This is a genomic window from Lentzea kristufekii (assembly GCF_033949925.1).
In the GTDB taxonomy this organism is placed as follows: Bacteria; Actinomycetota; Actinomycetes; order Mycobacteriales; family Pseudonocardiaceae; genus Lentzea; species Lentzea kristufekii.
Genome location: NZ_JAXAVV010000032.1, coordinates 1 through 53321, shown reverse-complemented (window position 1 = coordinate 53321; position 53321 = coordinate 1). Strand labels below are relative to the sequence as shown.

Genomic DNA, 53321 nt, shown 5'->3' with positions numbered 1-53321 from the left:
GGATTCACGTGTCGCACTGACGGGCTCTGCGGCCGCGCGCGCGTACTTGCCCCAAGACCTGACGTCGGTGTCGCCGTTGGTCTCGCTCAGTTTGTACGCCGAAGATCCGATCGGGCTCATGGATCTTCTTGGCTTGAGGTCGGTCGAACGAGGAATGAACGTGCTCGTGATGCGACCGTACGACGACGTCGTCTACGCGAGGTCCCGACGCGTTGAAGGGCTCGATTACGCAGCCCCTGCACAGGTCGTGGCGGACCTGCTGACAGGGCCGGGCCGTTCGACAGAGGAAGCCGAGCAGTTGATGGCAGTACTCGAAACCAGTGAAACAGGTTGGAAAGAATGATCTCGCCTGAGTACGTCCAGGCACGGGCTGTGTTGCTGGAAGCCCTCGAAGGGTTGGGGGCGCACCGAGACGCGGTCGTCCTCGTTGGTGCACAAGCGGTCTACCTGCACGCGGGATCCGCCGACTTCGCGACCGCGCCGACGACGACAGACGCGGACCTCGCGCTCATCCCGGAGAAGCTGGCGGATGAACCTGCCGTTGTGGACGCGATGCGCGCGTCCGGTTTCGTACCGGGCGATCAGCCCGGCAGGTGGCTGGGACATGGTGGGATCGCTGTCGATCTCATGACGCCCGAGGCGTTGTGCGGCGGTAGCTCAAGTCATCGATCCGCGCGTCTCCAACCGCCGCACAATGACAAGATGACTGCTCGCAGGACAGTTGGGTTGGAAGCGGCTGTGCTGGACAACGACGTCCGGGCGATCCTTGCGCTGGACGCTGACGACTCGAGATCGTTCAAGATCAAGGTCGCCGGTCCTGCGGCGCTCATCGTCTCGAAGGTCATCAAGATCGCGGAGAGGCGAGAGCAACCGCGTCACCGGCTGAAGCCGAAGGACGGGCTGGACGTGCTCCGCCTGCTCCGAGCTGAGAAGGACTTTCCGGGATTGGCGCGGAGGCTGCAGGGCTTGGTTTCGAACGAGCTGTCGAGCAGTGTCGCGAACCAGGCTGTCGGTGAGCTTCGCGTGCTGGCGGCTGAGCCCGATGACCTGCTTCCGACGCTTGCCGCCGAGGCCGAGGCGGGTTTCAGCGATCCTGATGAGATCAAGATGTCGATGGTCGCGCTGGTCGACGAGCTGCTGCGGGAGTTCGATCGCGTGAGCTGACAGTGGGACCACGTCCGCGAGTTGGCCGAAGGATCATCCGAACTCCGCTGACGCGTGCAAGGCTGACCGCCATGAAGTGGTGGCGTGCAGGGGTGGCGGTGGCGGCGTTGCTGATCGTCGTCGTCGCGGCCAGTGGCACGTCGCCGGTCACGTTCGTCAACCGCCTGGACGACCGCCCACCGCCTCAGGACAACGCGCCGCGGGTGGACGTTCCACTGCCGACCGAGCTGCCGGACGTGTTCGCGATACCGCTCACCGCGTACCTGGTGGTGCTCGCCGGACTCGTCCTGTTCGGACTGATCGGGATCATCTTGGCGTTCGAGCTGCCCCGCTGGCGCCGTCGTGGAGGTGTGCGCGGCGTGGAGGTCGAGGGCGCCGAGGTCGGGGAGTCCGCGGTGGTGAAGCGCGTCGAGAAGGCGTTGCAGGAGTTCACCGAGCATCCGAACCGCCCGCCGCGCGACGCCGTGATCGCCGCCTGGCTCGCGCTCGAAGCCGCCGAGGAACGCCTGCCGCACCAGACGCCCACCGAGTTCACCGAGAAGCTCGGTGTGGACGCCGTGGTGCTCAAGGACCTCTACCAACGCGCGCGGTTCGGGCACGAGGACGTGACGGCCGCGCAAGCCGAGCAGGCACAGCAGGAGCTGAGCCGCATCGTCCGGGAGCTCGCATGAGGACCGTGCTGGCACTGGTGGTCGGGGTGATCATCGGCGTCGTGATCTGGTGGCTCGGCGCCTCGCCGGCGTGGGCCGCGGCGCTGGCCGTGCCGCCCACCGCGTTCGGCGTGCTGGTCACGAGGCTGCCGCGGGCCACCGACATCGTCTGGAGCTCGGCGCCGCCGCCGCCCGGTTCGATCAGCACCGCGGTCGCCAGCACGCTCGCGAACAGGCTCACCGAGGCGGCGGAGGACCCGAGGCGCTACCAGGAACGGTTCCGCGCCCGGTTCGCACGACTGGGGATCGAGGCGTCCGAGATGCCGGATCCGAAGCAGCTCGCGGAAAGGCTCAGGAGGGTCGAGTGACCATTTCGCTTGAGGCCAAGGCCGTCCTCGACGAGATCGGGCAGGTCGTCGTCGGGCGCACCCGCACGCTGCGGCTCGCGCTCGCGGCCGTGCTGGCGGGCGGGCACGTGCTGCTGGAGGACGTGCCGGGCCTGGGCAAGACGCTGATCGCGCGGTCGCTCGCGCAGGCCCTCAGCCTCGACTTCCGCCGCCTGCAGTGCACACCGGACCTGCTGCCCGCGGACGTCACCGGGTCGTTCCTCTACGACCCCGGCAGCCGTGAGTTCGAGTTCCACCAGGGGCCGGTGTTCGCCGGGCTGCTGCTCGCCGACGAGATCAACCGCACGCCGCCGAAGACCCAGTCCGCGTTGCTGGAGGCCATGCAGGAGCGGCAGGTGACGGTCGAGGGGCGCACGTTCCCGTTGCCGAGGCCGTTCCACGTGCTCGCTACCTCGAACCCCGTCGAGTACGAGGGCACCTACCCGTTGCCGGAGGCGCAGCTCGACCGGTTCCTGGTGCGGCTCGACATCGGGTACCCGCCGCCGGAGGAGGAGGTCGAGGTCCTGCGCCGCCGGCTCGCGCGGCAGCGGGAGGAGGCCGAGGTCGCGCCGGTGCTCGCCCCTGGCAGGCTCGCCGAGCTGCAGGCCGAGCTCGAACAGACCACAGTGGACGACGATCTCCTGCGGTACTGCGTCGATCTGGCGGTGGCCACGCGCAACCACTCCTCGGTCGAGGTGGGCGCGTCACCCCGTGGCGCCCAGGGACTCGTGCTCGTCGCCCGCGCACTCGCCACTTTGGAGGATCGCGCGTACGTGACGCCCGAGGACGTCAAGGAGTGCGCTGTCGCCGTGCTGGCGCACCGGCTCGTGATGAAGCCCGAGACGTGGACGTCCGGCGTGAACGGGGTGCAGGTCGTCACCGAACTGCTCGGCAAGGTTCCGGGCCCGCCCAGCTCATGAGCAGAGCGGACAAGATCAGGGAGGCGTTCGCCCAGTCGCACGGCGCGCACTGGCACCCGACGGACGCGTACTCGCGCGCCGTCTGGCTGGGCGTCGGGCTCGTCGTGGGCGGGATGTTCCTGCACCAGGTCGAACTGGTGCTGTTCGGCGTGCCGCTGGTCCTGTCCGTGCTGCTCACCCGCAAACCTCGTGGCACACCGACGGTCGACGTCCGTCCCGTGCCGCGCGGGGCGGGCCTGGGCGTCGTGCACACCGTCGCGCACCTCGACGGCGCGGACGCGGAGATCGCGGTGGTCAAGCTGCCGGGCGGCGCTCGCGCGGTGCCGGCGCACTCGCCCGACCTGCCGGTCGAGATCAGGCGCGACGCGTGGGGTCCCGGCGTCGACCTGCGGCTGGACCACCTCTTCGCCGGGCCGGACGGCACGCACGTCTACGGGCCGATCGTCGGTGTCGAGCACGTCCGCACGATCCTGCCGCCGGTCGAGCACCACCCGTCCGGCCCGCTCCCGCCCCGGCCGGCCGGGCTGGTGGGCATCCACCGCTCGCCCCGCGCCGGTGACTCGACCGAACTGCGCGACATCAGGGCGTTCCAGCCGGGGGACAGGCTCAAACGCATCGACTGGCGCGTCACGACCCGCACCGGCACCGTGCACGTCCGCGAGCGGCACGCCGAGGCCGACGCGGAGATCGTGCTGGCCCTGGACACGCGCGCGGACGTCGGCGTGGACGTGGCGGACTGGGCCTCTCCCCACTACGGGGCGACGACGCGGCCCGGCGGCAGCCTGGACCGGGCGGTGCGGCAGGCGGCGTCGATGGCCGCGGGCTACCTTCGTCAGGGCGACCGGGTGGCGCTGATGGACCTGTCACGGCCGCAGCTCAACGTGCGTTCCGGTGTCGGGCGGCGGCACCTGATGCGCATCCGCACGCAGCTCGTCGTGTGCGTGCAGGCCGCCGGGTGGTCGTCGCGGGTGGCGTTGCGCAAGCTGCCGCACGGGAGCGTGGTCGTGCTGCTGTCGCCGTTCCTCGACGACGACGTCGCGGAGCTGGCCGTGCAGACGCGCAAGCACGGGCACGTGGTGCTGGCGATCAACACGCTGCAGTTGCCGTTGGTGCCCGACGCGGAGACGCCGTGGGGCGAGGTCGCGGCAGAGATGATCGCCGCGGAACACCGGCTGCGGCTGCGGCGCATGGCCGAGCACGGGGTGGCGGTGACGCGCGAATGCTGATGCGTCTGGCGATCCTGCTCGCGGCGTTGCCCGTGGCACTGGTCCTGCACCTGGAGTCCACGTCGATCGCGCCGCTGCTGATCGTCACCGTGCTGACGGCGCTCACCGCGCTGATGCCGGGAAGCGCGGGGCCTGCGTTGCTGATCGGCTACGCGGCGCTGGCGACGGCGTTCGCCGACGGGCACCCGTTGCGGCTCGGAGTGTTGATCATGATTCCGGCGCTGCACCTCATTCACGTGACGTCCGCGCTCGCGGCGGTCGTTCCGGTGAAAACGAAAATCGAGCCCGCTGCGCTGAAAGCACCAGCACGCCGGTTCGCCATTGTCCAAGCGATCACATTTGTCGTCACGGCCTTCGCCGCGTTCGTCCCGTCGGGTGCCGGCGTCGGGCTCGTGGAGGTGCTCGGACTGGGCGCTCTTACGGTCGTGATCGGGGTCGTCGCGCTGAGGATCTGAATCGACTCTCTCAGGCAGAACGCCTCGACTTCCGGTGGAGGCGCAGGTCAGCCGCGATCGTGTCCCGCATCACCCGGCGACGGTAGTCACAACGGCCCCTCCGGACGCGCGAAAAAGGGGGTTCTGGTGCGACCATGTGTGTATGGCTGCTGTGAAGTCGCACCCCACTCGGATTGTCATTGTCGGCGGTGGGTACGTCGGGATGTACACGGCTCTCGGACTGCAGAAGAAACTGCGCTCCGGTGAGGCGTCCGTGACGGTAATCGACCCGCAGCCGCACATGACCTACCAGCCCTTCCTGCCTGAGGCGGCGGCCGGCTCGATCGAGCCGCGCCACGTCGTCGCTCCACTGCGCAAGGTGCTCAAGCGCTGCCACGTCGTCACCGGCCGCGTCACCAAGATCGAGCACGCGCGCAAGATCGTGACCGCCGAGCTGTCGGACGGCCACGTCGAGGAGATCGAGTACGACGTGCTCGTCTCCGCGCTGGGTGCGATCTCACGCACGCTTCCGATCCCCGGCCTGGCCGAGGTCGGCATCGGCATGAAGACGATCGGCGAGGCGATCTACGTCCGCAACCACGTGCTGTCGCGCCTGGACCAGGCAGCGAGCACGAACAACGCGGACCTGCGCAAGAAGCTTCTCAGCTTCGTCGTCATCGGTGGTGGCTTCGCGGGCATCGAGACGCTCGCCGAGCTCGAGGACATGACGCGGTATGCGCTTCGGTACTACGAGGGCATCAAGCCCGAGGAGATGAACTGGGTCCTGGTCGAGGCCGCCGGGCGGATCATGCCCGAGGTGTCCGCCAAGCTCGGCGCGTGGACCGTCGAGGCGCTGGAGAAGCGCGGCATGAAGATCTACCTCGACACTCGCGTGAAGTCCCTCGAGGGCGGCCACGTCATCCTCGACGACGGCACCGAGTTCGACTCGGACACGATCATCTGGACCGCCGGCATGAAGGCGAACCCGGTGCTGCGCAACACGGACCTCCCGCTCGACGAGCGCGGCCGCGTCCGGTGCACCGCCGCCATGCAGGTCCAGGGCCTCGAAGGCGTGTGGGCCGCCGGTGACTGCTCCGCGGTGCCGGACCTCTCGCGCACCGACGAGGACCCGACGGCGACGTGCGTGCCGAACGCGCAGCACGCCATCCGTCAGTCGAAGCTGCTGTCGAAGAACATCGTCGCGTCGCTGCGCGGCCAGCAGCCGAAGGACTACTTCCACAAGTACCTCGGCTCGGTCGCGGGCCTCGGCCTCTACAAGGGCGTCGCCGACGTGTTCGGCCTGCGTTTCAAGGGCCTGCCCGCGTGGTTCATGCACCGCAGCTACCACGTGGCGTTCATGCCCACCGTGAACCGCAAGCTCCGCGTGCTGATGGACTGGACTCAGGCGCTGTTCTACGGCCGCGAGATCGTGGCGCTGGGCCAGATCAACGACCCGAAGTCAGACTTCGATCGCGCAGTGCAAAGCTGACTTTTACTCTCTGTAAGTGACGTCGTGCCCCGGACGATCTCCTCGTTCGGGGCACTCGTCTGACTTCAGGGCGGAACTTGAGCGCCCAATCGGAGTAAGCTCCGAGGGTCGTCTTGACATTGCGTTACGTGTTTCGGAGACTACGGCTGGTGCATCACCTGAATGCGTGATTCGCCGTGTGGGAAAGAGGTGATCCCGATGTCTCTCGAGGAGCTGGCCGCACAGCTTCGTCGCGGCGAGATCGAGGACCCCGCTTTGGCGCAGTACGCCGCAGAGTACGCGCAGGCGGGGCAAGTTTTCCGCAGCAAGAAGGACGATTGAGCAGGTCGGCTGACGGGCGGGTGCCAGGTGCCCCGTCCGAGGCTGCCAGACCCCTTCTGCTTCAGGGTCAGGAATACCTCTTCCGCTCACCGCCCAAGTGCCTGGACTTCCAGGAACAGGTCCACCGCCTCGGCATGGTCGACGAGGGCGACGGCAACCCGGAACCCTGCGTGCTCGTGCTGGCCCGCGCCGCCGACATGGAGATGAACGAACTCTCCATCGCCCTGGCCGAGCGCGGCATCCGAATGGCGAGGATCGACGCCGACCGCTGCGTGGACCTGCCGCTCTCGGTCTACACCGACCAGCCCCTGGTCGAACTGGACCGCTGGCTCCTGCGCCCCCTGCTGGTCTGGCGCCGCCACTTCGAACTCTCCGCGGTCCCGGTGGAGCCGGGAACCCTGGCCGGCGCCTACGCCGTCGACCAATGGGCCTCAGTGGCCAACTGGCTGTCCTCACGCTCCGACTGGGCTCACGTGAACCCGTCACGCTTCTCGACGCACCTGGACCGTCTGACGCAGCTTTCCGACGCGTCCGCCTTCGGCTTGCGTGTGCCGCGCACGGCCGTGACGACCCGCCCAGGCCGCACGCGCCCAGGCGGCGGCGCCTGCATCGTCAAAACGGCGGGCAGGCACCTCCTGGAACCACGCCCAGGTGTGCAGCACGGCCTGTTCCCGCGCCCGCTGGAAACCTCCCGAGCCTCCGACGCCCCCGAGCCGGCACCCGTGATCGTCCAGGAGTACGTGCCGTCCGAGACCGAGCTCCGCGTGTTCGTCGTGGGCGAGCAGTGCCTGGCCTACCAGGTCGACAAGCTCGACCCGGCCCAGCTCTGGGTGGATCCCGACGCGGTCCGCGTCACGCCCACCACGGTCCCCGCGTCCCTCTCGGACAAACTCCTGGCGCTGGCCCGGCACTGGCGCATCCAGGTGGCGGCGTTCGACCTGCTCGTGACCGGCGGTGACCACGTGTTCCTGGAGATCAACGTCAACTGCGACTGGCGCTGGTTCGAGCACAGGGCAGGCGACAACAACGTCTCCACGGCCGTGCACGACTGGGTGGCGCTGCGCTTCAAGGAACTGCTCGGTGCAGGAAGGGCACGCTGATGTTCGGGTCCGATCGACGCTTACCCGGATGCTCGCTCTAGTCCAATTCGCTGGGCCGCTCGGGCGAGAAACGACCATCCGCTCACACAAGCCGACGATCAACGCCTAGGCTCACCGCGCCCCCGTAGCCCAATCGGTAGAGGCAGGTCCCTTAAAAGGATCACAGTACGGGTTCGAATCCCGTCGGGGGCACTCCGTTACACCTCGATAGATCACCCCCTGACCAGGCATGACCCGGTCAGGGGGTGATCTTGTGACAGCCGGTGATGTCCCGGTTGTACCCGGATGGGCACGACCCTCTACGGCTCTCAGTGGTGAAGTGGCGGCGAAGTTCCGAGCTTCTGAGGGCCGCGCTGCTGCTGGTCAGAGCGGCGTTGTGGCAAACCTCACCGAAGATCGGAACCGCTCAGAACCGTGCTGATCCGCCGGTGGTACGTGCTCTCTCGACCGGAGAGCACCTTGGCGTAGACGCGGAAGAGCACCTCAATACTCTGGCCCGCCCACTTGGCGACCTGAACGGGCGGCACGCCCGCCTCTAGCCACGTGGACACGCAGGCATGCCGCAGGTCGTACGGGCGACCAGCAAGCACTGAGTCGCATTCCTCTGGACTGAGAGCTTCCACACGAGCCTGACGCCACGCCCGTGCGTACGTTCCCTCAGGAACGTCGTCAGCTGTCTCGACACCACGAAACAGGCGGCCATCGGGCAGCACGCCGTGCTGCTGAATGTGGCACCAGAGGAACCACGCCAGTTCGGGTGCGACCGGAGGGTTTCGTTCCTCGCCGATTCGGCGACCTTTAAGTTGCCTCTTCTCTCTGCGTGCGCCTCCATCGGTCCACTGTTTACCGACAGCGGGATTGGACTCCTGAAACCTGAGTGAACCCCACTCGCCGATCTGCGGCTCGTTTTGATTGGTCAGCAAGTTGAAAACAAGTCGCGGAAACTTGATGTTCGCTTCCCTGAGGTCGATCACTTCCGCCGTCCGCAGTGCAGCGTAGTACTGGCAGGCGTAGGCGGCTTGAAGCATCGCGCCGCTTTTTCCCTGCCTTCCAGCCGCGCTAAGTAGACGATGTGCTTGCTGGGGGTTGGCGACGATGGCTGTATCGAGTTCCTTGACGGATCGGCCGGTCTTAATTTTCAGATCCTTTACGGGATTGACAGCAAGTGGAGTCTTCTCGATCGCGTATTCGATCAGGTTGACGAACGGGCCTCGTCGCCTCTGGACAGTGGAATCTGCCGCCTTCTTGCCCTCCTGTGTGACGCCGAACCTCCGCAGAACGTTGCGGGTCAGATCCTTGTCGGCCAGTTCCGTCACGAGGTAGGTGTTCATGCCCAGCCACTTGACAGTGGTGATCACCTGGGCATCCGGCTGCTCGCTCTCGCGACGCAGCATGTTGAACGCCCAGGCGCATGCCATGCGAATGTCCTCATCGGATGGTCGGCCGCGTTTTGTCTTGACGAGTTCGATCGTCGCATCGGTGAGGCTGCGGGCGGTGCTCCGTCGTGAATTACCGGCAAGATCGGGCCACTTCATCTTCATGTAGGAGCAAGCGAAATCGAAGAAGGAGACTTGGCTTTCGTCGCGGTCCATGGAGACGGGGCGTCCGTTGTCAACGTAGAACGCCTCACCTTTGTTGGCGGATGTCTCAAGGGAGTTGCGGAAACTCTTCGCGAGGCCAGCTCGTTTGAACGGTTCCTGGAACTCTTGTCCCTCGACCTCCCAGCGCACCCACCAGGTAGTGGTGCGCTTGCCCTCGTACTTCCTGGTGGCCCACAACTTCACGGAGTACGTTGTCTTCCTCATGCTGCGGCCTCCAGAGAGTTGATCCACTGTTCAAAGGACGAACGGCGGCATCGAAGCGAGCCATTCGGGAGCGGCCACCATTTAGGCCCCTTTCCCTTTGCACGCCAGTCATCAAAGGTCGATCGCGCGATTCCCATCACCTGCATGAACTCGGCGACGGTCATGAACGGACCATTGGGTGCGGTCTTACCGGGCATGGTTGATCCGATCTGTGAGGTGGTGCCGTCCGGGCGGTGCGTGGTTGGCGGTTCGAGCCGTCCGGACGGGGTGGTGTGCGAACGCGGGTGTGTGCGGGGATCGGCGTTGGAAACCCGGAAACCCGGTTCTGGGGTGTGGCAGGGCTGTGACCTGCGGTGATGTGGGCCGGGTTTGGGTGAGGGCTAAACCCGGTGCAAACCCGGCGGAAACCCGGCGGGCGGGGTGGCCCTGCTAACCGCGGCTAGATCAGGGCGGTCTGGTCGGCGGCGGCCGGTGTCTGGTCGTGGTCGGCCTGGTCCGACTCGGGGTTGATCTCGACCCAAAACACGTTCATGTTGGCGCTCTTGTCGAACTCGCTGCGTAGGACGTAGTGGCCGTGCCAACGGCCGATGTGGCCGGTGAGCAGTTTGCCCAGGCTTTTGGAGTTGGGGATGCGGTCGCGTTCGTCGGTGAGGAACGTGCCGTCCCAGCGGTCCACGAGCTTGCCACTGGTCTCGGTGGGTTCGGCGCTGTGACACAGAACCTTGGCCCTCAGTGGGGTATCGCCGTGCAGTTCGTGCCAGCGGGCGAGGAACGCGGTCCAGGTGGTGTTGCCATCGTCGGCTTCGCGCATCTCCGCGACGTTGTCGAGGAAGCCGTCGATGCCGTGGTGGGCGAGGAACCCGCCGGCCGCACCGGCCCAGGTGGTGAACTGGCGCATGGTGTGGCCGGAGCGGGGTGCTCCGGCGTTGATCCAGTCCATGACCAGGATGAGCAGGTGCCGCAGCACGGTGACGCGGTTGGCGGGCTTTTTGAGCCACTGGTCCAGGTGCGGGATGCCGAACCCGGTTTGGTCGCGCTGGTCGGGGTGCGGGTCGTTGGGGTCCAGGCGCACCAGGGCGGTACGGGTGGCCATGTCCCCGCCCAGGCGGATGTTGTTGCCCGTGGCCAGCCAGAGCCGGTCGTTGGTGGTCTCGAACCCGGCGCTGTTGGAGCCGAGGTTGCGGTCGTCCCACTTGGGGCCGGTGATCAGTTTCGCGAGCAGTGCGGAGGAGACTTCGGTTCCTTCGGCGATGTTGTCCCACAGCATCACGGCGGCGGTGCTGTGCAGTGCGCTGGTGATGGACTTCTGTAGCTCGTTCTCGTCGCTGGTGCGCCAGACGAGGTGCTTGAGTCCGTAGATGTGGCCGGGGATCTCGGCCAGCAGCGTCTTGCCGGAGCTTTGCGTGGTGGCGGAGATGAGTCCGAACGGGGTCAGGCACCCGTTAAGAAACGGGCGCAGGATCGGCGCGATCATCAGGCCGATGTGGTTGGCCTTGTCCGCGTCGGCTACGAACGGGAAGTCCCGCAGTAGCTTGCTGGTGATGAACTCCAGCGCCTCGCTGACCTCCTGTGTGGACGGTTGGGCGGGAATGGTGGGCATGGTGACGGTGGGCGCGTAGTACAGGCCGGTGGTGGTGTCGTATCCGGCGGTCTGCAACAGGGTGCCGTCCGGGCGCAGCACGGGTGAGGTGACGACACCGACCAGCGGGCGCACGTCGGGCCAGTAGCGCGACGACAGCACCGCGGACAGGGCGGCTTTGGTGGGGCTGGCCTCCACGTCCTCCCACTGCTCGGTGGCCTTGTTGAACTTGTTGCGGTAGACGAACGCGTGGTGGGCGAGCAGCCATGCCAGCGACGGTGAGGTGATCGGGTCTGCCTGTACGGGCAGTGCTCCGGCGTCGACCTGGTGGGCGTGCTCGGCGGCGCTGGCGGCTTTGCCCGACACCCGCGACAGGTGCACGAGTTGCCCGCCGGAGACGTAGACGTCGGGCAGTGCGCCGTGGCCCAGTGCGGTGGTCAACGCCCGGATGGTCTCGGCCTCTCCGCCGATCTGAATGGCCGGCTTCTCGTCGGGCTCTCCCGCCGACACGTCGGCGGTGCTGGGCGTGGCGGTGCCGGTCATGAGGGCGGTTATCTCGTCCGGGTCGGTGAGGTTCTGGGTGGTCATCGGCGGGTCCTCCTTCCACGCTGGCGTTGGGCTGGTGGTGCTCATGCGGCGGTTCCCTTGGTGCGTGAGCGGTAGGCGGCCTGGCGGCAGGCCTGAGAGCAGTGCCGGGGCCACCGGCCGGTGGCCGGCCGACGCAGCGCGGCTCCGCAGTGGCAGGTGCGGGCGGTGACGCAAGAGGTGAGCTCAGGGCCGTCGAGCTCACCGGTTGCGTCACCGGGTGACGTTTGCGGCTCGAGTGCGTGTGACGTTTCCGTCCTGGACGCTTGCGTCACACGCGGTTGAGCCGCTTGCGTCACCAGGGCTCGAGCCGCTTGCGTCACGTGCATGCGTGCGTGGCCGATGAGCTGAACGCCGATCCATGCGGTGTAGGCGGGCGGGATGGCTTGGGTGAGGTCGGTCCACGGCATCCAGTCGATGCCCATCGCTTCCCGCGCCACATCGGAGGGCACAGGCGAGTCCTGCCACCGTGGCCTGCCATACACGGGGACGGCGGGCGTGCTGCGGTCGTGGTGGCAGGGCGTGCCGTGAAGCGGCAGGTTCGACTCGAACAGCCGATGCCGACGCACGCCCAGCCGCAGCGTCTCGCCGCAGATCGTGATGGGGTCTCGCATGGGTGCGCCGGGCACGTTCTCGATGACGTAGCCCCAGATTTCGCCGCGTGCGAGGGCCTCACACAGCCGCTGGCGGATCGGGTCGAGCAGGTCCGGGTGGTTGTCCCGGCGGGCGTGCGGGGTGGCGCGGGAGAACTTCTGACACGGCGGGGAGCCGGTGACGACGTCGTAGCCGGACAGGTCGACGGTGAGGGCGTCGGCCTGGATGAACGGGAACGGGTAGTGCGGCTGCGGGTTGATGTCGACGCCGGTCACGTCGAACCCGGCTGCGTGGTAACCAGCGGACGCACCGCCCGCACGGCAGAACAGATCCAGCAAGCGTGGACGGCTCATGCGGCGCTCCGGATGTCGGGGACAGGAAGCGGGCGGCCGAACCCGGACGTCAAGACGTAGCGGATCTCTGCGGCTGGGAGTCCGGCGTGACGAGCGGCGTCGGTGAGAGCGGCTTCGACCACCGTGCGATCGATCCATCCGGCCTGGGCCATACCTGCCAGGCGGGTTGTCGAGCGGAACAGCTTGCGGTTGCGGCCGGTGTCGGGCTCCATCGCCGCCAGCTCCGCACACGCGGACCGCAGCGCGCCGACGGCGTAGCGGGCCGGGCCGGTCTGGGCGTCGATCGTGGGCACGGCGGCGGCGGGCCTGGTCGCGGCCGGGGCTGTGGTGGTGCGGTCGTGGCCGGTGCGGGTCAGAGCGTCGGCAAGCCAGCCGTCGAGCGGCCGGGGTGTGGTGGTGGCCGAGCTGCGCCGGTACAGACCGGCTTTGCTGGTGGAGCCGGGCAGCACCACGTAGCCGCCGTAGCACTTGATGTCGATCTGCCAGCCCAGGCCGGTGCGCACGGTGTCGTCGCCGTCGCGGACCTTGCCCTGACTGCCTTTCCACTGCCCGGTGGTGCTGTAGAGCAGGTGCAGCCCACCAGACGGGGTGTCGGTGGTGAACGTGTCCGTTCCCACCGCGCCGCCGGACAGCGCGGCCAGCGTGGCGTAGGTGTCGAGCCCATCGGCCGGCGGCGGTTCCTCGTGCGGCCAGGGCAGGCCGTTGAGCGGCTGGCGTGGCGGAGGTCCGGGGCGGGTGTCGAGGTCTACGGCCAGCAGCCCGGACGTCCACAGGTGCACTGCCCAGACGCTGGTGTGCCAGCGCTGTGCCCAGCGGGCGATCACGCCGGGGTCGGTGGTGGCGGCCCACACGCCGTGGCACAGCGCCCCGTCGGCGCGTGCCAGGCACGAGCAGGTCTGCGGGGTGTGGTCGCAGTGTTCGGCGCGGCAGTCGACGCAGCCGCGCAGTGGGGTTTTGGTGCCGTAGTTGAGCGGCAGGACGTGAAAGCCGCGGTGCACCGCCAGCCACAGCGCGGCGTCGGCGGCGTTCTGCACGGTTCGGTTCGTGGTCATGGTCGCGTGTCCTTCCCGGGGGCTGTGGTGGTTGGGGTGCAACGGGAAGCGGGGCACGGCCTGGTGTGGTCGTGCCCCGCTTCGGGTGGGGGTGGGTCAGCTCGTCAGCTGCGGTGGCGGGTCGCTGTCGAGGCGTGGCGCGCTGGTGTCCATGCGCGTGGACCGGGCGCGGAGGAGGTGGGCGGGCAGCACCGTGGCGGTGACGTAGACACGGCCCAGCACCGATGCGCCCCGGTTCGGGTAGAAGCCGCTGACTTCCAGCACCTCGAAGCCCAGTGCGAGTGCCTGCGCCGCGTTCTCGACTTCGTCGCGGGTGCCTTCCAGTCGAATCCTCATCGCGGTCTGTTGCCTCCTGATCGTGGTTTGGTGGGTGGTGCTCTCGCGTGCCGCAGGGCGCATCAGGCAGGCCCCACTAACCCCGCGCGGGGTAGTAGGGGCCTGTCGGTGAGCTGGGCGGGCTGGAGGGTGCCGAGATGGCTTGCGGGTGTGGCCGGGTTTCCGGGTTTGGCGTTCCCGGACCGGGTTTGGTGTTGCCGTAAACCCGGTCCGTGTTTCCGCAGCTCAGAACCTCTTCGGTGGCGCGGTTCCGGGTTTACGGGTTTGTTTTCGACTCTGAGGAAGGGTTGTTGTAGTTAGGCGTGCGCCGCTTTCGACAGCGCGCACGCGGTGCACATGACCTGGTCCGGGTTGATCCGGCCGTGGCAGGTCGGGCAGGTCGCGACGAACCGCAGCTCGCCGGAGAAAGGCCAGCTGTTGGCGGCGAGCACGGCCAGGGCGGTCGGCCTGATCCTCATCACGGCGTCACCGCGCCTTGTGCGCGGCCATGCAGGCCGGGCACTTGATGTTGCCCGACAGGCTCGGGAACCAGACGCTGTTGGTTTCCGAGCTGTCGACCTTGAGCCCGCACGCCGTGGTGATGGTGCCGCTCCACCACGACTTGGACGCCACGACGTGCATGACGTCGCGTGCCATCACCGGCCGCCCTTCTCGATCGCTTTGCACGTCGGGCAGGTGACGGAGGTGCCGGTCCACCAGTAGCCCGATGCGGTGACCTTGGTGATGGTCAGCCCGCACAGGGTGGTTGAGGTGCCGTTCCACCACGAGCGCGACGCTTCGACGTGCATGGTCGGGCGGGCCATCAGTCGGCCAGCTGGGCGCGGCTGGGGAGCTTGACTCCGAAGTTGCCGACGCTGGTGTACACCGTTGCCCAGGCACCGCCGAAGTCCACTTCGGTTGAGGCCGTGACGGTCCCGACGACACCGGGGCGGACGAGGATCTGTTGCCCACGCTTGAGGTCGCGGACGTCGATCATGTTGCTCATGACATTCCCTCTCGGTAACTTTGAGTGACTAGCTGTGGGCATCGCGAACCGGCGCGGGGAGGCTGTGCCAGCCCGCACGGGACCGCGTTTTCTGGGGTTTTCGCTGGTCGGAGGCGTGCGCCTCCCTGACTCCCTGGCGGAGTGTCGGTGCTGCTCAGGCTGGGGAGGCGTGGCAGGGAGGCACGTGGGGAGTCCTCCCCGTGTTGCGCGGGCCTCCCTGCCGTTCGCCCCGGCGGGTCCCTGCCCTACTCACCATCGTTTTCGTCACGCTCCGCGATCGCCTGGTGGACGGTGGCGGTGCGGACGTGCATGACTCCGCTGGTCTTGTAGGGCTCGATCCCGGCGGCGGTGAGCTTGGCGGTGAGGTCGCCCGCGGTCATGCCCTCGTAGGTGCCGGGGTGCAGTTCGCGCAGCCGCTGACGGATGACCTCTGTGCGGACGCGCACCTCACCGCCCATGATCTGAGCAAGGTCGGCGAGGAAGTCCCGCGCCGGTGCGGTGTCGCCGGTGCTGCTGGTGACCGGGGCGCGCATGGCCTTGGCCCGCTCCGCGATGACGGTCGCCTGCTCACCGTCGATGAAGTTGGTGCGGATGGTCAGCGAGGATTGGCCGGCCGCGAGTGGCACGCCGTCCCCGGCGACCACGAGCGTGCCCTTGTCCATGCCCTGGCGCAGCTTGTGCGGTGCCGCTCCGGCGTTGACTGCCTTGTCTCCCAACGCCATGCGGGATTCGGCTTCGGTACCGAGCACGAGCGAACCGCGGATGTGCGCGCCTTCCCGCACGAGCTTGGGAAGGTTCTGGTCGGTGGGGTTCTGCGTGCCCTGCCAGAGGATCACGTTCACCGCGCGGCCCTGGTTGTGCAGCTTGCGGGCAGCCATGAAGTACCGCGACGTGCTCTTAGCACCACCGTAGGGGCGCTTGTCGTCGCCGACCGCGGGGCACATGAACGCCTGCTGTGCCTCATCCACCAGCAAGAACAGCGGGTGAAAGCCCTCGCCGGAGCGCGCGAGGTCGCGGGTGACACCGTTCTTGTGCACCTCGGGATCGACCGCCGCGAGACGGCGTTCCATCTCCTCCACTCCGGCTTCGAGCATGAGCGTGGCGGCGATGACGTGCTCGTCAGTCGGCCCGGCGATCATCGTGGTGGCCAGGTCGGTGAACATGTGCCAGTCACCGATGCCCTTCAGGTCGGCGATGCGCAGCTCAACCGTGGGGTCCAGTGCCAGCCACAGTGCCAGTGCTCGCAGCGCGGCGGTCTTGCCCTGGTTGGACAGACCGGTGATGAGCAAGTGCCGCTGTAGCAACGCGATCGCGACCAGGTCACCGCGCAGGTCCTGACCCCACGGTGCGCGGCCGGTGTAGAGATCCGCGGTGATGGTGTCGTCCAGCACGAGCGGAGACGGGCCGATCGGCTCGTCCAGGGCGCCGGGGTCGGCGATCCACAGCCGCACGGTACGGGCGGCGACCGGGATGGTGATGAACACCTCGTGCTCGTGCCGGTTGAGGTTCTCCGCCAGGCGGCGATGCCGGTCGGTGATGTCCTTCGTGGACACACCCGAAGGCAGCGACACCTCCAGCTCGACACCGCAACCGGCCAGCACGATCGGCGAGAGCATCCCCGCGCCCGCGTCGCCCATGTCGTCAATGGCCTTGCGCAGCTCCCGCACCCCGAGGTCACGCAGGGCCTTGACCACGATGGACGGCGTGATCGGCGGGGCGTTGTCGCGCACCTGGCGGGCCGGGGCGAGCCAGGTCGGAACGTCGGCCTTACGGCCGATGTTCCACAGCACGCCCAAACCCACCGCAGGCACGGCCACGGCCAGCGGCAGGACCAGCACCGATGCCAGCCACATCAGCCAGGCAATCGCGTCGATCACGGCCCGGATAGGCCCGATGACCTGCGCGAACTCTCCGGTGGACACAGCCAGGATGATTCCGAGGATCAGCAGCAGCACCGTGACGGTGACGAGGCTGACGGCCGTGGCGCGCGCGATTGCGACGGGTGCGTGCATCAGGTCTTGGCGGCGGCGGTGCCGGCGGTCGCGCTCGGCCTCGCGCCGGGCCTCCCAGTCGGCGACGGCCGCGAGGTCACCGGCCAGCTCGGCCTGGCGCATCATCCGTTCGTAGCGCGAGGACGTCCGCGACTCCCACACCCGCCGTGTCACCTTCGCCGCGCCCGCAGGGACGTAGACGAACACGTTGCGGCCCACTGCCTTGGCGACGCTGCGGGTCCGCTCATCGCGCGCCACGCGCACCGTGTGCACGGCCACGCTGCGGCCCCGGCGGACCACCGCCACGGCGGCACGGCGGGCCTGCTGAGCGGCCAGCCGCCGATCGACCTCGGCCGACTGCTCGGGAGTGAGGACCTCTCCCTCGATCGCGTCGCTCGGCTCGATCACGCTGCCCGGACCGGGCGGCAGTGCGGGCGCGGCGCGGTGCGCGGACAGGTCGTACACCGTCGCGTCCTGCTCGTCGTCGCGGTCGGGGTGTGTGTTGTCGAGAGTGGTCATGACTTCACCTCCTGGCGGCCGTCGTCGTCGGGGCCGTTGTCGCGGTCACTGGTCGTGGCGGCCTGCCAAACGGCCGCCGCGTAGATGGCGCGGATCTTGAGGAACTTGCGCACCGCGTCCTTGCTCGGAGAGGCCGGAAGCCGCCCGCTGTCGATCGCCGCGCGGACCCGCGCGACGTAGCCGCCGAACTTGTCCGCGATCTCCACCGGGACGTCCACGGCGGGCATGGTGTCGGGCGTTTGCCCTCTTCCCAGACCCTGCGCGCCCTTCCCGGACGGAGTGACGTCCGAGGCGGGCAGGGCGGCGAGGTAGGCGGTGATCTCGTCGGCCAGGCCCTCGCTCAGCTCGGCTCCCAGCCCGTCGACGGGAAGACCGGGAACGGTCGCGGAGACCAGGCGGGCGCGGCCGAACCCGCCGCGCAGGGTGAACGTGCCGGGCCGGTAGACCAGGGTGGCCGTGCCATCAGCGGCGACGTTCGCGACGGCCTGGCGGACGGCGGCGCGGCGCACGCGGTGCAGCCGCTTGTGGGCGTCGCGCTCGACCTTGCGGGCGGCACGCTCGGTGGCGGTGCGGCGGGCGCGCATCGGCGCGGCGTGCACCAGCTGGTGCACCACGACACCGCCGATGGACACCAGCGCCATCACCACGCCGTGCCCGATGCCGCCGGGCTGCTCGGCGCCGTGCACGAAGTTGAGCACCGCGGCGATCGCGGCGAACACCCACGTGCCGGTGTGCAGCCACGCCGTAGCCCGCCCGGCGCGGGCGGCCATCGGCACGGCGAACGCGAACACCCACATCGCGCCCTCAGAGAACAGCGGCAGCAGCACACCGGCCGGGCCGAAAATCTTCACGCCGTACACGGCCATGGCCGTCCAGGCGAGCACGGCCGGAACGACGATGACCGGGATGAACATCAGGTCCAGCACGTGCGCACGTACCCAGCCGGTGAGCTTGGCCCGCGCGGCGGCGCGGCGGTCGCGGGCGGCCTGGTCGGCCTCCGCCTGCAGGCGGGCGGTGTGGTCGCGGTCGGTGCGGCGCTGCTCCAGCAGCATCCGGCGGTCTTCGCGTGCCTGCTCGGCGGCGGCCACGCGGTCGGCGCGGCGGTTCTCGGCCCAGCTGCTCATGCCATTGCCTCCCAACGGATGCGGCCCGCACGACGGCGCGGGTTGAACGAGGTGTGCGAACGAGGGAACGGGCCGCGCGTGAAGCCGCCGGCCTTTCGCGGCAGGTACAGCAGCGTGCACGCGGCCAGCAGCGCGGGCAGCGCGTAGGCGGCGGCCTGCACGGCGGGCTGGTCGGCGAAACCGGTGACGATCGCCCACTGCGCCGCGGCGATGCCGCCGGTGAGCACCAGCAGCTTCCACAGCAGCACCGCGAACACGAACGCGAGGCTGGAACCCAGCAGTAGCAGCAACAGGGTCGGTTCGTCGGTCATCGCGTCGCCCCGTTCGTGCGGGCAGCGCGGGCGTCGGCGGAGTACTTCGCGGCCAGCACGCACGCGTCGTCGTGCTCGGGGTGGGTGCGGTCGCAGGTGATCGGGCGCAGCAGCGCGACACCGTCCGCGAACCAGGCGGCGACCTCATCGGGCCTGGCGCTCATGGACGGGCAACGGGCTGACATCGCGGTGACGACATCGCGCAGCGACAACCGGGTAGCAGCAACGGGATTCGTGGTGGACGGCATGACACATGGGGTCCTGTCTGTGAGGTGGGTGGCGAGAACCCCAGGCGGGCGGTGCGGTGTTGGCGGTTCGAGCCGCCCAGCCTGGGGTGGGATGTGCCGGTGGGAGTGACGGAAGCGTCCAGGACGGAAACGTCACTAGGGCTTCGAGCCACAAACGTCACTCGGGTCAGGGCAGGTATCCGCGGCTTTCGGCCTCGTCCCACGCTGCCCGCACTTCGGCTTTGGTGCAGTTGCTCTCGATCGTGCGGCGCTTGCGGGTGGTCGCCTCGGCGGCCTCCATGTGCCGCTGGTGCCCCGACGTGCTGAGGAAGTCCGCGTGTGACTCCTCCCTGATCGCCGTGATCAGTGTGTTGACCTTGTCCGTGCGGATCTGCTCCGACTTCATGGCAGCTGGCCCTTTCCTCTGCTGTGGCTGGGTTTCATGGCGTGCTCAGCGACGCTGCTGGTGTGACCGGGCGACGGTGTCGCGCTCGATGTCGGCGATGCGCTGGCGGATCACGTTCGCGGCCTCAGGGCTTGCGGTGTCGGCGATCTCGCCCAGCAGGCGCCGTAGCTCCTCAACGGTGCTCATGGCGGTGTCCTCCCCGGACTGTCTGATGTGGAGGGCTACCGGCACGCGGCGTAGAGCTGGCAGTTGTAGTTGCTGCACACCGCGCCGTCGCTCTGGCGCAGGCGCTTGCCGCAGTGCTTGCCGTTGCGGCCGGTCGGCGCGGTGCAGTGGGTGGCGCTGGACTTGGTTCCGACCTTGCTGATGCTGAACATGGCGTGCCTTTCTCGGTGTGGTGATCGGGTGAGGTGGTGGAACCCGGTCCGGCGGTGCGTGTTTGGCGGTTCGAGCCGCCGGACCAGGGCGGGTGAGAAGTGGCGTCAGCCGGAGTGCGCCCTGACAGGGGATTTGACGCCGCAGTGACAGGTCACGGAGTCGGTCACCGTGCCGATCCATCCCATCGGGGCGTCGAAGCTGTGGGGCACCTTCAGCAACCTGCGGCACGACGAGTTGCGGCACGTGCCGGTCATCACGACGGAGTGCCGGAAGTGACCGAGCTTGCTGGATTTACTGAGATCCATGGTTGGCTCCTTTGACGAGTCAGGCCTGGTCGAAGTGGTGCAGAGCCGCGGTGAGTAGCGGCAGGTGCGCGCCGTAGAGACGCCCGCCGGCCTTGTCCAGGCCGTCGGCGAGTGCGCCCAGGTCGGTGAACGGGAACCAGGCGGCGGCCAGGGCGTCATCGGCGCCGGTCGCGAGCACGATGTGCTCCAGCTCGTAGAGCGCGGCCGTGGTGCAGATCCAGGCGTGGTCGGAGTTGCGCGGGTCATCGACGTAGCCGGTGAACAGGATCGTCGGAGTGTGGCCGGCCAGGTCCACGCCGGTCTCCTCGCGCAGTTCCCGCACCAGCGCGGCCGGGGCCGTCTCGCCGGGGTCGACCATGCCGCCGGGGATGGCCCACTGGCCGGTGTCGCTGCGCTGGATCAGCAGCACCCACCGTTCCCTGTCGCGGTCGAGGTCTCCGGCGACGACGATCGGGTCGGCGGCGCAGTTCTCGCCCCACTTGCCGAGGTTGCGGCCGGTCTTGCCGGTGCGGCCGGTCGGGTTGAGCGGCCACCGGTAGGCGTCGAACGTGAACGGCACCAGCGCCATGGCCGCGCGGGCGGGCCAGTCCCGCACGTCCTCGGGCGTCACAGCGGGCTCGGCCCAGCCTTCGGCGACGCTGGCGGGCAGGCCCTTGCGGGTCAGCTCGGGCGGGGTGATGTCCACAGGCGTGTAGGAGGGCCACGACGTCGACCACGGCCGCAGGTCCTCGGGGACCGGGATACCGGCGGGCGTGAGCTTGTTCTTGGGCATGGCAAACAGGCCCTTTCGGGTCGAGGTGGATTCGAAGGGGAGTTCGCGCTTTGCCAGCGCGCACGTGTGTGCGGAACACTGTGCGGGCCTGCGCTCGGTCCTAGCTGACCGTGTGAGGTGGTGAACCTGGTCCGGCGGTGCGTGCTTGGCGGTTCGAGCCGCCGGACCAGGGCGACGTCACTTCTTCTGCCGCTTTTCCCATCCGGCTTTCGCGTTCGCGGGACCGCACTTGCAGCTCGGGCAGATGCACTTGAGGTCAGCCTTTGCTTTGAGCTGGTGGCCGCATCGCGTGCACCAGGTGACGTTCACGGGCTCAGGCATGGCGGGACCTTTCGTTCTGGGACGTGCGGGGGCATCGGTACTCGTAGGTGCCGGCGTGGACCCAGACCGGATCACCGAACCCGGGATCGACCTGCACCGTCGGCAGGTCGCAGCCGTCCGGGCAGTCCCGCACGGTGTGCGGCAGCGCTTTCACGAACGACACGCTCATGACGTCACCGGCCTGTCTGGCGTGTGCTGCCCGGTCCAGGGCAGCGTCAGCCCGTCGTTCTCGCGCCGGGGCACGAAGTGGATGTGCAGGTGGAACATCGTCTGCGTGGCGGCGGAACCGCGGCTGGTGATGAGGTTGAAGTCCCCGCCGCAGCGCACCGCGTACACAGCCGCGAGCCTCATCGCCGCCGCGGTGATGTCCGGGTCGTCGGCAGCGTCGGTGACGTGCAGGCGGGGCACGATCAGCCGGTGCCCCGGCGTGACCGGATGGTGCGGCGCGAAGATCACCGCGTCCCGGTCGCCCTCGTCGTACTCTCCGGCCACCACCCGCTGGCAGAACACACAGCCGGGCTCGAACAGCAGCTTCGCTGTCACTGTTCACCGCCCCGGCCGGGCTGGTTCTCCAGCAGCTCCAACCGCAGGTGCCGCTGCACGACCGGGTAGTTGTAGGTGTTGAGAACAGTGGCGATCCGTTCGATCAGCGCGACCGACCGGTGACGGCCGTGGCTGCACCCGATCGCGACCGTGCACGACTGGTCCTGAAACGACATCGTGTCCACGTACCGGACCACCATGTCTGCCACCACTTCCGCAGTGGGATGGCTCATGACGATCTCTTGGATTCGGGGGTCGCGGCCGTCGAGTCCGGCCAGTTCGGCGTTGAGTGCGGACGGGTCGTGCAGGGTCTTGCGCACGTTGATGATCAGGTCCGCGTCGGGCACCTGGTTGTGCAGGTAACTGAACGACAGCAGTTGGTACGACACGGTGTTCTTCACGCGGCCTCCGTCAGGTCGTCGGTGTCGTGAGTCAGCTCGAAACAGGGCCAGCACTGCCGGGTGCTACGGGGCAGCACGTACAGCGGGTCCCGTCCGCAGGTGCGGCAGATGCGCCGCGCGAGGTTGGCTTTGGCCAGCGCGGTGTGCTTGGCCGGCGTCATCGGCCGGACCGGCACCGCGCGGGCGATGAGGTAGAGGCTGGCGAACCAGCGGGCCTTGGAACGGTTGTGGCGGCCGTAGAGCACCGCGACCGGGTCAGCCCCGCCAGGACGCAGGCCCAGCGCCCGCAGCTGGCGGCGAGTGGCCAGCACATCGCGGGGTGCGCAACCGTGCGAGAGCAGCGGCAACCCGTCGAGGGTGCCGCGCGTGTACTGCTGGGCGTCCGACCACGCCACCGTGGCGAGCACCCACGGGTACTGGCGGCGGCCCACGGCTACAACACCGCCGTCACTGCCATCGCCACGCCGAACAGCAGCACCCCGACCATCAACAGATCGATCGCCCTGCGCACATCGGCGTACTTGGCCCGCACGATCACCGACAACCGGCACACATCGACCGCCTGCGCCGTTGCCGACTCCTCCGCCTCGAACTGCTCGAGTAGCTCGGACGGACGTTCCACCAGACCCGCGAAGCGAGCGAACCCGAACCGCGCACCCTCGACGCTGCGCGGACGCACTGCTGACAACAGCAGCAGCACACTGACCATCATCGGTATCGCGGCCAGCCACAGAAGCGCCTGCGCCACAGGCGGAAGACCACCGCGCGCCAACGCCACCACACCAGCGAGGAACCCGCCGAACAGCGGCAACATCGACGCTGCCTTGGTGTCCGCGCGGCGCAGCTGGTCGGCGACGTCTGTGTGGGCTTGCTCGACCCGAGCCACGACCTTGTCACTGTGCTCGCTCATCAGGCAGCCACCAGCACCGGCGAACCGGCCTTGTTCGTGGCGGCCCAGAACGCGTCAGCGCGGACCTGCGCCCGCTGCCATCGCTGGTAGGCCAGGCGGGTGCGCTGCTCGGCGTCGAGCTGCCTGCCCACCAACTGCCCCAGCACGGTGCGGTAGTCGGCGCGGCTCGGGTGCTCCCTGACCAGCTGAGCGATCGAGGCGACCTGCGCCGCGAGACGGACCATCGCCTTACGGGCCTTGAGGTAGCCGCCGCAGGCCTGCTCTTCGGCCAGGCGGAACGCGGCGAGCGGGGACATGGTGCTCTTGACTTCAGACATGGAGAATCCTTTGCTTTTGCAAATAACAGAGGGAAGCGCCTACCTGCGGAAACAGGCGTCTCCGCAGGGGTTGAAGACCGCTGGGTCCCGGAGCCTCATCGGCCGGACAAGTCGCGAACGATGAGGAACCGGCACTCGAAACGGGCTTGAGTGCTCTCTCAAGGGGTCAGCCTCGGCCGTGGATCTCCTGGCATTGGCGTCCAATGCCTCACGTCGCTCACCGCGCAGAAACTGCGCGGGTCATTGCGGGCTTGCGCCAGGCCGTGAAGCCCGACGTGCTGCCAGGGGTGCGGGTTTTGCTGACCCTGTTGAGTTGTCAAAGAACAAGACCTGCGGCGGCGGTGTCCGACATGAAGTCCGGTCCTGCGCATCGGGCCTGTAAGTTTTGAGCTGCGATGTCTTAAGACATCTCGTACGTCGCAGACGCTAGCGCACGGATGTCTCAAACGTCAACAGGTGTCGTAAGACATCGAGGTAAGATCTGGCGTTATGGCTGATCAGAGTGCGGAAGTAGACGACAAGCGACCCGCGAGCCGCCGGGTGGCCGACTCCGTTCGCGAGGGCATCGCGCGGGGTCAGTACGAGGTTGGCAAGCCACTTCCGCCCTACAGGCAGCTAGCGACGGAGCACGGCGTAGCGGTCAACACGGCAATGGCCGGCATCCGTCTGCTGCGTGAAGAGGGATGGGTTGAGATCAAGACGAACGCTGGGGCGTTCGTCCGCGACCGCAGCGGTGACGTTGGCACGGAACAGGAGCTGCGCGAACTCCGTGCGAAGGTCGAGGAGTTGCGTGCGAGGCTTCGGCAGGTCGGTGACGTGGTTATCGGTGTTGATGGCGAACTGGCCGACGTACTTGACCGACTCGGTGCGGTTGCGGCTCATCGTCATCTCCCTTGACCTGCGGGTTTGTGATGCCGCTAAGTCAAACGCTGAACTCGAAGATGCGGTATGAACGGGACAGGAACTGGACAAGCACCGAACTAGAACCTGATCGCCCAGGATCAGATATCGGCCGGCGGGCCTCGGGGGAGGAGGTGACGTGTGGACGTCGTAGGTGAGTGGACCGGTGGGCTCGTTCGCGCGCTACGCATGGCGCTTCGCATGACGATGGACGAGCTGGCAGACAAGCTCGACATGTCCACACGCGTCGTGGGGAAGTGGGAGGCGAATCCTGGGCTCGTTCCCGCGCTCGCAACTCAACAGCTTCTGGATGTCGTGCTTGAGCGCGCAACTGAGGGGCAACGGGCACGGTTCGCGCTGCTCGCAACGCAAGCTGGTTCGGGGGTGTCGGCCGTTGCTGCTGACGGCGTGTCTGGCGAAGATGCTCAATCCGTCCTCGTGGTGCCAACCACGAGCGCTCCGCTACCGCGTCACGAGATTGGATTGCCGACCAGTGACACGATCGCGTATTTGCGTTCGAATCTTCATAACCAGTATTTGGCTGACAATCTGATCGGTCCCCGCGCTCTGCTGCCGGTGATTACCGCACACGTCAGTACTGTTAACTCGCTACGGCGACAAGTTACCGGCAAGGCAATGGATGAGCTACTTGCGATTGAGGCGGGTTACGCTGAATTTGCGGGATGGCTTAGTCATGACAGTGGCGACCTTTACAGCGCGACGCGCTGGTATAACCATGCGTATGAAATGGCTGATGCGGCGGGGGATGAGCGGATGTGCGCGTTCGTCCTGACGCGGCGCGCAGTCCAGTCGATCGGAGAAGGCGACGCGCACTACGGGGCAAAGTTGGCAAGAATGGCGCAGCGGGACAAATCTGTGAGGACTGCTCGCGTGCGTGCGCTTGCTGCTCAAACCGAGGCAATAGGTCACGCCATCTCAGGAAATCACGGCGAGACTGATCGCGCTTTGGACTCCGCGGTGCTCCTGACTGACTTGGGGAACAGTATTCTTCCTGACGGTGATCCGTCTGTCGGTCGCTACTGCGAGCCTGGCCTCTATCTGAAGATAACCAATGCTAAGTGTCAGCTTGAGCTTGGAAGAGCAGAGAGCGCGGTCAGCGCGTTCAGGGACGTCCTCAGGTCTTTGCCGAGCAACTATCACCGGGACCGCGGCAACTACCTTGCGCGGCTGGCACAGGCGTGCGCCCTAGCGGGAGAGCCTGTTGACGCCTGCATCGCGATCGAAGAATCGCTAGGTATAGCATTGGCTACTGGCTCAACTAGAACCTTCGCTGACCTGGAGAAGATAATTCCTGTCCAGTTGGCACCTTGGGCCAAAGAGCCTGAAGTTGTACGGGTTCGTGAGATGCTTCTAGATGCACAGAAGAGCGACGGAAGGTAGTGCAACGGTGATCGCTATCGCAACGGACTCCGCGCCCGGTCGGCCGAACCAAGACTTTGTAATCGTGACCGATTCGATTGCCGTCGTCATCGACGGCGCTGGTATTCCGTTCGGCGGCTGCACTCACGGTGTCACGTGGTACGCGCAGCAGCTCGGAGCGCGCACCATGGCCGCGCTGGTCGGATCACCTGAGAAGTCGCTCCAGCTTGGACTCGAAGAAGGCATTGCTGCCGTCGTGGCACAGCACGCCGACACCTGTGACCTCAGCGATCCAGGAACTCCGTGCGCGGCTGTGGGAATCCTGCGTATCGGTGAAGAGACCGTTGACACCCTCGCGCTGTCCGATGTGTCTGTCGCCATTGACACCACTGATGGCCCTCAGATCACGTGCGACCTCGGAATTGAGGATCTGTCCGGAACCGAGCCTGAGGCGGTTGCGGGAATGAAGTTCAACACGCCTGAACATGACGCCGCGCTGGCAGCATTGGTGGCCAACCAGACGGCTACTCGAAACCGCGAGGGGGGATGGTGGGTAGCCGCGGCTCTTCCGGAAGCTGCTCGGCATGCCGTGGTGAAGTCGTACCCCCGTAAGGACGTCAGTCGGGCTGCGGTCATGTCGGACGGCGTCACGCGTCCTGTGGACCAGATGAAGATCTACGCGTGGGCGGAGTACCTGGACCTCTTGGACAAGCTCGGTCCGGCCGGCCTTATCGGGCACGTGCGGTCGATCGAGGTCGACGATCCGTACGGGGAGCGGTACCCACGGACGAAGCGCCACGACGACGCGGCTCTTGCCACCGTGGTCGGCGGACTCAGCGGTGAAGTGGCGGCGAAGTAGTTCGCCAAGGGGTGCCTGACGGCAAGAAACGGCAGGTCAACAGCCTGCCGTGCGTCCTTTGGCAAGCCTCTTAAAAGGATCACAGTACGGGTTCGAATCCCGTCGGGGGCACCACCTGAAATCACCTCAGCTCGTGGTGCCTGAGCAGGTGTTTCGCCGCTCCTCCGGTCTGTCCGGCCGACCCGTTCGGCCGAGGTCGCCACCTCCGAACGATGTGCGGAGAGCAGCCGGAGAGTAACCACATGTGGATCATGCTCATCAGGCCTGGCGACGCCGATCAGAGTGATCTTGAACAACCGTCGTAGCGGCAGGTCAAGTGCATCGTCGGGGTGCGCGACCCACGCACGAGAGCGCGACGTCTCCGGCTGTCGGCCTGGTCGGCGCTGGTGTACCAATCGGTGTGGTCTTCGTCACGAGCGTCATCCGCTGTCGTGTGCCGGGAGGGATCCGTGAAAAGTCAGCCACGCTGGAACTCTCCCGGGTGGCGCCGGACATCTCCTGGTGTGAGCAACGACGTGCACGCCGGGCTCGACTCGGACGCGGAGCTGTGGACGCGGGTTCGCGCGGGCGACATGGCCGCCTTCCGGGCGGTTCACGACCGTCACGCGCCGCGCGTCTACCGGCACTGCTATGCGCGCATCGGAGATCACGCCGAGGCCGCGGAAGCGGTCAACCAGGTGTTCCTCACGGCCTGGCTGCGCAGGAACAAGATCACCGCCGGTCCCGACGGGTTGTTGCCGTGGCTGATCGTCACGGCAAGTAACACCGCGCGCAACCACCTGCGGTCGCTGCGTCGTCGTGACGCACTCATCGACCGGGCGGCCGCGGCGGCGGACCGGGATGGTTGGGCGACTTACAACGCGGCGGTGCGAGATGCGTTGGACAGGCTGAATGCCGCAGGACGCGCGGTGGTCGCACTCTGCCTCATCGAGGGTTACACCTACGAGGAGGCGGCGCGGGAGTTGGGAGTTCCGGTGGGCACGGTCCGGTCGCGGTTGAGCCGGGCCAAAGAACGGCTCCGTGGTGAATTGGAGAAAAAGGGTCTCGACTGCCGGGAAGGAGATGTCTGATGCAGTCGCTGTTCGACGGGATGCAGGAATTCGACACCGCGAATTCGTGGCGTGAAACGCAGAGTGTGATCACCAGCCGCGCGCGGCGGCGGAAAAGGATCATGGTCACGGTGGCGGCGACACTCGTGGTGGTCGGCAGTGGTGCGGCCGCGGTGGTGGCCGCGCTTCCGGTGACCGATTCGTCAGGCGTGGAATGCCGCGCCGTCGCTGACAACGGACGATCTCTTCCGGGCACTTTCGCGGCTCACGCGTCGCCGGAGGGCCGGCTCCCCGAGCCTGCGGTCGCGATGGACCTCTGCACCACGTTGTGGCGGACAGGGCTGCTGCAACGTGGCGTCGAGGGAGTGGTGAGCCCACCCGCCGGCATTGACCCCAACGAGGCCGGCCCCCACCCGGTGCCGCCGCTGGTGGCCTGTGTCGACCAGAGCGGCGGCCACGCGGTCGTGGTGGTGGGCACCGGCACGCAGGCCTGCTCGGCGGCAGGCTTCGCACCACTGGCGGGGTGAGGGTGTCGGAGCCGTGCGCCGGACCCGACACCCTCACCCCGAAGCGCTGCCAGTAGAGCGTCGCAGCCATCTTTTGGATGGTGACGGGTGGGAGTGATGCCGACAGTGGCCGCGCTTCGATCGTGAAAATCGCGCTCTCGTGGCTGCCACCTGCAGAGTTGGCGGTAGTTGGAGTGATCGGCAAACGCTTGCGCCAGTACTTTTCTACCGCCAACTCAGCGGCGACCTAACGTGAGAGCGCGGCCAGACCGCCTCGTACCCTGCCCGCCCGACTCAGCGGAGCACAACTGAGCCGCGACGCTCTACTAGTTGGCGAAGGACAGCGAGGTGATTTCCTCGTCCAGGACTCCGTAGCTCTCGGAAGTGATTCGAGGGCCGTAGCTCGCGCCGTACTGGAACGCGTGCTCCCATACCGTGTGACTGCAGAGGGAGTAGCTCTTCCCGGAGGCGATGTCGTCATTGACGGCGTCGCCGACGTTGTTCACGACCCAGCTCTGCCCGCCAGAGCAGTCTCCTGCGGCGGTGACGGTGTAGATGGCACCGCCGCCGAAGTTGTTCGAGTCGTAGAAGATGCCGATGACGACGCTGTCGGCGGCCTTGCCTCCGGTCGAGTCGATCAGTGCGGCGAGTTCGTCAGGCGAGTCGACGCCTGCGGCCGCCTTCGCGCTGACCGCGCCACCGGTCGCGTGGGCGACTCCCGCGCCGATGCTGTCGAAGCACACCGGGGTGTTGGTGACCTGCGGCGCGGCCTTGTCGGCGGTGGCCGGGGTGGCCTCCACGACGCAGTGCCGAACCTGATCTTTTCCGGTGTCGGCGACGGCGTTCGTCGCGAAGAAAACGGTGCTCAAGGAAAGCAGTGCGACAGCCGCGGCCGCTCCGTGATGCTTCTTCATTTGTTTCCCCCAGAGTGTCCGCCTCCGTATGGGCGGGCAGCTCCGAATCTAGCCAAGATTTCATCGGTGGCGCAGTCCGGCAATCGGGCTAAATCGCTGCGAATGTCGAATCTACGTGCTGTGCAACTGTTCCCCGCGCAGTTATCCCATTTGCGGGGGAGAGGATTCGGCGGTGTCTACCAGGTCGGGCGGGCCGTCACGCCGCCGTCGACCACGAGGTCGTGCCCGGTGATCCACCGGGCCATGTCCGAAGCCAGGAACACGCACGCGTCCCCGATGTCCTCCGGCGTCCCAAGACGACCCAACGGCGCGGCGGCCTGCCACCGCGCGACGCCCTCAGGCCATTGCGATTCGATGCCCGGACGGGAGATCAGGCCCGGCGAGACCGTGTTCACGCGGATGCCGCGCGGGCCGTACTCCAACGCGGCCGCCCGCGCGTGCATGATCAGCGCGGCCTTCGAGGCGGCGTAGTGGGCGTGGCCCGGTGCGGGGTGTTTGCCCTCGATCGACGCGATGTGCGTGACTGAGCCGCCGGGTGGCAGGTGCCGGACAGCGGCCTGGGTGACCGCGAACGGGCCCAGCAGGTTGGTGTCCACGACAGATTGCCATTGCGCGGACGTCATGTCCGGCAACGGTTCCACGGGTTGGGTGCCGGCATTGTTCACGACGGCGTCGAGCCTGCCGTGTGCGGCGAAAGCGTCGTCGACCACGCGCTGAGCCGAGGTGCGGAGGTCGCCGTCCTCGAGGCTGCGGTGGCGGACGACCGAGGCGCCCGCGTCCAGGAACCGCAGGGCGATGCCGTTGCCGATCGTGCCGGTCACCAGCACCACCCTGCCGCTGAGGTCGATCACGTGACGACGCCTTCCACTCGTGAGGCCAGCCAGTCGACGATCTCACCCCGGCCGGCGGCGAAGGCGTTCGCGGCCACCGGGCGGAACTCGCCGCCCGCCTCGCGGACCAGCACTGCGCCTGCGGCCACGTCCCAGGGGAACACGCCGATGTTCGCCGCGGCATCGGCCCGGCCCGCAGCCACCCAGGCGAGCGACAGGGCCGTCGAGTAGACGCGGCGGACGTCGGCCAGAGCCAACAGGTCGGTCAGGAGGTCCATCTCGCCGGTGTACGGGCTGCCGGGCAGCGGGATGTCTGTCAGCACCAACGGTCGCGGGCTCACGCCGGGAGTGATGACCAGGCCGGACGACTGAACGGTGAACGGCACACCCGCGGCTGCGCTGAACAGTTCGTCTCGGAACGGGTCGAGCACGCAACCGGCGACCAGCGTGCCGTCGACCGCCGCGGCGACCGAGATGCACGACAGCGGCAGGCCGCGCACGAAGTTCCGCGTGCCGTCGATCGGGTCGACGAACCAGGTCACGGCAGCAGTATCGGAACCCAGTTCCTCGCCGACGACCGCCGAGCCGGGCGCGCCCGCGAGCAAGGCGGCTCGCAGAAACGCCTCGACCTCGACATCAGCGGAGCTGACCTGGTCGAACGCGCCCTTCGAAGAGACGTCGACGCGGACGTCGTGCAGCAGCTTGGCGGCGTCGACGCAGGACTGCGCGGCCAGATCTAGGAGTTCCCCGGGAGTCACGAGACCCATTGTGATCGGTCACAAACACGACCGGATGACTCTGGGCAACGTCCCACGCGCGCCAGTGACCTGAGCCACCACGATGAGCTGACCTGACAACGACGTTGGAGGATCGGAATGCGAATCGTGGCCGGGTTGGCTGTCGTGGCGATGTTGGTCGCCGGAACAAGCACCGCACAGGCGGACACGCTCGACTACGTGGCGTTGGGGGACTCGGCGGCGGCCGGACCGCTGATCCCGAACCAGGACCCGGCGCTGTGGTGCCTGCGCAGCAGCAACAACAACTACCCGCAGGTCGCGGCCAAGATCCTCGGCGCGACGCTCACCGACGTGACGTGCTCGGGGGCGAAGACCGACGACTTCGCCGGGCGGCAGTTCGGGTTCGTGAAGCCCCAGTACGAAGCGCTGAAGTCCACCACCGACATCGTGTCGATCACGATCGGCGGCAACGACGTGGGGCTCGTGCAGACCGCGCTCGGCTGCATCAACCTCCTGCCGGAACCCGCCGGGTTGTCCTGCAAGGCACGGCTCACGGCCGGTGGTGACCAGGTCGCCGCCGCCATCGCCGCGTGGGCGCCCGAGTTCGGCGCGGCCCTCGACGAGGTCAAGCGCCGGGCGCCGCACGCGAAGATCCTCGTCACCGGCTACGGCACCTACATCCGCCCCGGCGGCTGCTACCCGGTCCAGCCGATCTGGGCGCGCGACGCCGACTACCTGCAGGGCTCCGTCGACCTGCTCAGCGCCACGGCCAAGGCGGAGGCCGAGAAGCGCGGTACGACCTACGTGGACCTCGCGGCGGTCAGCGTCGGGCACGACACGTGCGCCAGGCCGTCCGAGCGGTACCTGGAAGGACTGATCCCGACGACGATCGCAGCGCCGTTGCACCCGAACGCGGCCGGGATGGCGGCCTTCGGCGCTACGGTCGCGCGCGCCGCGCAGCAAGCGCAGCCGTCAGAAGCGTGACGTGCTCGATCCGCGTCGGGTCCAGTCCGGTCAGCTCCGCGACGCGCCGCAGCCGGTAGTCCACGGTGTTCGGGTGCACGTGCAGCTCTGAAGCGGCCGGCCTGCGCGAACCCCGCCGCAGGTAGACCTCCAGGGTCTGCACCAGTTCGTCGGTCAGCGGCGAGACGATGGCCGCCAACGGTTCCAAGGCGGCGCTCGGCCGGGAGAGCTGGTACTCCAGCAGCACGTCGGTGAGCCGGTACAGGCCAGGTCCCGACCCGCGGGCCACGAGAAGGACCTCGCGCGCCAGCACGGCGGCGGCCGCGACCCCAGAGGGTGGGGCCGCGACCGCCGCCACCGTCAACGACACCCCGGACGCCCGCGCCACGTCCGCCACGATCCGTTCCAGCGGCAGGTCCTCGCCGGGCAGCAGCGCGAGACCGCCGTCGGGCGTGAGCGACGACAGCACCGGCTCCCGGCTGTGCCGCTCCAGCTCGGTCCGCAGCCGGCGCAGCTTCCGCCGGGACGCGACCGCCGCGTCCACCCCGGCCAGCAGCTCGTCGGGGTGCGGCGGCACGTCCAGGGCGAGCACCACGTAAGGTCCGGGCGCCTCAACGGTTCCGGCGAGCAGCCCGGTCAGCAACGTGGCCCGCGCGGAGCGTTCGTCGTCGAACATCGTCTGGCGCTCGTCGAGGTACCCGGCGCTCACCACGGGCGTCACGAGCTGCAGGTACCGCAGCGCCAACGCGTTCAGCGCGAGCACGTCCGAGACCTCCTCGGGACGCGCCTCGGGCACGAGCGTCTCCCACACGACCTGGATGCCCACGTGGTAGGCCGTGAGCACCACGTCGATCGGCACGCCCTCCTCGGCCCGCCGCGCCGCCGACTCGCGCAGGAACCGCAGCTCGTCGGAGGAGGGCAGCTCACCCGAGGCCAGCACGGCCGCGAAGGCGCGCAGGGCGTGCTCGGTGACGCGGTAGATGTCGCCGGCGAGCTCTTCCGCGGGCAGCTGGGCGTATGCGGGCACGCGCTCCACCAGCGACGCGATCACCTGCCGCACGTACGACGGCATCTCCGCGACCAGCCGGGCTGCCAGCGGTCGTCCGCCGATCACGTAGGACATCCGGTGATTGTGGCCGATCTACAGCTCGATCACAGTGCCGTCGAGGGGGACTTCGACACCGGCCTCGCGCAGCTCGGCCGACTCGGGCGACGACGGGTCGAGCACCGGGTTGGTGTTGTTGAGGTGGGTGTAGATCCGCCGCACCCCGGGAAAACGCCGCAGCTCGGGCAGGCTCGCCGTGATCGGCAGGTGGCCCATCGCGGCCTGCCCGGACGAGCTGCCGGTCGCGGAACCCATCTCCGAGGCCGCGTAGAACGTGCCGTCCAGCAGCAGGCAGTCGGCACCGGCCACCACCTCGTCGAAACCGTCAGGCCAGGACGCCAGGCAGGGCGCGTAGACCAGCACGCCGCGCGAGACGGGATCGAAGAACCGGTAGGCGACCACCCAATGGCCGTCCACAGTGGACGAGCGGGCGTACTTCGGGCGCTTGCCACTGATCGGGATCGCCGAGACCTGCAGCCCGCCGACCTCAAAAGGCTGGTCGACCTGACGCCACTCCACCGGCGCGTAGCCGTCGATCACGGTGCGCAGGTCGAACTGGTCCTTCAGCGCGTGCAGGACCGAGCCCGGCGCCCACACCGTCAGACCCGCGCCGCCCCGCAACGTCAAGAGGCCCAGCGTGTGGTCCAGTTCGGCGTCCGTGAACAGGGCACCGCGCAACGGTGTGTCGCGCGCTCCAGGACCGGGGTTCAACGACGAACACGAAGCGATCTGCGTCCGGATGTCCGGCGAAGCGTTGACCAGCCACCAGTCGGTGCCGTTGCCGCTGATCGCCAGGCAGTCCTGGGAGCGGGAGGGCAACTCGCCGGAACGGGCACGCACGCACAGAGGACACGCGCAGTTCCACTGCGGGAAACCGCCACCTGCCGTCGTGCCGAGCAGGACCGCCTTCACCGCATCTTCCTCATCGCCATCGCGGGGACCTCGGACGGCGCCATCTCGGTCTCCAGGATCAGGTCCACAGTGGACCGCGCGGGAGACAGAGAACAGACCGGATCGGTCGCGGCGGCGTCACCCGTCAGCTGGAACGCCTGGCAGCGGCACCCGCCGAAGTCGATCTCCTTGCGCGGGCACGAGCGGCACGGGTCCTGCATCCACTCGAACCCGCGGAAGGCGTTGAACGACGGCGAGTGGTGCCAGATGTCGTGCAACGAGGAGTCGCGCACGTTCTCGATCTCCAGTGACGAGATCACCGTGGCGGCGGGACAGGGGAGCACGTCGCCGTTCGGTGCCACGGTCAGCTGCCGCGCGCCCCAGCCGTACATGCAGGGTTTCGGGTGGGCCTCGTGGTAGTCCGCGATGACGTAGACGATCTCCATCCGGCCGCGCAGCCGTTCCTGCGCCGCGGCCACGATCGGGTCGGCGACGGCCAGCTGGGCGCGGGTCGGCAGCAGCACCGCGCGGTTGCGCAGCGCCCAGCCGTAGTACTGGGTGTTGGCGAGCTCCAGGCGCTCGGCACCCATCTGTTCCGCCATCGCGATGATGCCGGCGATGTTGTCGAGGTTCTGCCGGTGCAGCACCGTGTTCACGGTCAGCGGCAGGCCCTCGTCGAGCACGTGGGCCGCGGCCTCCACCTTCCGGTCGAACGCCTTGATGCCCGCGATCCGGTCGTTGCCCTCCCGCGTCGCGTCCTGCAAGGAGAGCTGCACGTGGTCGACGCCCAGGGAGGCCAGCGAACGCAGCCGGTCGCGCGAGAGACCGACCCCCGACGTGACCAGGTTGACGTAGCAGCCGAGGCTGTTCGCGTGCGCCACGAGCTCGGGCAGATCGGTTCGCAGCAACGGTTCGCCGCCGGACAGGTGGATCTGCAACGCGCCCAGGGAACGGGCCTGGTCGAACACGCGCCGCCAGTCCTCGGTCGACAGCTCGGCGTCGCGGCGGACCAGTTCCAGCGGGTTCGAGCAGTAACCGCACTGCAACGGACACCGGTGCGTCAGCTCGGCCAGCAGGCCGAAAGGCGCCTCAGCCATCGACGTCCACCACCCTTCGTTCGACCATGCGGGCGATCAGCGAGGCCACGTCGCCCGGTTCGACACCGGCGTACTCGTCGGCCAGCACCACGGCGATGTCGCCGACGGATCGAACGCCGTCACAAAGCGCCACCACGGAGGCCGCGGTCTCGTTCAGCACCAGCACGCCCTCGGGGAACAGCACCACGTGCGCGGAACGGATCTGGTCGTAGGTGCACTTCACGCCGCGCCGGATCCGCGGCACGGCGTCCAGCGCGACGGTCGTCGTCACGGCCTGCCCTTGCCCGAGTAGTAGTCGACGGCGTCCAGCACGGCCCGCAGCACGTCGCACTTGAACGACAGCGCGGCCACGGCCGCCAGCTGCTGCTCACGCGTGACGGAATGCTCGACCACGATGTCCACAGTGGCCTGTCCCTCGCCGGCGACCGCCTGGATGCGGTTCGTGAAGTAGGCGAAGCCCTCCTCGGCGATCCACGGGTACTGCTCCCGCAACGCCGCCAAACGCTTGCGCATCAACGCACCCGAGAACATCTCGGTGAGGCCGGAGGCGATGGCCTCGACCCACGGTTTGGTGCGCGCGAAGTTCACGTAGGCGTCGACGGCGAAGCGCGTGCCGGGCAGCACGTGCCGTTCGTCGAGCACCTCCTCCCGCGTCAGCCCGACGGCCTCCGCGAGGCGGATCCAGTTCTCCGCGCCACCCTCGCCCGGCCGGGTGCCGTCGTGCCAGACGATCCGCTCACGCCACTGCCGCCGGATTTCCGGCGACGGGCAGTTGGAGAGGATCGCGGCGTCCTTCTGGGCGATGCAACGCTGGTAGTACCAGCGGTTCGCGGCCCACGCCTGCAGCTCGTGCTTGCTCAGCTGTCCGGCGTGCATGCGCAGGTGGAACGGGTGGCTGTCCCAGTACCGGGGTGCGAGGGCGCGGAGCTCGGCGACGAACTCCGCGGGGGCAACGGCAGTCATGGACGGGAACTCCTCCAGGAACGCGCGCGGGGCCGGGGTCCCCGGCAGCCTGCCAGGAACCCCGGCGCGATGCCTGACGTCAGCTGCGGGCCGCGTAGGCGGTGACCTCCATCGGAGTCTCGAAGTCGCGGAAGTCGGGCTTGACCCACTCGCGCTTGACCTCGGGCAGCTTCGTCTCGCTGGTGGTGACGGCAACGTTCATGGCGCAACTCCTCGGGTGTCCGGCCCGCATGCCCGAGTGGGCGTGCAAGCGCTTTCCGTTGGGGCGCGGCGGCGACCCACACGGTATGTCTTCCGGGACGTCGAGGTCCAGACCGCCCACGAAGTTGCCTGAAATCATCGGAGGGAAATCGTCTTGTTTCGCCGCTGCGGTACCCGGGAATTACGGAACCTCCGACCACTGTTGCAGGTCACTGCGATCTGTGATTGCGTAAACACGCCCTGCAACGCCGCCGCCGCAGACCCTAACGAGCGGACCGAAGGAGAGCACACATGCGTGCTCGTCGTATCGCAGCAGCGGCAGCCTGTACTGCCATGGCCGCGACCCTCTGCGTGTTGCCCGCCTCGGCGCAGGACGATCCCTCCGTCCTGGCCGAACGGACACTCGCCACGAAGCTGGACATCCCGTGGGACATCGAGTTCCTGCCGGACGGCAGCGGCATCTTCACCGAGCGGGACACCAGGAAGATCAAGAAGATCACGGGCACCACCGTGACGGAACTCGACACGGTGGAACAGGCCCAGCTGACCGGCGGTGAGGGCGGCCTGCTCGGCCTCGCCGTGTCGAAGACCTTCGCGACCGACAACTCGGTCTTCATCTACTACTCGACGGCCAGCGACAACCGCGTCGCCAAGCTTCAGCTCGGCGGCACGCCGCAGCCGATCGTCACCGGGATTCCCAAGAACCGCTACCACAACGGCGGCGGACTCGAGTGGGGTCCGGACGGCTTCCTGTGGGCCACCACGGGCGACGGCCAGAACACCGCCACCGCGCAGAACTGGAACTCGTTGGGCGGCAAGGTCCTGCGCTTCGACGAGACGGGCAAGCCCGCTGCCGGCAACCCTCGCGCCGGCAGCGTCGTCTACTCGATCGGTCACCGCAACGTCCAGGGCATCACGTGGATCGGCAACACCGCGTACGCCACGGAGTTCGGCAACAGCAGGACCGACGAGGTCAACCGGATCGAGGCCGGCAAGAACTACGGCTGGCCGACGTGTGAAGGCAACTGCAACACCGCGGGCATGACCAACCCGGTCAAGACGTGGTCCACCAGCCAGGCCGGTCCGACCGGCATCGCGTTCTACAAGAACGCCCTGTACGTCGGCGCGGTCACCGGCAAGCGCGTGTGGAAGATCCCGGTGAACGGCACCACGCTCGGCACCCCGCAGGCGGTGTTCACGAGCTACGGCCGCGTGCGCGCGGTGGCTCCGGCGCCGGACGGCACGCTCTGGCTGGGCACGTCCAACCAGGACGCCAACGGCTCACCGGGCGCCAACGACGACCGGATCATTTCTACGGACGGTTAGTGGTGTGGCCCGGAACGTTGCCGGGTGAATTCGCGGTCAGACGGGTGCATCGTGGTGCCGCCCCCACGTCCTCATACTGGATGTATGGGGGCGTGGGGGCGGTGCCGCGAGGCGCCCTGCTGAGCGTGAATTCGCTCGCCAACGGGCCGGGTCACGCCACTAGGACCAGTTGCGAGCAGCGGGCATCCGGCGGAGCTGGTCCAGCACCGCCGGATCCTGCAGCTGCATCCACTGGATCACCTCGGTGTAGGTGGCGCACACCGTTTCCGGCTTGTCGCACACGTACTCCATGAACTGCTCCATCGCCGTCGAGAACGCGTTGCCGTTCCACTCGTTGAAGTGGTTGCCGACGACGATCGGCGCGCGGTTGCCGTTCAACGCGGCCTGGTGCACCGACTTGTAGGTGTCGAGGACGATCTGGGCGAAGTCGCCCGCGCGCCAGGGTTCGTCCTTGGCCTGGTTGAGCGAGTACCAGAGGTTGAAGTCCATCATGACGACCTGCTTGCCCAGCGCCGGAACGCGGACCTCGGGCATCGGGAACTCGTACAGTCCGTTCTGGACGGTCGGCCACTGCACGCCGAGCGCGACCTTGCTGGTGTCGTAGACGAGCCCGTTCGCGGCCATCGCCGGGAAAGCCTGGTCCCAGTTGCCTTCCAGGCACGGCGTCCGTCCACCCCGGACGGCGTCGGCGGGCAGGTTGAGCCCGGCGGCGCGGGACCTGTCGACGATCTGCTTGAACTGGGCGAGTTCCGCGTTCCAGGCCGCGGTGTCCCACTTGTCGACCGACGGCTGGGTGCCGTTCGAGCAGAAGTGGCCGTTGTAGTGCGTGCCGATCTCGTGGCCGTCGGCGATCACCTGGTTCAGGTAGCCGATCCGCGAGGCGACGTCCTGCCTGGTGCCGCCGAAGTCGATGTCGGACAGGCCGCGCTTGAGGCCGGCGGGCGGCTGGTACTGGCTCTTGTCCGGGTCAGCCAGCATGTAGACGCCGGAGAGCAGACCCGTCACGTGCGCGTTCTTGGCCTTCGCGATCGGCAGGACCTTGTCCCAGTGCTGCTTCGACACCGCGCCGTCGAACGAGAAGAGCACGAACTGCGGTGGCTTCTCACCCGGCGTGAGCTTGTGCATCCACGGCTGCTTCTGCACCTGCTCGGGGGTGGCCGCCGGCACGGTCGGTGTCGGTCCCGCGTCCTTGGGAGCGGGCAGCCTCGGAGCCATCGGCAACGGGCCGGAGTCCGCCTGGTTCGCCGGGTCCTCGTGCGCCCCCAGCGTCATCACCACTGCCAGAACCAGCCCCAGAGCAAGGCCAGTGGTCAACCATCCCCACCGTTTCACACCTTAGGAGACGACTGATTACCCGAACGGGTTGCGCGAGGTGCTCGATTGGTCACTGAACGGGTTCGGCGATGACCACTCGGTTCGCTTCGTACCCCTGCTGACCACCGACCCACGTGCCGCCGCAGGTGACCAGCACCAGCCGGTGCGGCCCGCGCGGTCCGAAGAACTCGACGGCGCGTGCGGGGAGCTCCTCCTTGCGGATGGTCTCGATCTGCTTGATGCGGAACCTGAACTCCTTGCCCGCGCTGTCGGCGATCACGACCTCACGGCCGTTCTGCGCCTGCCACAGCTCCGCGAACGGGCCCTTGGCGCCCTTCCAGTCGACGTGCCCGGCCAGCACCGTCGCACCCTCGGCGCCCGCGAGCTCGGTGCCCCACCAGGTCGCCTCGCCGATGCCGTCGGGCACCGGCAGCACGCCGTCCTCGACCTCCTTGCGCACCAGCGTCGCCGAACCGCCCGCGGGCAGCCGGACCGAACCCGGACCGGCCTTGGGCGGCGCGGGTTGTTGCTGCTGCTGCGGGGTGGGGTCGGCGGGCTTGGCGTTGGCCGTGTTCGCACCGCCGATCAACCCGGTGAGGTCGGGACCGCGGCCGGTGCTCAGGCTGTCCGCGACCGGCCCCGGTCCCACCACCGGGATCTCGTCCGCGACCGCGCGTCCGGGGAGGACCTCGGTCTCGGACGTGGTGACCAACACGCTGGCGGCGGCCACACCCGCCACCAGCGCACCGGTCAGAAAAGCCTTGGGACTCACTGCCTGCGCCACACCAGGAAGCCTGCCAGCGCCGCACCGAGCAGCACCAGGCCACCCACCGCCAGCATCAGTCCCGGCCGCAGCTGCATGTCGAACGACGCGGTGGCGACCGGCGTCTGGCCGTCCGCGCCGGCGGGAATCGTGCTCGGCACGACCGGCTTGTTCGGCTTGTTCACCAGTTCGAGCGCGAGCGTCTGACCCGCCGCGAGCGTGCCGCACGAGGACGGCGGCGCCTTCGGGTCGAAGAACTCCTCGTAACCCTTGGGGGCGGCCACCTCGACGAGGCAGATCTCCTGCGGGGTGCGCAGGTCCGGGACCTCGACCGTGCCGTCGGGGCCGGTCTGCAGCACCAGCGGCTTGCCGTCCGTGCCGACCAGGTCGGTGTCGTCCTGCTTCTTCGCCGCCTTCGTCTGGTCCTTGGCGGTGACGCGCAGCGCGACGCCCGGGATGGCCTTCTTCGTCTCGGAGTCGATCTTCGTGATCTTCACGGCGCCGGGAGCGGTCTTGGCCTGGCCGTTCGCGGCGGCGTTCAGCTTCTTCTCGCCGCCGGTCGTGACCATGCGCTGCATGTTGTCCGTCTGGATCGGGAAGTGCACGACGGGCCGGTCGGCGGGGGAGTCCGCGACGGCCGCGATCGAGGGCTTCGGGCCGGTGGCGATGACCTTCACGGTCGCCGGCTGGCCGTCGGCACCCGTGGTGGCCGTGCCGCTGGTCTTGCCGTCGGCCAGCGTGGCGTCGGTGAGGGTGAAGTTGATGGGCGCGTTCGTGACGCCCTTGTCGTTGGCCTTGACCAGCGCGAGCGTCCAGGTGGACTCGGAGCCGATGATCAGCGGTTCCTTCGGCGCGGTGGCGCTGAGCGTCCACGGACCGCGGTTGGTCTCGGCGTCGGCCTTCAGGCGCGCGACGGCGTCCATGACCGGCTGCGGGAGCCGCGCGGCGTAGAAGGGCGCGTCGTAGGCGAGGAACTTCGGGTCGGTCGTGTCGAGCCGCACCGCGCCGTCGGGCACCGACGTCCAGCTGTGCAGCAGGTGCGCGAGGGCGGCGGCCTCCTCCGGCGACTTGGTCGTGGAGTAGCGCAGCAGCAGGTAGGAGATGTTCGCCGCGATGCCGGCCTCGAGCTTCTTGCCGGCCTTGGTCAGCAGTTCGTCGCCCTCGCGGTACCCGACACCGCTGTCGGGCGCCGGCAGCGCGTACTGCACGCACCACACCTGCTTGTCCTGCCAGATGTATGACCCGTGCCACTCGCTACCCGGCGTGGCGTTGGGCTGGAGCCCTGACGCGTTGTGGCCGATGCCCTTGACGCCGACCGCTGACGCCGTCGAGGGAACGGTCAGGAGCGCGAGCCCCGAAACCATCGCCACGGCGGCCAGACGTTTCCAGCCCATTTGGATCTTGATCCCCTCTGACCTGCGGATTATCCCGCGTGCGAGCTTGTCGGTCCCCCACACCGGGGACAAGCCGCCACGAGGGGGAAGTCTCTCGCTACTCTGCGTGTGAACGTGATCGGAATGTGACGCGGCTTACGCGGTTCGGGTCGGACACGCCGCGACACGCCGTAGTCGTATAACGCTCTGGAGTTGGCGCAGTATTTGCGCACGTGTGATCGTCGTCGGGGGTAAAGTCGCCTTTACCGATGGGGAACATGGCACTAAGCGTGCTCGTTGAACCCAGTGACGGCGTAAAGCAACGCCACAGGAGGATCAGGTGCGCTCGAGCAGCAACCCGGCCTTCCGCAACCTGCCGACCGGCGGCGGGTACGGAGGCTACGCAGGCTTCGGCCAGCCAGAGCAGGCTGGCTACCAGCAGGCCCCGCCGCCGCTGACCAGCGAGCGGCCGATGACGATCGACGACGTCGTCACCAAGACGGGCATGACGCTCGCCCTGGTGGCCACGACGGCCGTCATCACGTACCTCATGAAGGCGTGGGGTCTGCTGTTCCCCGCGGCGATCATCGGTCTGGTGCTCGCCCTCGTCATCATGTTCAAGAAGATGCCGAGCCCGCCACTCGTCCTCGCCTACGCCGCCGTCGAAGGTGTCTTCCTCGGCGCGTTCAGCGGGATCATCGGCAACATGGTCGACCGCATGACCGGCAACCCGGGTCAGGGTGTCGTCATGATCGGTCAGGCCATCATCGGCACGCTCGGCGTGTTCTTCGGAATGCTCGTGGTCTACAAGACCGGCGCGATCCGCGTCACGCCGAAGTTCACCAAGTGGATCGTCGGCGCGATCATCGGCGTCGGCATCCTCATGCTCTTCAACCTGGTCATGAGCTTCTTCACCGACGGCGGCCTCGGCCTGCGCAGCGGTGGCCCGCTCGCGATCATCTTCAGCCTCGTCTGCATCGGCCTCGCGGCGTTCAGCTTCCTGATCGACTTCGACGCCGCCGACCAGGCGATCCGCGCCGGCGTGCCGGCGAAGTTCGCGTGGCAGATCGCGTTCGGTCTCACGGTCACCCTGGTGTGGCTGTACACCGAGATCCTGCGCCTGCTGTCGTACTTCAACTCGGACTGACGCTTCGGGTGTGCTGGAGGGGCGTTCCGCTGCGGCGGGGCGCCCCTTCGGCGTTGCGGGGAAGTTCGGAGAATTCAACATCAGGGGGAAGCGTGGACTCCGCATACCGGCTCGTCATGGAACCGCCGTCGGTCGACGACTACCTGCGTCTGCGCAAGGAATCCGGACTGAGCGCGCGCACCAGGGAAGAAGCCGAGAACGGCATCAACGGCGCGTGGGCCAGCGCCAGTGTCATTCACGTGGAATCAGGTGAAACCGCAGGTATGGGCCGCGTGCTCGGTGACGGTGGTTGGTACTTCGTCATCATCGACATGGCGGTGCTGCCGCAGCATCAACGCAAAGGCATCGGCGACGCGATCATGACCGCGCTGCTGGCGAGAATCCGTGAATCCTCTCCGGGTGCTCAGGTCAGTCTGCTCGCAGATCCGCCCGGCCGTCGTCTCTACGCACGACATGGCTTCGTGGAGAGCGCACCGAGCTCGATCGGGATGTGGCGGCGCTAAGCCCGCCAGCGCACGTCCGGCAGTTCGCTGCCCACCTTGATCAAGCAGTTCATGCAGAGGGCGCCCGCCTGGGCGCGCGACACCCGTTCGTCGGGAACCGAATGTTCGCAGACGGCCTCGTAAAAGCTGCGGGAACCGTCGGTTTGATCAAGAGAGAAAGCATGGCATTGCAGGTCGTATTCGCTTTGCCACCACACGTAGGGCATGTCCGACCCCTCCTCACTCATCGGTAGGGACGGACTTCCCCTCGCCTGATGACGCCAATGCGCGACGATTCATCTCATCGGCAGAAAGGGGGCAGGCAAGTAGCTCCGTTCGGGTGATACGGAGCCACTTGCAAGCGTCAATTTGCAGATCTTGAACGAAAGATCAGCTCAGTCGCTCGATGACCATCGCCATGCCCTGGCCACCGCCCACGCACATCGTTTCGAGACCGAACTGCTTGTCGTGGAACTGCAGCGAATTGATCAAGGTCGTGGTGATGCGCGCGCCGGTCATGCCGAACGGGTGGCCGACCGCGATCGCGCCGCCGTTCACGTTCAGGCGGTCGAGGTCGATTCCGAGGTCCTGGTAGGACGGGATGACCTGGGCGGCGAACGCCTCGTTGATCTCCACGAGGTCGATGTCGGAGACCGACAGGCCCGCCAGCGCCAGTGCGCGCTTCGAGGCCTCGACCGGGCCGAGGCCCATGATCTCGGGGGACAGGCCGGAGACGCCGGTCGACACGATCCGGGCCAGCGGCGTGATGCCGAGTTCGCGGGCCTTGGTGTCGGACATGATCACGAGGGCCGCGGCGCCGTCGTTCAGAGGGCAGCAGTTGCCGGCGTTGATGCGGCCGTCGGGACGGAAGACGGGCTTGAGCTGGGACACGGCCTCGTAGGTGACGCCGGCGCGCGGGCCGTCGTCGGACGAGACCACGGTGCCGTCGGGCAGCGTGACCGGCGTGATCTCGCGGGCCCAGAAGCCGTCGGCGATGGCCTTCTCGGCGAGGTTCTGCGAGCGGACGCCGAACTCGTCCATCTCCTGGCGCGAGACGCCCTTGAGCAGAGCCAGGTTCTCGGCGGTCTGGCCCATCGGGATGTAGACGTCCGGCACGACGTCGAGCGAACGCGGGTCCACCCACTCCGCGGCACCGGTCTGGGCGACGGAGGCGGTGCGCGCCTCGGCCTCGCCGAACAGCGGGTTGTGCGTGTCCGGCCACGAGTCGGAGCTGCCCTTGGCGAACCGCGACACGGTCTCGACGCCGGCGCTGATGAACACGTCGCCCTCGCCCGCCTTGATGGCGTGCAGGGCCATGCGCGTCGTCTGGAGCGAAGAAGCGCAGTAGCGGGTCACCGTCGTGCCGGGCAGGTTGTCGTAGCCCAGCAGCACGGAGACGACGCGCGCCATGTTGAAGCCCTGCTCGCCGCCTGGCAGGCCGCAGCCGAGCATCAGGTCGTCGATCTGCGCGGGGTCGAGCTGCGGCACCTTGTCCAGTGCGGCGCGAATCATCCGCGCCACCAGGTCGTCGGGCCGAACGTCCTTCAGCGAGCCCTTGCCCGCACGGCCGATGGGGGAGCGGGCGGCGGAGACGATCACGGCCTCAGGCATCACGAAACTCCTCGTTGAGAGTCAAGGTTGCCGTCGAGCCTAGTTAACGCCCGCTCACCCCGGCCAGCGCGAGTGACGAGAATTCCGAAACTCAAGCGTGCCGCTTCTGCAGCCAGGTCGGCACGCGGGACGGCCGCACCGCCAGCGCGGCCGCGGACGGCAGCCGCACGACAGGCGCGATCCAACCCGGCCACAGCCCCGCCACCTGGCACAACGGCGCCAGCAGCACGCCGGCCGCGGCCTCGTAGCCGATCGCGCTGGGGTGAAAGCGGTCCGAGCTGAACATGTCGACGTGCCGCGCCATGAACTCCGGCGCCAGGAGGTTCCCGAGGGACACCGGCACGCCACCCGCCTGGCGCACCGCGGCGGTCTGCGCGGCCGCGAGACGCAGGCTGTACCGGCGTCCGACCATCCGCAACGGCTGGGGGATCGGCCGCACGATCCCGAGGTCGGGGCAGGTGCCGACGACGACGCCGCAGCCGACCGCGCGCAGCCTGCGCACCTGCTCCGCCAGCAGCCGGGCCGACTCGGCGGTGCCCATCCGCGACGTCACGTCGTTCGCGCCGATGATGATCAACGCGACCTGGGGCACGTCCCGCACGGCCGCGTCGACCTGCGGCACCAGGTCGTGCGTGGTCGAGCCGCTGATGGCGTACGTCGACAGGCGCACCGGCCGCCCGGCTTCCTCGGCCAGCGCCTGGGCCAGCAACACACCCGGCATCTGCGAGGGATGGGTCACACCGACACCCACCGCCATCGAGTCTCCGAGCACCGCCAGCCGCACCGGATCACCGCCGTCGTCGAGGTACACGCCGTCCGGTGCGGGCCAGAGGTGCTCCAGCACGCCGATGGCCACCCGGGCACGTCGTCCCTGCTCAGTGAGCAGACCGACCAGCGCACCGGAGAGACCTCCGAGCGTCGCGGCGGTCATCGCCACCCCTCGCAGCGTCCGCAGTCCGATCATCCGCGACACCCCCTTCCTCGTGGAATCGTCGGCGTCGCCGTTCGAATCAACCTCCGCAGCCACTAGAGCTACGCTTCGTCCCGCTATCTCGGAGAGTGGGAGCAGGGGAGTAGATACCGGTGGAGTACGTCGAGCACGTCGTCGATCTGGTCGGCAACACGCCGCTGGTCAAGCTGAACTCCCTGACCACGGGGATCAAGGCCACGGTGCTGGCCAAGGTGGAGTACCTGAACCCCGGCGGCAGCGTGAAGGACCGCATCGCCCTGCGGATGGTCGAGGCGGCCGAGAAGTCCGGTGAGCTGCAGCCCGGCGGCACGATCGTCGAGCCGACCTCGGGCAACACCGGCGTCGGGCTCGCGCTGGTCGCGCAGCGCAAGGGCTACAAGTGCGTCTTCGTGTGCCCGGACAAGGTCAGCGAGGACAAGCGCAACGTCCTCAAGGCCTACGGAGCCGAGGTCGTGGTGTGCCCGACCGCGGTCGCCCCCGAGCACCCGGACTCCTACTACAACGTCTCGGACCGGCTCGTCCGCGAGATCCCCGGCGCGTGGAAGCCCGACCAGTACTCCAACCCGGAGAACCCGGCGAGCCACTACCACCAGACCGGCCCCGAGATCTGGCGCCAGACCGCCGGCAAGATCACGCACTTCGTCGCCGGCGTCGGCACCGGCGGCACGATCTCCGGCACCGGCCGGTACCTCAAGGAGATCTCGGATGGCGCCGTGAAGGTCATCGGCGCGGACCCGGAAGGCTCGGTCTACTCGGGCGGCACCGGCCGTCCGTACCTGGTCGAGGGCGTCGGCGAGGACTTCTGGCCGGAGGCCTACGACAAGACCATCTGCGACCAGATCGTCGAGGTCTCGGACGCGGACTCGTTCGACGTCACCCGCCGCCTCGCCCGCGAGGAGGGCCTGCTCGTCGGCGGTTCCTGCGGCATGGCGGCCGCCGCCGCGCTGCGCATCGCGAAGGACCTGCCCGAGGACGCCGTCGTGGTCGTGATCCTCCCGGACGGCGGCCGCGGCTACCTGTCCAAGGTCTTCAACGACCGCTGGATGGCGTCCTACGGCTTCCTCCCGCCCGACTCGACCGGCGCGACCGTTGGCGACGTGCTGCGCCGCAAGGGCGGCATGCTGCCCGACCTCGTGCACGCGCACCCCAACGAGACCGTGGGTGACGCCGTCGCGATCCTGCGCGAGTTCGGCGTCTCGCAGATGCCGGTCGTCAACGCCGAACCGCCGATCATGGCGGCCGAGGTCGCCGGCGCGGTCAACGAGCGCGACCTGCTCGACGCGTTGTTCACCGGAAAGGCCCAGCTGTCCGACCGTTTGGACAAGCACATGTCGCCGCCGCTGCCGACGCTCGGCGCCGGTGAGCCGGTCGGCATCGCCATGAACGCGCTCTCGAACGCCGACGCCGCCCTCGTGCTGGAGGACGGAAAGCCGGCCGGGGTCGTGACTCGGCAGGACATTCTGGGGTTCTTGGCTGGTCGCTGAGCGTAGAAGCCGGTGCGTCCGATAGCGTGACGCCCCAGATCATCATCAGTCTTACTCGTACACGGCCCAGCCAAGGGGGTTGGAAACCGGATGAACGCTCCGCAGCCGCCAGGAAATCCGTTCGGCGGTCAGCCGCAGGAGCCCAACGCGGACGCAACGCAGATCGTCCCGGGGGGTGGCCAGCCGTCCGCGGCGAACCCGAACCCGGACGCGACGCAGGTCGTCTCGCCAGGGCAGGCTCCTGCCGCACCGCAGCAGAACGCGGACGCCACCCAGGTCGTCAGCCCCGGTCAGGTGCCGCCCTCCTCGGGTGGCTTCCCGGCTCAGGGACCCGGCTCCGGCGGGTTCCCCGCCCAGCCGCCGGCCTACGGCGCTCCGCAGCAGCAGCCCTACGGTGCTCCTCAGCAGCAGCCTTACGGCGCTCCGCAGTCCAACCCGTACGGCCAGCCGGCCGCGGGTGCCTACGGTCAGCCGCAGCAGCCTTACGGGGCTCCGCAGTCGAACCCGTACGGTCAGCCGCAGCAGCAGGCTTACGGCCAGCCCGGCGGCTACGGCCAGCCCGGTTACGGCATGGCGCCGCAGCCCCCGACCGGGTACGCCGAGTGGGGCTCGCGCTTCGTCGGCTACCTGATCGACGTCGCGGCCCCGACCGTCGTCACGCTGATCCTGTACTACGTGGTCGTCGGCATCGCGGTGGCGTCCGACGCCCCCGGTCTCGCGCTGCTCGCCATCCCGATCTGGCTGGCGAACTTCGGCTTCATCATCTGGAACACGGTGATCAAGCAGGGCCAGACCGGTCAGTCGATCGGCAAGAAGGTCGCGAAGATCAAGCTGGTCGGTGAAGAGACCATGCAGCCGCTCGGCGGCGGTACGACGTTCGTGCGCCAGCTGTGCCACGTCGTCGACGCCCTGCCGTGCTACGCGGGCTTCTTCGCCCCGCTGTGGGAGCCCAAGAAGCAGACCTGGGCCGACAAGATCATGAAGTCCGTCGTGATCAACGCTCCGGAGACCGCGTCGTCGCCCTACGGCGGCACCGGCGGCTACCCGCAGCAGCCCGGCACCGGCGGTTACCCGCAGCAGCAGCCCCCGCAGCAGGGCGGCTACGGCCAGCCCCCGCAGCAGGGTTACGGCGGTCAGCAGCAGGGCTGGTAAAGCCCTCGGCACGACCTCGACCAGCCCCCGGCCACCTCGGCCGGGGGCTGGTCCGTTTTCACTGCTTGGACTCTTGCGGTCGGCGGCCAGATGGGTGAGTACCCTTCGAACATGAGCACCCCATACGGCTTCGCCACCAGGGCGATCCACGCCGGTCAGGACCCGGACCCGACCACGGGTGCGGTGAACGTCCCCATCTACGCCACGTCGACGTACGCCCAGGACGGCGTGGGCGGCCTGCGCGAGGGCTTCGAGTACTCGCGCACCGGCAACCCCACCCGTCGTGCACTGGAGACGTGCCTCGCGTCGCTCGAACGCGGCCGCTACGGCCGTGCGTTCTCCTCCGGCATGGGTGCGACCGACGCCGCGCTGCGCACGTTCCTCAAGCCCGGCGACCACATCGTCATCCCGAACGACGCCTACGGCGGCACGTTCCGCCTGATCGACAAGGTCTTCTCCCAGTGGGGGATCACCCACTCGCCCGCCCCCGTCTCGGACGTCGACGCCATCCGCGCGGCCATCCGTCCCGAGACGAAGCTCGTGTGGATCGAGACGCCCACCAACCCGTTGCTGAACATCGGCGACATCGCGGCCATCGCCTCGGTCGCGCACGGTGCCGGCGCCAAGCTGGTGGTGGACAACACGTTCGCCTCGCCCGCCCTGCAGACTCCGCTGGAGCTGGGCGCGGACGTGGTGCTGCACTCGACGACCAAGTACATCGGCGGGCACTCCGACGTCGTGGGCGGTGCGCTGATCACCTCCGACGAGGAGCTGGACGCGGCGTTCGGCTTCCTGCAGAACGGCGCGGGCGCGGTCCCCGGCCCGTTCGACGCCTACCTGACGTTGCGCGGCATCAAGACCCTCCAGCTGCGCATGGAGAAGCACTCCGACAACGCCGAGCTGGTCGCCGAGGCCCTGACCCGGCACCCGCGCGTGAAGAAGGTCATCTACCCCGGCCTGGAGTCGCACCCCGGGCACGCGGTCGCGGCCAAGCAGATGAGCCGGTTCGGCGGGATGGTGTCGTTCATCGTCGAGGGTGGCGAGGAGGCGGCGCTGGAGGTCTGCGCGCGGACCAAGCTGTTCCTGCTGGCCGAGTCGCTGGGCGGCGTCGAGTCGTTGATCGAGCACCCCGGGAAGATGACGCACGCTTCCACGGCCGGGTCGATGCTGGAGGTGCCCGCGGATCTGGTGCGGGTGTCGGTGGGCATCGAGTCCGGTGACGATCTGGTGGCCGACCTGCTCGAAGCGCTGGGCTGAGGTTCGCTGGTCGCAGCCGTGACCACGGCTGGCCCCGCGTCACGCGACAGGCTCGGACACGCAGAAGGCCCCTCCCGCACGGGAGGGGCCTTCCACGTCTCAAAGCCTCACGGCTTCTTCGAGCCGAACCTGTCCACGTTCTCGGCCTCGGCTGTCGGCGCCGCCGGTAGGTCGGCGCCGTTCACACAGCCTCCGACGAACTGGATCGTCTCGCCGGTGCGGACGAAGCGGCCGGCTTCGTCACAGCCCGCGTGCGCCACTGTCAAGAACGCCGCGCCGGTCAGTGCCGCAGCCGTGGTCACGGCTCCGACCAGCGGAATCACCGCGGCCACGCGTCGCGCGAATGCCATGCCACCTCCACCCGATGTGAGTCCCCCGTGAGGCAGCCTACCGGGGGATCGCCATCAGAGGTTGCCGCGTCGCTCCTGTTCGCGCTCGATCGCCTCGAAAAGTGCCTTGAAGTTGCCCTTGCCGAAGCCCAGGGAGCCGTGGCGCTCGATCAGTTCGTAGAAGACGGTCGGGCGGTCGCCGATCGGCTTCGTGAAGATCTGCAGCAGGTAACCGTCCTCGTCGCGGTCGACGAGGATGCGGTGCTCCTTCAGCGTCTCGATGGGGACGCGGACCTCGCCGATGCGGGCGCGGAGCTCCGGGTCGTCGTAGTACGAGTCCGGCGTTTCGAGGAACTCGACGCCCGCGTCGCGCATGGCCGTGACGGTGGTGATGATGTCGTTGGTCGCCAGCGCGATGTGCTGGACGCCCGCGCCCTCGTAGAACTCGAGGTACTCGTCGATCTGCGACTTCTTCTTCGCGATCGCCGGCTCGTTCAGGGGGAACTTGACGCGGTGGTTGCCGTTGGAGACGACCTTCGACATCAGGGCGGAGTAGTCCGTGGCGATGTCGTCGCCGATGAACTCCGCCATGTTCACGAAGCCCATGACGCGGTTGTACCACTCGACCCAGTAGTCCATCTTGCCGAGCTCGACGTTGCCGACGCAGTGGTCGACGGCCTGGAAGAGGCGCTTCGGGGCGCCTTCCGGACGCTTCACGGACGAGCTGCGCGCCACGTAACCGGGCAGGTAGGGGCCGGTGTACCTGGAGCGGTCGACGAGCGTGTGGCGGGTCTCGCCGTACGTCGCGATCGCGGCGAGGCGGACGGTGCCGTGCTCGTCGGTGACGTCGTGCGGCTCCTCCAGCACGGTGGCGCCCTGCTCGCGGGCGTGCTTGATGCACTGGTCGACGTCACCGACCTCCAGTGCCAGGTCGATCACGCCGTCGCCGTGGCGGCGGTGGTGGTCCAGGAGTTCGGAGCCGGGCGTGACGCCGCCGTGGATCACGAAGCGGGCCGAGCCCGACTTCAGCACGAACGACTTGTGGGTGCGCTGGCCGGTCTCGGGGCCCGCGTAGGCCACGAGCTCCATGCCGAACGCCACCTGGTAGAGCCACGCGGTCTGCGTGGCGTTGCCCGCGACGAACACCACAGCGTCCATGGCGCGCACGGGGAAGGGGTCCTTGGTCGCGTCGTAGTCGACCAACCCCACGAGCTGCCGGAGCTGGTCGTAGCTCACGTCGTCAAGCTGCTGCGTCATGCCCATCAGCATGATTCGACCTAGCATGGTGAGCAACAGTCAGCGAATTCACAGGGCAATTTGTATAGTGATCCATGCCTTCAGATCAGCAGAGTGAGCACTCTGACCAGCCCGTGGACGAACTCGACGCGAAGCTGCTGTTGCTCTTGACGGACGAGCCACGGCTGGGCGTCCTCGAATGCTCCCGCCGGCTGGGCGTCGCGCGGGGAACCGTGCAGGCCCGGCTGGACAGGCTGGTCGAGCGGGGCGTGCTCACCGGGTTCCCGCCGGCGCTCGACCTCGGTGCGATGGGCTACGGGCTGACGGCGTTCGCGACGGTCGAGATCGCGCAGGGGCGCCGGGCCGAGGTGTGCGAGGGGCTGGCCGCGATCAGCGAGGTGTGCGAGGTGCACGCGACGACGGGCCAAGGGGATCTGTTCGTGCGAATGGTCGCCAGGTCGAACGCGGACCTGCAGCGCGTGGTCGATCACATCGTCGACGTTCCTCACGTCCGGAGGCTGTCGACCTCCATCGCGTTGTCGACGCCGGTGCCTCCACGTGTGCGGCCTTTGCTGGAACGCGTGAAAGGGCGGCCACCGAAGTGACCGCCCTTTCGCACGTTTTGTGGCGTGACTACGACTGGTACGGAACCGCCGAGATCAGCGTGACCTTCTGCTGCTTGCCGTTCGGCAGCTCGTAGGACACGGTCTCCCCGTCCTTGGCGCCGTTCAGGGCCTTGCCGAGCGGCGAAAGCGGGGAGTAGACCTCCATCTCGCCGTGCGCGCCCTCTTCGCGGGTGGCGAGGAGGAAAGTCTCCGTCTCGTCGTCACCCTCGTAGCGGATCGTGAGCACTGTGCCCGGTGCCGCGACACCCTTGGTGGTGGGCGCCTCGCCGACCTTCGCGGCCTGGAGCAGCTCGTGCAGCTGGCGGATGCGCGCCTCCTGCTTGCCCTGCTCCTCGCGAGCCGCGTGGTAGCCACCGTTCTCACGGAGGTCGCCCTCCTCGCGGCGGGCGTTGATCTCGGCAGCCATGACCGGGCGGTACGCGATGAGTTCGTCCAGCTCAGCCTTGAGCCGGTCGTAGGCCTCCTGGGTCAGCCAGGTCACCTGGGTGTCGCTCACGGTCACCAACTCCTCGTCTTGCTCCGGCGCACGCGTGTGCCCCAGATAGTTCCCGGGCCGTGGGCCCGGAACGGAAAAACACGGCCCGCGCCGGGGCCGTGCTTGAGCTGCAATAGTAACACGTAGACAACGTTCAGCGACGGCGATTTGTTCCCCATCTCGCCGTTTAAACCGCAGATCACCCGCTTGGCCGCTAGCTCGTGGACAAGTAGGCGGGAACCTGGTAGGAGCACCCGAACACCTCGCCGGTGACCGGCGGCTTCGAGGTGCGGAGAACGGTTGTCTCTACGACGACGTCATTTCCCGGTGGCACCAGAACTTCGCGTCTGCCTGCTTCGTCCCCGTCCTTGGACCGGGCCCGAATGATGCAGACAGCCGCACGCTCCGGTTGATCTCGGGAAACCTCGAAACTGACCTTCACCTGGTCGTCGCCGAGGAGGATGAACGCGGTCTGCTTCGCCTCGATCGGCTTTGTGCCGAGATTTCGGTAACCGACGAAGGCGATGACGGCACCCACGGCGACGGCTACGGCGAGTAATGCCCAGCGCGTCCACGTGGCCATGGGTTTACGGCTCTGCTTGCGGTAGCGCCCCTCGGGGAGCACGCGTTGTGCCACTTGTCCGCGCCCTCCTCGGCCTCTGGGGAACAATGGTGCCCGGCGTTCAGTTGATGAGTGTCGCAGGACCATTCTCACAGGAGGACCACGGGGGTCATGGCCGACAAGCTGCGCCTTATGGCAGTGCACGCACATCCCGACGACGAGTCGAGCAAGGGCGCGGCCTCGATGGCTCGCTACATCGCCGAAGGGCACGACGTGATGGTCGTGACCTGCACCGACGGTGGTGCGGGCAGCATCCTCAACCCGGCGATGGACAGGCCGGACGTGCTCGAGAACATCATCGAGGTTCGCCGGGAGGAGATGGCCCGCGCGGCCAAGATCCTCGGCATCCAGCACCGCTGGCTGGGCTTCAAGGACTCGGGCCTTCCCGAGGGCGACCCGCTGCCGCCGCTGCCCGAGGGGTGCTTCGCCCTCGTGCCGCTGGAGGAGTCGGTGCCGTCCCTGGTGGAGGCCATTCGCGACTTCCGCCCGCACGTCGTGGTGACCTACGACGAGAACGGTGGCTACCCGCACCCGGACCACATCCGCACGCACGAGATCTCGATGGCCGCCCTGGACGCGGCCGCAGACCCGGCCTACCAGCCCGAACTGGGCGAGGCGTGGGAGACGCTGAAGGTCTACTACGGGCACGGCTTCTCGCGCGCCAAGATCGTGGCTTTCCACGAGGCGATGGAGGCCCGCGGCATGGAGTCGCCGTACACCGAGTGGCTCGCGAACTGGAGCACCGACCGTCCGGACGTGATGGACCGCGTGACCACCCAGGTCGAGTGCGCGGACTACTTCGACGTCCGCGACGAGGCGCTGAAGGCCCACGCCACCCAGATCGACCCGACCAGCCGCTGGTTCGGCATCCCGATGGAGCTGCAGCGCGAGATCTGGCCGACCGAGGAGTACGAGCTCGTCCGCTCGCTGGTCGACTCGACGCTGCCGGAGAACGACCTGTTCGCCGGAGTTAAGGTCTAGGGGTGCTCTCCCCAGACTTCTCCGTCGGCAGCACGGTGGCGCTCGTCGCCGTGCAGCCGTCGAACACGAACGACAACGACAAGGGCGGCCAGGGCGAGGACTTCGGCAAGTCCTCCCCGGTCGGCCTCGTCCTGCTGATCGTCTTCTTCATCGCGGTGTTCTTCCTCGTCAAGTCGATGAACAAGCACATCAAGGGCTTGCCCGCATCGTTCGACGAGCCGGCCGAGGCCTCGAAGGAGACCCCGGCCGAGCCTTCCGCACCGAAGAAGAAGGA

At 68.1% G+C, this 53321-nt stretch carries 69 protein-coding genes and 1 tRNA gene (1 of these 70 running past the window's edge); 26 read left to right on the top strand and 44 right to left on the bottom strand.

What is annotated here, in order from left to right:
• The 11 genes from SK571_RS40940 to SK571_RS40890 form a co-directional block, all read left to right on the top strand.
• Positions 1 to 343 carry the 3' end of a type IV toxin-antitoxin system AbiEi family antitoxin gene (locus SK571_RS40940; protein WP_319989501.1) on the top strand. 791 nt of this gene lie to the left of the window's left edge, so only the last 343 of its 1134 coding nucleotides appear in the window; the start codon falls outside the window, past its left edge; it ends in the stop codon at positions 341 to 343.
• 32 nt (positions 344 to 375) lie between these two features.
• A complete protein-coding gene (locus SK571_RS40935) occupies positions 376 to 1164 on the top strand; it encodes a GSU2403 family nucleotidyltransferase fold protein (RefSeq protein ID WP_319989500.1) in 789 nt (262 codons plus the stop codon).
• Positions 1165 to 1235: 71 nt separating this feature from the next.
• Entirely contained in the window at positions 1236 to 1835 is a 600-nt protein-coding gene (locus SK571_RS40930; RefSeq protein WP_319989499.1) for a DUF4129 domain-containing protein, read from the top strand.
• Positions 1832 to 2182: a hypothetical protein gene (locus SK571_RS40925; protein ID WP_319989498.1), complete on the top strand. Its 351-nt coding sequence runs from the start codon at positions 1832 to 1834 to the stop codon at positions 2180 to 2182. Before SK571_RS40930 ends, SK571_RS40925 begins: the two co-directional genes overlap by 4 nt.
• On the top strand, positions 2179 to 3120 hold the full coding sequence (locus SK571_RS40920; protein WP_319989497.1) for an AAA family ATPase: 942 nt from the start codon (positions 2179 to 2181) through the stop codon (positions 3118 to 3120). Before SK571_RS40925 ends, SK571_RS40920 begins: the two co-directional genes overlap by 4 nt.
• Positions 3117 to 4346, top strand: coding sequence for a DUF58 domain-containing protein (locus SK571_RS40915; RefSeq protein ID WP_319989496.1), 1230 nt, complete (start codon positions 3117 to 3119; stop codon positions 4344 to 4346). Before SK571_RS40920 ends, SK571_RS40915 begins: the two co-directional genes overlap by 4 nt.
• On the top strand, positions 4340 to 4801 hold the full coding sequence (locus tag SK571_RS40910; protein ID WP_319989495.1) for a hypothetical protein: 462 nt from the start codon (positions 4340 to 4342) through the stop codon (positions 4799 to 4801). Before SK571_RS40915 ends, SK571_RS40910 begins: the two co-directional genes overlap by 7 nt.
• Positions 4802 to 4943: 142 nt before the next feature.
• Complete coding sequence (locus SK571_RS40905) at positions 4944 to 6269, top strand: NAD(P)/FAD-dependent oxidoreductase (protein WP_319989494.1); 1326 nt, start codon at positions 4944 to 4946, stop codon at positions 6267 to 6269.
• A gap of 198 nt (positions 6270 to 6467) precedes the next feature.
• Positions 6468 to 6590: a hypothetical protein gene (locus SK571_RS40900; protein ID WP_256238980.1), complete on the top strand. Its 123-nt coding sequence runs from the start codon at positions 6468 to 6470 to the stop codon at positions 6588 to 6590.
• The gene (locus tag SK571_RS40895; protein ID WP_319989493.1) at positions 6587 to 7690 is read left to right on the top strand and encodes an ATP-grasp domain-containing protein; all 1104 of its coding nucleotides are present in this window, start codon (positions 6587 to 6589) and stop codon (positions 7688 to 7690) included. The genes SK571_RS40900 and SK571_RS40895 overlap by 4 nt, the downstream gene beginning before the upstream one ends.
• Before the next feature lie 118 nt (positions 7691 to 7808).
• Positions 7809 to 7882: transfer RNA gene (locus SK571_RS40890), tRNA-Leu, on the top strand.
• 194 nt (positions 7883 to 8076) lie between these two features.
• On the opposite strand, the gene SK571_RS40885 is transcribed toward SK571_RS40890, so the two are convergent.
• From SK571_RS40885 to SK571_RS40765, 25 genes are all read right to left on the bottom strand, one after another.
• The gene (locus tag SK571_RS40885) at positions 8077 to 9474 is read right to left on the bottom strand and encodes an integrase (protein WP_319989492.1); all 1398 of its coding nucleotides are present in this window, start codon (positions 9472 to 9474) and stop codon (positions 8077 to 8079) included.
• A gap of 17 nt (positions 9475 to 9491) precedes the next feature.
• On the bottom strand, positions 9492 to 9659 hold the full coding sequence (locus tag SK571_RS40880) for a helix-turn-helix transcriptional regulator (protein ID WP_319989491.1): 168 nt from the start codon (positions 9657 to 9659) through the stop codon (positions 9492 to 9494).
• Between the two features lie 275 nt (positions 9660 to 9934).
• Positions 9935 to 11662: a hypothetical protein gene (locus tag SK571_RS40875; protein ID WP_319989490.1), complete on the bottom strand. Its 1728-nt coding sequence runs from the start codon at positions 11660 to 11662 to the stop codon at positions 9935 to 9937.
• 41 nt (positions 11663 to 11703) lie between these two features.
• On the bottom strand, positions 11704 to 12606 hold the full coding sequence (locus SK571_RS40870) for a DNA cytosine methyltransferase (RefSeq protein WP_319989489.1): 903 nt from the start codon (positions 12604 to 12606) through the stop codon (positions 11704 to 11706).
• Entirely contained in the window at positions 12603 to 13658 is a 1056-nt protein-coding gene (locus SK571_RS40865) for a bifunctional DNA primase/polymerase (RefSeq protein WP_319989488.1), read from the bottom strand. The genes SK571_RS40870 and SK571_RS40865 overlap by 4 nt, the downstream gene beginning before the upstream one ends.
• Positions 13659 to 13754: 96 nt before the next feature.
• Entirely contained in the window at positions 13755 to 13994 is a 240-nt protein-coding gene (locus SK571_RS40860) for a hypothetical protein (protein ID WP_319989487.1), read from the bottom strand.
• Between the two features lie 296 nt (positions 13995 to 14290).
• Positions 14291 to 14452 carry a hypothetical protein gene (locus tag SK571_RS40855; RefSeq protein ID WP_319989486.1) on the bottom strand — a complete coding sequence of 54 codons (162 nt, stop codon included), beginning with the start codon at positions 14450 to 14452 and terminating at the stop codon, positions 14291 to 14293.
• Positions 14453 to 14459: 7 nt separating this feature from the next.
• A complete protein-coding gene (locus tag SK571_RS40850) occupies positions 14460 to 14630 on the bottom strand; it encodes a hypothetical protein (RefSeq protein WP_319989485.1) in 171 nt (56 codons plus the stop codon).
• Entirely contained in the window at positions 14630 to 14797 is a 168-nt protein-coding gene (locus tag SK571_RS40845) for a hypothetical protein (RefSeq protein ID WP_319989484.1), read from the bottom strand. The genes SK571_RS40850 and SK571_RS40845 overlap by 1 nt, the downstream gene beginning before the upstream one ends.
• Positions 14797 to 14979, bottom strand: coding sequence for a hypothetical protein (locus SK571_RS40840; RefSeq protein WP_319989483.1), 183 nt, complete (start codon positions 14977 to 14979; stop codon positions 14797 to 14799). Before SK571_RS40840 ends, SK571_RS40845 begins: the two co-directional genes overlap by 1 nt.
• A 245-nt stretch (positions 14980 to 15224) precedes the next feature.
• Positions 15225 to 17489 carry an ATP-binding protein gene (locus tag SK571_RS40835; RefSeq protein ID WP_319989482.1) on the bottom strand — a complete coding sequence of 755 codons (2265 nt, stop codon included), beginning with the start codon at positions 17487 to 17489 and terminating at the stop codon, positions 15225 to 15227.
• Positions 17486 to 18613, bottom strand: a complete 1128-nt coding sequence (locus SK571_RS40830) for a hypothetical protein (RefSeq protein WP_319989481.1) — start codon at positions 18611 to 18613, stop codon at positions 17486 to 17488. The genes SK571_RS40835 and SK571_RS40830 overlap by 4 nt, the downstream gene beginning before the upstream one ends.
• On the bottom strand, positions 18610 to 18924 hold the full coding sequence (locus tag SK571_RS40825; RefSeq protein ID WP_319989480.1) for a hypothetical protein: 315 nt from the start codon (positions 18922 to 18924) through the stop codon (positions 18610 to 18612). The genes SK571_RS40830 and SK571_RS40825 overlap by 4 nt, the downstream gene beginning before the upstream one ends.
• On the bottom strand, positions 18921 to 19172 hold the full coding sequence (locus SK571_RS40820) for a hypothetical protein (protein ID WP_319989479.1): 252 nt from the start codon (positions 19170 to 19172) through the stop codon (positions 18921 to 18923). Before SK571_RS40820 ends, SK571_RS40825 begins: the two co-directional genes overlap by 4 nt.
• Positions 19173 to 19338: 166 nt before the next feature.
• Positions 19339 to 19557 carry a hypothetical protein gene (locus SK571_RS40815; RefSeq protein WP_319989478.1) on the bottom strand — a complete coding sequence of 73 codons (219 nt, stop codon included), beginning with the start codon at positions 19555 to 19557 and terminating at the stop codon, positions 19339 to 19341.
• Between the two features lie 45 nt (positions 19558 to 19602).
• Positions 19603 to 19743 (bottom strand): hypothetical protein, encoded by a 141-nt coding sequence (locus SK571_RS40810; protein WP_319989477.1) that lies wholly within the window; start codon positions 19741 to 19743, stop codon positions 19603 to 19605.
• A gap of 35 nt (positions 19744 to 19778) precedes the next feature.
• Positions 19779 to 19934: a hypothetical protein gene (locus tag SK571_RS40805; protein ID WP_319989476.1), complete on the bottom strand. Its 156-nt coding sequence runs from the start codon at positions 19932 to 19934 to the stop codon at positions 19779 to 19781.
• Positions 19935 to 20039: 105 nt separating this feature from the next.
• Complete coding sequence (locus tag SK571_RS40800; protein ID WP_319989475.1) at positions 20040 to 20240, bottom strand: hypothetical protein; 201 nt, start codon at positions 20238 to 20240, stop codon at positions 20040 to 20042.
• A gap of 19 nt (positions 20241 to 20259) precedes the next feature.
• Complete coding sequence (locus SK571_RS40795) at positions 20260 to 21012, bottom strand: NUDIX domain-containing protein (RefSeq protein WP_319989474.1); 753 nt, start codon at positions 21010 to 21012, stop codon at positions 20260 to 20262.
• Between the two features lie 313 nt (positions 21013 to 21325).
• Entirely contained in the window at positions 21326 to 21502 is a 177-nt protein-coding gene (locus SK571_RS40790; RefSeq protein ID WP_319989473.1) for a hypothetical protein, read from the bottom strand.
• Positions 21499 to 21876: an HIT family protein gene (locus SK571_RS40785; RefSeq protein ID WP_319989472.1), complete on the bottom strand. Its 378-nt coding sequence runs from the start codon at positions 21874 to 21876 to the stop codon at positions 21499 to 21501. Before SK571_RS40785 ends, SK571_RS40790 begins: the two co-directional genes overlap by 4 nt.
• Positions 21873 to 22277, bottom strand: coding sequence for a RapZ C-terminal domain-containing protein (locus tag SK571_RS40780; protein ID WP_319989471.1), 405 nt, complete (start codon positions 22275 to 22277; stop codon positions 21873 to 21875). Before SK571_RS40780 ends, SK571_RS40785 begins: the two co-directional genes overlap by 4 nt.
• Positions 22274 to 22708 carry an RRQRL motif-containing zinc-binding protein gene (locus SK571_RS40775; protein WP_319989470.1) on the bottom strand — a complete coding sequence of 145 codons (435 nt, stop codon included), beginning with the start codon at positions 22706 to 22708 and terminating at the stop codon, positions 22274 to 22276. The genes SK571_RS40780 and SK571_RS40775 overlap by 4 nt, the downstream gene beginning before the upstream one ends.
• Before the next feature lie 2 nt (positions 22709 to 22710).
• Positions 22711 to 23187, bottom strand: coding sequence for a Pycsar system effector family protein (locus SK571_RS40770; RefSeq protein WP_319989469.1), 477 nt, complete (start codon positions 23185 to 23187; stop codon positions 22711 to 22713).
• The gene (locus SK571_RS40765) at positions 23187 to 23504 is read right to left on the bottom strand and encodes a hypothetical protein (protein WP_319989468.1); all 318 of its coding nucleotides are present in this window, start codon (positions 23502 to 23504) and stop codon (positions 23187 to 23189) included. Before SK571_RS40765 ends, SK571_RS40770 begins: the two co-directional genes overlap by 1 nt.
• Before the next feature lie 489 nt (positions 23505 to 23993).
• Between SK571_RS40765 and SK571_RS46520 the strand changes: the two genes are divergently transcribed.
• The 5 genes from SK571_RS46520 to SK571_RS40740 all read left to right on the top strand — a co-directional run bounded on the left by SK571_RS46520 (position 23994) and on the right by SK571_RS40740 (position 28219).
• Entirely contained in the window at positions 23994 to 24401 is a 408-nt protein-coding gene (locus SK571_RS46520) for a GntR family transcriptional regulator (RefSeq protein ID WP_406602104.1), read from the top strand.
• A 144-nt stretch (positions 24402 to 24545) separates the two neighbouring features.
• Entirely contained in the window at positions 24546 to 25805 is a 1260-nt protein-coding gene (locus SK571_RS40755; RefSeq protein ID WP_319989466.1) for a helix-turn-helix domain-containing protein, read from the top strand.
• Between the two features lie 64 nt (positions 25806 to 25869).
• A complete protein-coding gene (locus tag SK571_RS40750) occupies positions 25870 to 26643 on the top strand; it encodes a hypothetical protein (RefSeq protein WP_319989465.1) in 774 nt (257 codons plus the stop codon).
• A 503-nt stretch (positions 26644 to 27146) separates the two neighbouring features.
• Positions 27147 to 27713, top strand: coding sequence for an RNA polymerase sigma factor (locus tag SK571_RS40745; RefSeq protein ID WP_319989464.1), 567 nt, complete (start codon positions 27147 to 27149; stop codon positions 27711 to 27713).
• Complete coding sequence (locus tag SK571_RS40740; RefSeq protein WP_319989463.1) at positions 27713 to 28219, top strand: hypothetical protein; 507 nt, start codon at positions 27713 to 27715, stop codon at positions 28217 to 28219. The genes SK571_RS40745 and SK571_RS40740 overlap by 1 nt, the downstream gene beginning before the upstream one ends.
• Positions 28220 to 28524: 305 nt before the next feature.
• On the opposite strand, the gene SK571_RS40735 is transcribed toward SK571_RS40740, so the two are convergent.
• From SK571_RS40735 to SK571_RS40725, 3 genes are all read right to left on the bottom strand, one after another.
• A complete protein-coding gene (locus SK571_RS40735) occupies positions 28525 to 29067 on the bottom strand; it encodes a hypothetical protein (RefSeq protein ID WP_319989462.1) in 543 nt (180 codons plus the stop codon).
• A 221-nt stretch (positions 29068 to 29288) separates the two neighbouring features.
• Positions 29289 to 29963 (bottom strand): SDR family NAD(P)-dependent oxidoreductase, encoded by a 675-nt coding sequence (locus tag SK571_RS40730; RefSeq protein WP_319989461.1) that lies wholly within the window; start codon positions 29961 to 29963, stop codon positions 29289 to 29291.
• On the bottom strand, positions 29960 to 30700 hold the full coding sequence (locus SK571_RS40725) for an inositol monophosphatase family protein (RefSeq protein WP_319989460.1): 741 nt from the start codon (positions 30698 to 30700) through the stop codon (positions 29960 to 29962). The genes SK571_RS40730 and SK571_RS40725 overlap by 4 nt, the downstream gene beginning before the upstream one ends.
• 117 nt (positions 30701 to 30817) lie before the next feature.
• Between SK571_RS40725 and SK571_RS40720 the strand changes: the two genes are divergently transcribed.
• The gene (locus tag SK571_RS40720) at positions 30818 to 31663 is read left to right on the top strand and encodes an SGNH/GDSL hydrolase family protein (protein ID WP_319989459.1); all 846 of its coding nucleotides are present in this window, start codon (positions 30818 to 30820) and stop codon (positions 31661 to 31663) included.
• Here SK571_RS40720 and SK571_RS40715 read toward each other — a convergent pair.
• From SK571_RS40715 to pqqA, 6 genes are all read right to left on the bottom strand, one after another.
• A complete protein-coding gene (locus SK571_RS40715) occupies positions 31617 to 32765 on the bottom strand; it encodes a PucR family transcriptional regulator (protein ID WP_319989458.1) in 1149 nt (382 codons plus the stop codon). The genes SK571_RS40720 and SK571_RS40715 overlap by 47 nt on opposite strands.
• Before the next feature lie 18 nt (positions 32766 to 32783).
• Entirely contained in the window at positions 32784 to 33659 is an 876-nt protein-coding gene (gene pqqB, locus SK571_RS40710; RefSeq protein WP_319989457.1) for a pyrroloquinoline quinone biosynthesis protein PqqB, read from the bottom strand.
• A complete protein-coding gene (pqqE, locus tag SK571_RS40705) occupies positions 33656 to 34735 on the bottom strand; it encodes a pyrroloquinoline quinone biosynthesis protein PqqE (RefSeq protein WP_319989456.1) in 1080 nt (359 codons plus the stop codon). Before pqqE ends, pqqB begins: the two co-directional genes overlap by 4 nt.
• Entirely contained in the window at positions 34728 to 35006 is a 279-nt protein-coding gene (gene pqqD / locus SK571_RS40700; protein ID WP_319989455.1) for a pyrroloquinoline quinone biosynthesis peptide chaperone PqqD, read from the bottom strand. The genes pqqE and pqqD overlap by 8 nt, the downstream gene beginning before the upstream one ends.
• Complete coding sequence (pqqC, locus tag SK571_RS40695) at positions 35003 to 35698, bottom strand: pyrroloquinoline-quinone synthase PqqC (RefSeq protein WP_319989454.1); 696 nt, start codon at positions 35696 to 35698, stop codon at positions 35003 to 35005. Before pqqC ends, pqqD begins: the two co-directional genes overlap by 4 nt.
• Positions 35699 to 35777: 79 nt before the next feature.
• A complete protein-coding gene (gene pqqA / locus SK571_RS40690; protein WP_319989453.1) occupies positions 35778 to 35900 on the bottom strand; it encodes a pyrroloquinoline quinone precursor peptide PqqA in 123 nt (40 codons plus the stop codon).
• 332 nt (positions 35901 to 36232) lie between these two features.
• Between pqqA and SK571_RS40685 the strand changes: the two genes are divergently transcribed.
• Positions 36233 to 37225 carry a PQQ-dependent sugar dehydrogenase gene (locus SK571_RS40685; RefSeq protein ID WP_319989452.1) on the top strand — a complete coding sequence of 331 codons (993 nt, stop codon included), beginning with the start codon at positions 36233 to 36235 and terminating at the stop codon, positions 37223 to 37225.
• A 159-nt stretch (positions 37226 to 37384) separates the two neighbouring features.
• On the opposite strand, the gene SK571_RS40680 is transcribed toward SK571_RS40685, so the two are convergent.
• The 3 genes from SK571_RS40680 to SK571_RS40670 all read right to left on the bottom strand — a co-directional run bounded on the left by SK571_RS40680 (position 37385) and on the right by SK571_RS40670 (position 40696).
• Positions 37385 to 38539, bottom strand: coding sequence for a polysaccharide deacetylase family protein (locus SK571_RS40680; protein ID WP_319989451.1), 1155 nt, complete (start codon positions 38537 to 38539; stop codon positions 37385 to 37387).
• A 70-nt stretch (positions 38540 to 38609) separates the two neighbouring features.
• Positions 38610 to 39323 carry a class F sortase gene (locus tag SK571_RS40675; RefSeq protein WP_319989450.1) on the bottom strand — a complete coding sequence of 238 codons (714 nt, stop codon included), beginning with the start codon at positions 39321 to 39323 and terminating at the stop codon, positions 38610 to 38612.
• Positions 39308 to 40696 (bottom strand): MSCRAMM family protein, encoded by a 1389-nt coding sequence (locus tag SK571_RS40670; protein ID WP_319989449.1) that lies wholly within the window; start codon positions 40694 to 40696, stop codon positions 39308 to 39310. Before SK571_RS40670 ends, SK571_RS40675 begins: the two co-directional genes overlap by 16 nt.
• Before the next feature lie 319 nt (positions 40697 to 41015).
• On the opposite strand from SK571_RS40670, the gene SK571_RS40665 reads away from it, so the two are divergent.
• Together SK571_RS40665 and SK571_RS40660 are read left to right on the top strand one after the other, a co-directional pair.
• Positions 41016 to 41822 carry a Bax inhibitor-1/YccA family protein gene (locus tag SK571_RS40665; protein ID WP_090065563.1) on the top strand — a complete coding sequence of 269 codons (807 nt, stop codon included), beginning with the start codon at positions 41016 to 41018 and terminating at the stop codon, positions 41820 to 41822.
• A gap of 92 nt (positions 41823 to 41914) precedes the next feature.
• On the top strand, positions 41915 to 42325 hold the full coding sequence (locus SK571_RS40660; protein ID WP_319989448.1) for a GNAT family N-acetyltransferase: 411 nt from the start codon (positions 41915 to 41917) through the stop codon (positions 42323 to 42325).
• On the opposite strand, the gene SK571_RS40655 is transcribed toward SK571_RS40660, so the two are convergent.
• From SK571_RS40655 to SK571_RS40645, 3 genes are all read right to left on the bottom strand, one after another.
• Positions 42322 to 42531, bottom strand: a complete 210-nt coding sequence (locus SK571_RS40655; RefSeq protein WP_319989447.1) for a hypothetical protein — start codon at positions 42529 to 42531, stop codon at positions 42322 to 42324. The genes SK571_RS40660 and SK571_RS40655 overlap by 4 nt on opposite strands.
• 163 nt (positions 42532 to 42694) lie before the next feature.
• The gene (locus SK571_RS40650; RefSeq protein ID WP_319989446.1) at positions 42695 to 43915 is read right to left on the bottom strand and encodes an acetyl-CoA C-acetyltransferase; all 1221 of its coding nucleotides are present in this window, start codon (positions 43913 to 43915) and stop codon (positions 42695 to 42697) included.
• A 91-nt stretch (positions 43916 to 44006) separates the two neighbouring features.
• A complete protein-coding gene (locus SK571_RS40645) occupies positions 44007 to 44879 on the bottom strand; it encodes an SGNH/GDSL hydrolase family protein (RefSeq protein WP_319989445.1) in 873 nt (290 codons plus the stop codon).
• 119 nt (positions 44880 to 44998) lie between these two features.
• On the opposite strand from SK571_RS40645, the gene SK571_RS40640 reads away from it, so the two are divergent.
• The 3 genes from SK571_RS40640 (at position 44999) to SK571_RS40630 (ending at position 48778) form a co-directional block, all read left to right on the top strand.
• Complete coding sequence (locus tag SK571_RS40640; RefSeq protein WP_319989444.1) at positions 44999 to 46369, top strand: cystathionine beta-synthase; 1371 nt, start codon at positions 44999 to 45001, stop codon at positions 46367 to 46369.
• A 90-nt stretch (positions 46370 to 46459) separates the two neighbouring features.
• The gene (locus tag SK571_RS40635) at positions 46460 to 47521 is read left to right on the top strand and encodes an RDD family protein (protein WP_319989443.1); all 1062 of its coding nucleotides are present in this window, start codon (positions 46460 to 46462) and stop codon (positions 47519 to 47521) included.
• Positions 47522 to 47632: 111 nt separating this feature from the next.
• Complete coding sequence (locus SK571_RS40630; RefSeq protein WP_319989442.1) at positions 47633 to 48778, top strand: cystathionine gamma-synthase; 1146 nt, start codon at positions 47633 to 47635, stop codon at positions 48776 to 48778.
• Positions 48779 to 48885: 107 nt separating this feature from the next.
• On the opposite strand, the gene SK571_RS40625 is transcribed toward SK571_RS40630, so the two are convergent.
• Positions 48886 to 49128, bottom strand: a complete 243-nt coding sequence (locus SK571_RS40625) for a hypothetical protein (protein ID WP_189158166.1) — start codon at positions 49126 to 49128, stop codon at positions 48886 to 48888.
• 54 nt (positions 49129 to 49182) lie between these two features.
• The gene (gene hppD, locus SK571_RS40620; RefSeq protein WP_319989441.1) at positions 49183 to 50364 is read right to left on the bottom strand and encodes a 4-hydroxyphenylpyruvate dioxygenase; all 1182 of its coding nucleotides are present in this window, start codon (positions 50362 to 50364) and stop codon (positions 49183 to 49185) included.
• A 74-nt stretch (positions 50365 to 50438) separates the two neighbouring features.
• On the opposite strand from hppD, the gene SK571_RS40615 reads away from it, so the two are divergent.
• Positions 50439 to 50948 (top strand): Lrp/AsnC family transcriptional regulator, encoded by a 510-nt coding sequence (locus tag SK571_RS40615; RefSeq protein WP_090065570.1) that lies wholly within the window; start codon positions 50439 to 50441, stop codon positions 50946 to 50948.
• A gap of 28 nt (positions 50949 to 50976) precedes the next feature.
• Here the strand turns inward: SK571_RS40615 and greA are convergent, their stop codons facing one another.
• A complete protein-coding gene (greA, locus tag SK571_RS40610) occupies positions 50977 to 51474 on the bottom strand; it encodes a transcription elongation factor GreA (RefSeq protein WP_090007240.1) in 498 nt (165 codons plus the stop codon).
• 184 nt (positions 51475 to 51658) lie between these two features.
• A complete protein-coding gene (locus SK571_RS40605; protein WP_319989440.1) occupies positions 51659 to 52081 on the bottom strand; it encodes a DUF4307 domain-containing protein in 423 nt (140 codons plus the stop codon).
• Positions 52082 to 52177: 96 nt separating this feature from the next.
• Between SK571_RS40605 and mca the strand changes: the two genes are divergently transcribed.
• Together mca and SK571_RS40595 are read left to right on the top strand one after the other, a co-directional pair.
• Complete coding sequence (gene mca / locus SK571_RS40600; RefSeq protein WP_319989439.1) at positions 52178 to 53047, top strand: mycothiol conjugate amidase Mca; 870 nt, start codon at positions 52178 to 52180, stop codon at positions 53045 to 53047.
• A 2-nt stretch (positions 53048 to 53049) separates the two neighbouring features.
• The coding region (locus tag SK571_RS40595) for a hypothetical protein (RefSeq protein ID WP_406602103.1) at positions 53050 to 53321 on the top strand (272 nt) is incomplete at its 3' end.

Excerpts from the sequence above, each read along its gene's own strand:
- SK571_RS40905 (WP_319989494.1), top strand. The coding sequence starts at position 4,944 with ATGGCTGCTGTGAAGTCGCACCCCACTCGGATTGTCATTGTCGGCGGT.
- SK571_RS40850 (WP_319989485.1), bottom strand. The coding sequence starts at position 14,630 with ATGGCACGCGACGTCATGCACGTCGTGGCGTCCAAGTCGTGGTGGAGC.
- SK571_RS40800 (WP_319989475.1), bottom strand. The coding sequence starts at position 20,240 with ATGGATCTCAGTAAATCCAGCAAGCTCGGTCACTTCCGGCACTCCGTC.
- pqqE (WP_319989456.1), bottom strand. The coding sequence starts at position 34,735 with ATGGCTGAGGCGCCTTTCGGCCTGCTGGCCGAGCTGACGCACCGGTGT.
- mca (WP_319989439.1), top strand. The coding sequence starts at position 52,178 with ATGGCCGACAAGCTGCGCCTTATGGCAGTGCACGCACATCCCGACGAC.
- SK571_RS40845 (WP_319989484.1), bottom strand. The coding sequence starts at position 14,797 with ATGGCCCGCCCGACCATGCACGTCGAAGCGTCGCGCTCGTGGTGGAAC.
- SK571_RS40865 (WP_319989488.1), bottom strand. The coding sequence starts at position 13,658 with ATGACCACGAACCGAACCGTGCAGAACGCCGCCGACGCCGCGCTGTGG.
- SK571_RS40655 (WP_319989447.1), bottom strand. The coding sequence starts at position 42,531 with ATGCCCTACGTGTGGTGGCAAAGCGAATACGACCTGCAATGCCATGCT.
- SK571_RS40740 (WP_319989463.1), top strand. The coding sequence starts at position 27,713 with ATGCAGTCGCTGTTCGACGGGATGCAGGAATTCGACACCGCGAATTCG.
- SK571_RS40625 (WP_189158166.1), bottom strand. The coding sequence starts at position 49,128 with ATGGCATTCGCGCGACGCGTGGCCGCGGTGATTCCGCTGGTCGGAGCC.
- SK571_RS40825 (WP_319989480.1), bottom strand. The coding sequence starts at position 18,924 with ATGACCGACGAACCGACCCTGTTGCTGCTACTGCTGGGTTCCAGCCTC.
- pqqA (WP_319989453.1), bottom strand. The coding sequence starts at position 35,900 with ATGAACGTTGCCGTCACCACCAGCGAGACGAAGCTGCCCGAGGTCAAG.
- SK571_RS40820 (WP_319989479.1), bottom strand. The coding sequence starts at position 19,172 with ATGCCGTCCACCACGAATCCCGTTGCTGCTACCCGGTTGTCGCTGCGC.
- SK571_RS40855 (WP_319989486.1), bottom strand. The coding sequence starts at position 14,452 with ATGAGGATCAGGCCGACCGCCCTGGCCGTGCTCGCCGCCAACAGCTGG.
- SK571_RS40810 (WP_319989477.1), bottom strand. The coding sequence starts at position 19,743 with ATGAGCACCGTTGAGGAGCTACGGCGCCTGCTGGGCGAGATCGCCGAC.
- SK571_RS40805 (WP_319989476.1), bottom strand. The coding sequence starts at position 19,934 with ATGTTCAGCATCAGCAAGGTCGGAACCAAGTCCAGCGCCACCCACTGC.
- SK571_RS40870 (WP_319989489.1), bottom strand. The coding sequence starts at position 12,606 with ATGAGCCGTCCACGCTTGCTGGATCTGTTCTGCCGTGCGGGCGGTGCG.
- SK571_RS40615 (WP_090065570.1), top strand. The coding sequence starts at position 50,439 with ATGCCTTCAGATCAGCAGAGTGAGCACTCTGACCAGCCCGTGGACGAA.
- SK571_RS40840 (WP_319989483.1), bottom strand. The coding sequence starts at position 14,979 with ATGAGCAACATGATCGACGTCCGCGACCTCAAGCGTGGGCAACAGATC.
- SK571_RS46520 (WP_406602104.1), top strand. The coding sequence starts at position 23,994 with ATGGCTGATCAGAGTGCGGAAGTAGACGACAAGCGACCCGCGAGCCGC.
- SK571_RS40875 (WP_319989490.1), bottom strand. The coding sequence starts at position 11,662 with ATGACCACCCAGAACCTCACCGACCCGGACGAGATAACCGCCCTCATG.
- SK571_RS40770 (WP_319989469.1), bottom strand. The coding sequence starts at position 23,187 with ATGAGCGAGCACAGTGACAAGGTCGTGGCTCGGGTCGAGCAAGCCCAC.
- SK571_RS40815 (WP_319989478.1), bottom strand. The coding sequence starts at position 19,557 with ATGAAGTCGGAGCAGATCCGCACGGACAAGGTCAACACACTGATCACG.
- SK571_RS40795 (WP_319989474.1), bottom strand. The coding sequence starts at position 21,012 with ATGCCCAAGAACAAGCTCACGCCCGCCGGTATCCCGGTCCCCGAGGAC.
- SK571_RS40670 (WP_319989449.1), bottom strand. The coding sequence starts at position 40,696 with ATGGGCTGGAAACGTCTGGCCGCCGTGGCGATGGTTTCGGGGCTCGCG.
- SK571_RS40635 (WP_319989443.1), top strand. The coding sequence starts at position 46,460 with ATGAACGCTCCGCAGCCGCCAGGAAATCCGTTCGGCGGTCAGCCGCAG.
- SK571_RS40720 (WP_319989459.1), top strand. The coding sequence starts at position 30,818 with ATGCGAATCGTGGCCGGGTTGGCTGTCGTGGCGATGTTGGTCGCCGGA.
- SK571_RS40860 (WP_319989487.1), bottom strand. The coding sequence starts at position 13,994 with ATGAGGATTCGACTGGAAGGCACCCGCGACGAAGTCGAGAACGCGGCG.
- SK571_RS40715 (WP_319989458.1), bottom strand. The coding sequence starts at position 32,765 with ATGTCCTACGTGATCGGCGGACGACCGCTGGCAGCCCGGCTGGTCGCG.
- SK571_RS40925 (WP_319989498.1), top strand. The coding sequence starts at position 1,832 with ATGAGGACCGTGCTGGCACTGGTGGTCGGGGTGATCATCGGCGTCGTG.
- SK571_RS40835 (WP_319989482.1), bottom strand. The coding sequence starts at position 17,489 with ATGACCACTCTCGACAACACACACCCCGACCGCGACGACGAGCAGGAC.
- SK571_RS40900 (WP_256238980.1), top strand. The coding sequence starts at position 6,468 with ATGTCTCTCGAGGAGCTGGCCGCACAGCTTCGTCGCGGCGAGATCGAG.
- SK571_RS40915 (WP_319989496.1), top strand. The coding sequence starts at position 3,117 with ATGAGCAGAGCGGACAAGATCAGGGAGGCGTTCGCCCAGTCGCACGGC.
- SK571_RS40685 (WP_319989452.1), top strand. The coding sequence starts at position 36,233 with ATGGCCGCGACCCTCTGCGTGTTGCCCGCCTCGGCGCAGGACGATCCC.
- SK571_RS40790 (WP_319989473.1), bottom strand. The coding sequence starts at position 21,502 with ATGAGCGTGTCGTTCGTGAAAGCGCTGCCGCACACCGTGCGGGACTGC.
- SK571_RS40645 (WP_319989445.1), bottom strand. The coding sequence starts at position 44,879 with ATGATCGGACTGCGGACGCTGCGAGGGGTGGCGATGACCGCCGCGACG.
- SK571_RS40910 (WP_319989495.1), top strand. The coding sequence starts at position 4,340 with ATGCTGATGCGTCTGGCGATCCTGCTCGCGGCGTTGCCCGTGGCACTG.
- SK571_RS40630 (WP_319989442.1), top strand. The coding sequence starts at position 47,633 with ATGAGCACCCCATACGGCTTCGCCACCAGGGCGATCCACGCCGGTCAG.
- SK571_RS40650 (WP_319989446.1), bottom strand. The coding sequence starts at position 43,915 with ATGCCTGAGGCCGTGATCGTCTCCGCCGCCCGCTCCCCCATCGGCCGT.
- SK571_RS40765 (WP_319989468.1), bottom strand. The coding sequence starts at position 23,504 with ATGTCTGAAGTCAAGAGCACCATGTCCCCGCTCGCCGCGTTCCGCCTG.
- pqqC (WP_319989454.1), bottom strand. The coding sequence starts at position 35,698 with ATGACTGCCGTTGCCCCCGCGGAGTTCGTCGCCGAGCTCCGCGCCCTC.
- SK571_RS40930 (WP_319989499.1), top strand. The coding sequence starts at position 1,236 with ATGAAGTGGTGGCGTGCAGGGGTGGCGGTGGCGGCGTTGCTGATCGTC.
- hppD (WP_319989441.1), bottom strand. The coding sequence starts at position 50,364 with ATGACGCAGCAGCTTGACGACGTGAGCTACGACCAGCTCCGGCAGCTC.
- SK571_RS40830 (WP_319989481.1), bottom strand. The coding sequence starts at position 18,613 with ATGAGCAGCTGGGCCGAGAACCGCCGCGCCGACCGCGTGGCCGCCGCC.
- SK571_RS40880 (WP_319989491.1), bottom strand. The coding sequence starts at position 9,659 with ATGACCGTCGCCGAGTTCATGCAGGTGATGGGAATCGCGCGATCGACC.